We start from the raw sequence: 57,671 nt of genomic DNA on the forward strand, positions 1-57,671 counted from the left end.
GCGGACTCTGGGACATCGCCCCTGATTTTACGCGTCTGTTACACCAGCCTACCGCCGCAGCGTTGCGGCAATCACAACGTTCGCTACACCGGTTTCATGCCCTTTTGTCACCGGTCAGCGCGCCACAGGAGTTCCATATGAAACAGTCCGTTTTGGTGGTATTTAGTCATCTTCGCTGGGGTTTTGTCTTTCAACGTCCACAGCATTTACTGTCGCGTCTTGCACAGCATCATCGCGTGCTGTTTATTGAAGAGCCGGTTTATCGGCCTGGCGAGGCAGGTTTGCAGCTCAGCTCTCCTGCGCCCAACGTCACCGTAATTGAACCGCATACCGACGTTGACGCGCCGGGCTTTCACGACAGCCAAATCGCCGTATTGCAGCCTCTGCTCGCCACGTTGCTGGATAAAGATGAACAGCCGCTGGTGTGGTTCAATACGCCGATGGCGCTGCCGCTGCTGGCTTGCTTCAATCCCAGCGCCATTATTTATGACTGCATGGATGAACTTTCCGCCTTTCAGATGGCGCCGCGCCAGCTACAACAGCGCGAGTCCGCGCTGCTGAGCCGCGCCGATGTGGTCTTTACCGGCGGCACCAGCCTGTATGAAGCGAAAAAGCACCGCCACCAAAACGTTTACTGTTTCCCCAGCAGCGTTGATGCTGCCCATTTCGAGCAGGCGCTCGATCGCAGCAACGGTCATCCGCTGCAGGAAAATCTGCCCGGACCGCGACTGGGCTATTACGGCGTGATTGATGAGCGTATGGATGTCACGCTGATTGGCGCGCTGGCCGATGCCCATCCCGAATGGCAAATCGCAATGGTCGGCCCGGTAGTGAAGATCGATCCCGCCAGCCTGCCGCAGCGTCCCAATCTGCACTGGTTCGGTCAGCAGCCTTATGAAGCGCTGCCCCATTTCCTGGCCGGATGGGACGTCTGCCTGATGCCTTTTGCGCTGAACGCCTCTACCCGCTTTATCAGCCCGACCAAAGTGCTGGAGTATATGGCGGCGCAGTTGCCGATTGTGAGTACGGCGGTGCCGGATGTAGTGCGCCATTTTAGCGACGTGGTCAGCATTGCTGATACCACGCAGGGCTTTATTCAGGCGTGCGAAAAAGCCTTACAGCTGAGCGAGCAACAGCGTCGCGAACAGGCGGCGCAGATGGCGGCGATTATCGCCGATACGTCCTGGGACCATACGGCTGAGCAGATGCAGACGCATATCGCGGCATTGCGCGACAGGTTCGTCCAGCCCGCTGCCGCCGCTAAAGTGCCGGAGACGGCTGAAGGCGTACGCGCGGTAACGTTGCGTCCGATGGAGTGTTTAATTCTTGGCGCGGGGCCGACCGGCCTGAGCGCCGGCTATCACTATGGCGAAGGCGCGGTCGTGCTGGAGAAAAATGAAAAGCCTGGCGGCTGGTGCCGCTCAATTGAAGATAAAGGTTTTACCTTCGATTACGCTGGCCACATTATGTTCTCTAACGATCCTTATGTGCTTCAGCTCTATGACAAACTGCTTGGCGATAACCTGCACTGGCAGACGCGCGAAGCCTGGGTCTACAGCCACGATGTGTTTACGCGCTATCCCTTCCAGTCAGCGCTGCATGGCCTGCCGGCAGAGGTGATCGGCGAGTGCGTGCTGGGCGCGATTGAAGCCCGTTACGGTGTCACGGGAACGCAGGAGGCGGCACCGCTGAGCGCGGTACGCCAGGCGGCGAATACAGAATGTCGCGACTGCTGCGCCGACGGCGTGCTCGGCGCTGAAGCGACAGAACCTGCGGGTGCTGATGAAACGGGAGAGGATTTTGAAAACTTTATCTTCCGTACCTGGGGAAGAGGCATCGCTCACCATTTTGCCGTTCCTTACAACCGCAAACTGTGGAAAACGCCGCTCGCCGATATGGAGACCTCCTGGCTTGGCGGCCGCGTTCCGTTACCCGATCTTCAACAGATCATCTCCGGCGCACTGGCGCCGCTGGATAAGCCGGTCGGCCCCAATGCCCGTTTTGGCTATCCTAAACGCGGCGGTTTTCAGGCGCTGATGAATGGTTTCCTGCCGCATCTCTCCTGTGCGCTTGAGACACATTCAGAGATTGCTGAAATCCAGCCGCAAACCCGCAGCGTGACCCTGAAAGATGGCCGCCATTACCATTACGATCAGATGATCAGCACCCTGCCGCTCCCTGAGCTGGTGCGCCTGATGGGCAATCGCGCGCCGGAAGCGGTGCAGAAAGCCGCCTCGCTGCTGCGCCACGTTTCAGTACGCTGCGTCAATCTGGGAATTGGCCGCGCCGATCTGAGCGATAAGCACTGGATCTACTACCCTGGCGATACCCTGTTCCACCGGATTTTCCTGCAGGGCAATGCCAGTCCAGAGTGTAATCCGCCAGGCGGTTTCGGCCTGACGTGCGAAATCACCTATCGCGCCGATCAGCCTCTGCCTTATGAGGGCGACGCGCTGATTCAGCGCTGCATTGACGACTGCATACGCGTCGGCATCATTCGCGAAGATGATGTGATTGTCACGGCCAATGAAGTCGATATGCCTTACGCTTATGTGGTGTACGATCATCAGCGTAAAGCGAACGTGGCGCTGATCCGTAACTGGCTGGCGGCGCAGGGCATCCACCTTTCCGGTCGCTACAGCGAATGGGAATATTACAACTCTGACCACGCTTTCCTCGCGGGCAAACGTGCGGCCGAAACGGTGAAATCATTACTGACGAACCGTAAAACTACGGCGTAATAACAGCCGGGCGCCGGACATAATTGTCGGGCGCCCGGTTGTCTCCGCAACACCCTACCTGTTTTAACTTCCTGGCTTTATATAATAGACATTATATAAAGTTATATAGCGGCTTGCGGTTATTTTATGTACGGCAAAATGGCAACGCTACGCTAATTCTGCAGTACTCTTCCCCTGCTTTTCCTACAGAATTCACGTAGCGCGATCGATTTATATTTTGATTAATTATTGTGCCTGGATGGGTTAATTAGTCACCATGACGCTCTTTTCTTGCTGTCGCATCCTGTGCTCCGCCACAAATGTAAACTTTCGCGCTCCGCCTTTATGCTATTTTTTTGCATTAAGCCAATGATCTGCCAGTAGTCGATTACACTTTGTGATTCGGGGCAGTTATTACATGGAAATGAGGTATTCATGAGTCAACTCTTTAGCGCAACGCACATTGGTAAGCTGGCACTGGAAAACCGCATTGTTATTGCGCCCATGTGTCAGTACTCCGCGAGCGAAGGTAAAGCCACCGCATGGCATCGCATTCATCTTGGGCAGCTGGCGCTTTCCGGCGCGGGGCTGCTGATTATTGAGGCCACCGCCGTTGAGGCAATCGGCCGTATCACGCCGGGCGACCTTGGCCTGTGGGACAATGACACAGAAGCGGCTTTACGCAGCGTCCTTGAAGATGTCCGTGCCTATTCGCCGGTCCCTGTTGGTATCCAGCTGGGGCACGCTGGCCGCAAAGCTTCGTGCGCGGCGCCATGGCAAGGCGGTCATCAGCTTGCGCTTGATCAGGGCGGCTGGGAAACCGTAGCGCCTTCTGCGGAAGCCTTTCATGATGGCGAACGCCCGCCGGTGTCGCTGAATCGCGACGACCTGGCGCGTATTAAACAGAAGTTCGTCGAGAGCGCTAAGCGCGCCGAAAGACTGGGGATTGAACTCATTGAACTGCACGCCGCGCATGGCTACTTGCTGCATCAGTTCCTGTCGCCACTGAGCAACCATCGCGAAGATCACTATGGCGGCTCGCTGGAAAATCGTATGCGTTTCCCGCTGGAAGTTTTCCGCGCGGTGCGTGAAGCGGTCTCTGATTCCATTGCGGTCGGCGTGCGCATATCTGCCACCGACTGGGTAGAAGGCGGCTGGGATAATAATCAGTCGATTGAATTCAGTAAGCAGATTGAGGCAGCAGGCGGCGATTACGTGCACGTATCGAGCGGCGGCCTTGCGCCTCAGCAGTCGATTACGGTCGGTCCGGGCTATCAGCTGCCGTTTGCGCGCGACATCCGTAAAGAGGTCAATATTCCGGTCATCGCCGTTGGCCTGATTACCGAACCGAAACACGCGGAAGCGGTGTTGCAGGAAGGCACTGCCGATCTGGTGGCGCTGGCGCGCGCGGTACTTTACGATCCGCGCTGGCCATGGCATGCCGCTGCCGAGCTGGGCGACCAGGCGAGCGCGCCGCCGCAATATCTGCGTTCAGAGCCGCATGGCTTAAAAGGCACGTTAAAAGCTAACCGCTAACAGGCTGCCGGCCCTGTTTTCAGGGCCGGTTTATTCGCTTCTGTCTCTGGCTCTCAGTATCATTAATATGAAGACTTAAGGTTTCACTAAGCTGCAAAGTGTAAAACTCTACTCAGTTACTGAGGAGAGTAAAATGAAATCTGTTTTGTCTTTTAAACGCGACGAATACCTGGCGCTGCTGATCGCTTTTTTAAGTGTAATAAGCTACTTAGCTATCTGGTTCAGAAGTTAGCTTTTCTCGTGACGTTGTCACGTCATCTCGCCGCTTTACTCTTCATATTCCGTCAGGCTCAGCCATGCGCGTAAGTATTTAATCGAAATAACAGATGTGCTGAGCGCTAATTCAATACGAATTCAAACCGCTGCCTGACGAAATCCGAATGCCCTTTCATTATTTTTTTCCCTCGTGAAATAAAACCTACCCGTTTTATCGTTTCTACGCATCAGCCCAGCCAAAGGCATTACCGGTACCGATTAAATTAAATAAGACGATTGCCTGCCATAAAACAGACGCAGTAGCGTAGCCGCGATTAACCATCAGCAAAGGCGGGGCCCGATCTTTTCTGATGCCGGATGCGCCAGTAAAGATTCAACCGAATGAGATAAAATAGTTCGTTTTAATTGGCTATTCATGTAAAAAGAAGGTCAAAGCCGCACCCCGTCATATAGCTCCAAATAAGAATTCACGTTAATCATTTAAGTAATTAAATATTCTTTCCTTGCGGCAAAATAAGGTTTAATGCAGTTTTTATTGAGCGATATCACAATTACCGCTCCCGCTTGCGCTGGACTCCCTTTCCCCTGGCTGTTAATTTCATAGGGTTTCGGGGTTGTTACTGACAACAGGCAAAACCTGAGAGGCTTGTGACAGCAACGCTGTAATAAGTTCTCTCAGGTTTTTTTTGCGTTTTATTAAATCTTGAACCATTGCGGATATAAATATGAAATATCAGGCGCTCGCGCAGGACATACTCAGCCATGTCGGCGGGAAAGAGAATATTCACAGTCTGGTACACTGCGCCACCCGACTGCGCTTCAAACTTAACGACAGCAGTCAGGCGGACGCGGAAAAACTTAAAGCCAATCCAGGCGTGATTATGGTAGTCGAAAGCGGCGGACAGTTTCAGGTAGTGGTTGGCAGTCATGTTCATGATGTCTACACCGCGATCTGTCAGGAGGCGGGACTGAATGACGAAAAGCGCGCCGCGCCGCAGCAGAGCAAGGAAAAGCAGACGCTGCTGGCAACCTTTATCGATGTGGTTTCCGGTATATTCACCCCCTTTCTCGGCGTAATGGCGGCCTGCGGTATTCTGAAAGGCTTTCTCGCGCTTTGCCAGGCGGCAGGATGGCTGACCGACAGCAGCGGCACCTGGCAAATATTATTCGCTACGGCTGACGCGCTGTTTTACTTTTTACCGCTGGTGCTCGGCTATACCGCCGGGAAAAAGTTTGGCGGCAATCCCTTTGTGACCCTGATTATCGGCGGCGCGCTGGTTCACCCCAATATACAGGCCGCTTTCCAGGCGGCGGAGACAGGCGAAACCTTTACCTTTCTCGGGGTGCCGATCGTTTTTATTAATTACGCCTCTTCGGTCATCCCGGTCATTTGCTCCGCCTGGTTTTGCTGCTGGCTGGAGCGTCAGTGCGACAGGATCATGCCCGCGTCGGTGAAAAGCTTCTTTACGCCATTGATCTGTCTTGCCGTTACCGTTCCCCTGACCTTTCTGGCTATCGGGCCGCTGGCGACCACGCTGAGCGAACTGCTGGCGGATGGCTTCCAGCTTGTCTATCAATCCGTGCCCTGGCTCGCAGGCGGTATCCTCGGCGCGGTGTGGCAGGTCTGCGTGATATTTGGCGTACACTGGGGACTGATCCCGCTCATGATGAACAACATGGCAGTGATGGGACAGGATCCCATGATGGCGATTCTGCTGCCTGCCGTTTTCGGGCAGGTCGGCGCAGCCCTGGGCGTCTTCCTGAAAACCCGCGATGCGCGCCTGAAGACGCTGGCGGGCTCCAGCGCTATTTCAGGCGTGTTTGGCATTACCGAGCCCGCGGTATATGGCGTTACGCTGCCTAACCGTCGCCCCTTTATTTTCGGCTGCATCGGCGGCGCGCTTGGCGGCGCTATCATCGCGTTAAGCCATAGCCAGGTTTACTCGTTCGGACTGGCGAGTATTTTTACCCTTGCGCAGATCATCCCCTCAACCGGGATCGATAACTCTGTCTGGGGCGCTATCGGCGGCACCGCTCTTTCCCTGATTTTAGCCTGCCTGCTGACAGTAATAGCAGGCTTACCACAGCCACAGCGCGCCGACTAAGCGCTGCGACAAAAGGAGACGTCAATGAAGACTCAGTTCCCGGATGATTTTTTATGGGGAGGCGCGCTGGCAGCCAATCAGGTTGAAGGTGCCTGGCGGGAAGATGGCAAAGGGTTGTCGACTTCCGACATGTTGCCTGAGGGTATTTTCGGCCAGGTTGTAGAACGAAGGCCTGGCGACTTTTCCATTAAAGATATCGCTATCGACTTTTATCATCGTTATCCCAACGATATTTCGCTGTTTCGTGAGATGGGCTTTACCTGCCTGCGCGTCTCTGTCGCCTGGTCGCGCATCTTCCCGCAGGGCGATGAACTGGAGCCGAACGAGGCGGGACTGGCCTGGTACGATAAGCTGTTTGACGAACTGGCACGTCACGGCATTCAGCCACTCGTGACGCTGTCACACTATGAAATGCCCTGGGGTCTGGTGCAGAACTATGGCGGCTGGGGTAATCGAAAGCTTATCGCCTTTTTTGAGCGCTATGCGCGTACCGTTTTTACGCGCTATCGCAGCAAGGTGAAACTGTGGCTGACCTTCAATGAAATCAATATGTCGCTGCATGCGCCGTTAACGGGCGTGGGCCTACAAGGCGACTGCACGAAGGGAGATATTTATCAGGCTATTCATCATCAGCTGGTCGCCAGCGGTCTGGCGGTCAAGGCGTGTCATGAGCTTATTCCGGATGCGCGCATCGGCAATATGCTGCTTGGCGGCTTAATCTATCCCCTTACCTGTAAACCTGAAGATGTGTTTGCAGCCCTGCAGGAGAATCGACGCTGGCAGTTTTTCGGCGACGTGCAGTGTCGCGGCCGCTATCCTGGCTATATAAAGCGCGACTTTCGCGAACAGGGCATTGAGCTGCAGACCGAGCCGGCGGACTTTGACGCGCTGCGCCATACGGTCGATTTCATCTCATTCAGCTATTACATGTCTGGATGCGCGACGGCCAATGTGAGCCAGGCTGAGAAGCTGCGCGGCAATATTCTTGATATGGTGCCCAATCCGCACCTTGAGAGTTCAGAATGGGGCTGGCAGATCGATCCGATCGGATTGCGCACGCTGCTTAACACGCTGTGGGATCGCTATCAGAAACCACTTTTTATCGTTGAGAACGGCCTGGGCGCGCAGGATAAGCCCGACGCCGATGGCCAGATAAACGACGACTATCGTATCCGCTACATTAACGATCACCTGGTGCAGGTCTGGGAAGCGATTAATGATGGTGTTGAGGTGATGGGTTATACCTACTGGGGCCCTATCGATCTGATTAGCGCCTCAAAGGCGGAGGTCGCTAAGCGATACGGGTTTATCTACGTGGATCTCAATCAGGATGGCTCAGGCACGCTGAAGCGCAGCCGTAAAAAGAGTTTCTACTGGTATCGCGACGTCATTAACAATCGTGGCGCGACGTTAAAACGCTAACCAAAAAAAGCCCTGCATTTGCAGGGCTTTCGCGTTTAGCTTTTACGACAGGAAGTGAGAATATCATCTTCCGCTTTATAGACTTTTGTCGCTGTGCCGGTCAGCCCCAGCATGGTGGAGAAGAGATTATCCTGCGAGAAGTTATCTTCCGCCGCCAGCTTATCGAGGCAGCTCTTATTCACGCCATAGCGCTGCTGGTAATCCGGCGACAGCCAGATCAGCATGGGCACGTGCTTCTGTACCTCCGGCGCGATGGCGTAAGGCATACCGTGTAAATAGGTGCCGTTCTCGCCCAGCGATTCGCCATGGTCGGAGAGATAAACCAGGCTGGTGGTGAACTTATCCTGATGCGACTGCAGCAGCTTGATCGCCTTATCGACAATATAATCGACATACAGCAAGGTATTATCGTAGGTATTCACCAGCTGCTGCTGCGAACAATCCTGAATCTGGTTTGTGTCGCAGGTTGGCGTAAAACGGCGGAACTGCGGCGGATAACGATTGTAGTAAGTGGGGCCGTGGCTGCCGATAGTATGCAGAACGATAACGCCATTGCCCTGTAGCTGATCGATATAATCCTCCAGCCCGTGAAACAGCACGTCGTCGTAACATTCGCCCTTAATACACATCCCCGCCAGGTTCAGGCTGGAGACATCCTGATGCGGCACGCGATCGCAGGCGCCCTTACAGCCGCCGTCGTTATCGTTCCACAAGACTTTGATACCGGCACGCTGGATCACATCCAGCAGACCTTCCTGATGACCGGCCAGCACATCATCATAATGCGCGCGCGGCATACCGGAAAACATACAGGGAACCGAAACCGCCGTTGCCGTACCGCAGGATGCGGTATGCGGGAAATACGTAACGTCATCTTTTTTCAACAGCGGATTGGTTTCACGCTGATAGCCTGACAGAGAAAAATCCGCCGCCCGCGACGTTTCACCGACGATCAAAATGGTCAGGTTCTTTTTGCCGTTTTGCATCGCTGGCGACAGGTGCGCATCTTCGCCGATTTTAACCAGCGGCAGATTGAGATCCCGGTTGTGCCTGTACCAGGAGATGGTCGCGACAACGGAGTTTGACGGGCTGAGCGATTTCACCAGCTCTTTCTGATTGCGGAACAGCGAGGCGTAATCCTTATAGAACAACGACGCCACCAGCAGGATAAAAATAACCGACGCCGCCACGCTGATAAGGCGATAGACCGCGCTTTTCCAGAAAGGCCTTGTAGGACGCACGCGAACCCAGAAAACCACGCCCGCCATCACCACGCCGGAGAGCAGCAGCGTAATCACCAGCTGCGGCGTCATCAGGGCGAAACTTTCTGACGGCGTGGTGTCGAGAATATTAACCAGCATTGACCGATCAATAATCACCCCATAATTCCAGATGAAATATTGCGCGGCTGCGGAGACCAGAATAAACAGCGCCAGGAGCGGCCGATCGAGCCACAAAAAAGAGGCGATGGTCACCACAATATTAATGACGGAAACCGCCACCAGCGGCATAGAGAGAAAGACCAGCCAGTTGCGAACGCTATCAAGCGGCAAGGCGGCAATAACCTGGTGATAAAAAGCCAGGTTAAGAAATACGGCGATATAAAACGAAAAGAGCAACAGAAAAGAGAGCCGATTTAGCGTCGGTCTTTTATTGAGCGGGAAAAACATGCTTGCAGTCCATCTGTTTACAGGAGAAAGCAGCATGCCCTGTTAACTTTAGGGAAACCTTAAGCCGCCTTAATCAGAGCACGCGCTATCATTTTACCGGCTGCAAAGCGCGTTAAGATTGTCAGCCGCTTTGCTCAATGCCTCAGGAGAAGAGATGACCACGCTGCGTTTACTGCTTTCAGAATCAAACGATCCCTGGTTTAACCTCGCCGTAGAGGAGTGCATTTACCGGCAGATGCCCGCTACGCAAAAGGTGTTATTTCTCTGGCGCAATGCTGAAACCGTGGTTATCGGGCGGGCGCAAAATCCCTGGAAAGAGTGCAACACGCGGCGCATGGCGCAGGATGGCATTAAGCTGGCGCGGCGCAGCAGCGGTGGCGGCGCGGTGTTTCACGATTTAGGCAACGCCTGTTTTACTTTTATGGCGGGCAAGCCGGAGTACGATAAAAGCGTGTCGACCGGCATTATTTTGCGCGCGCTGAGCGCGCTGGGAATCGAAGCGGAGGCGTCGGGACGCAACGATATCGTCGTGACGCGCGGCGGCGAGGTGCGGAAAATTTCCGGTTCCGCCTATCATGAAACGCCCGACCGCGGCTTTCACCACGGCACTTTTTTGATCGATGCCGATTTATCGCGGCTGGCGAATTATCTCAACCCGGACATCAAAAAGCTGCAAACCAAAGGCATTACCTCGGTGCGCTCGCGCGTGGCGAACCTGACCGAACTCTCGCCAGATATCAATTATGCCGTCATATGTGACGCTGTCACCGAAGCTTTCTTCGACTATTATCAGGCACGCTGCCAGCCGGAACGCATATCGCCGCATGCGCTGCCCGATCTGCCTGGTTTTGCCGAACAGTTTGCGCGGCAGAGCAGCTGGGAGTGGAACTTTGGCCAGTCGCCCGACTTTACTCACCTGCTTGATACGCGTTTTGCCTGGGGCGGCGTAGAGATCCACTTTGATGTCGAACGCGGCGTAATAAGCCGCTGCCAGATTTTTACCGACAGCCTTAACCCTACACCGCTGGAAGCGCTGGAGACCGGACTTCAGGGTGTCGCCTATCGCCCGGATGCGCTGGCCGCCGCGGTCGCGCGACTGCAAACGGCATTTCCCGCTCAGTATGACGAGCTGGCGCAGCTGGAAAAGTGGTTAGCCGCCAGCGTCAGCTAGGACGCGAACGGACCGGGCGCCACCGATTCGCGTAGCGACAGGCTGGCGGCAAAAGCCTCCGCCTCGTGCCACGAGCCGCCATCCAGCATGGCTAACAGCCGGGCAATCGCCTCCTGAATCATGTCGGTAACGGGAATGCGGACGCTGGAAAGCGCAGGAACGATATAGGGTGCCAGGGGGATATCATCGAAGCCCAGCACTGACACCTGCTTTGGTACCGCAATATTCGCCGTCGTCAGATGCCTGATAGCGCCGATCGCCATCTCATCGTTGCTGGCGACCAGCGCGCTAAAGGCGCAGCCGCTGTTGATTAGGGCGGCTGTCGCCTGCGCGCCGCTCTGCGCATGCCATTTCCCTTCTGCGATCAACGCCTCGCGTAGCGGTATGCCGCGCTCATGCAGCGCCGCTTTATACCCGGCAAGGCGCTCTGCCCCGGTTGGCGAATCGAGCGAGCCGGTAATAAAGCCGATATCGCGATGGCCAAGATCGATTAACGCTTTTACCGCCATCGCGCTGATCTGCTTTTGATCGGCATAAATACAGTAGCTGTGATGCTGTCGTAACCGTCGGTTTACTACCAGCACCGGCTGTTTGCGCTGCGCGATAATCTCGTCCATTTCGTCAACGGTAAGAAAGCGCGGATAGATAATGATGCCGTCGCAGCGAAGATCGAGCAGAAAGTCGATTGCCGCACGCTCCTGCGCTGCGCTGTGTTTGCCGTCGGCCAGGATCAGCTGACGGCCCTGCTGCTCCAGCATGCGGGCGGAATGGGACATCAGCTCGGAGAAGTAGTTGCCGCTGTAAAGCGTGTTGGTCACCACCAGGCCAATGGTCTGGGTCGATTTTACCGACAGATTGCGCGCCAGCAAATTAGGCCGGAAATCGGTTTCGGCCACCGCCTGCATCACCTTTTCCCGCGTCTCATGGCTGACATAGCCGTTGCCCGACAGCACCCTGGAAACCGTCGCCTTAGAGACGCCCGCCCTTTTCGCGACCTCAAGTATGGTGGCCATAAATTTTCCCTTCTCCCTCAATCAGCTGTGCAGTCTACTCAACCTCAGACGCGCCTAGATAAGCATAAACCTGGAAAGTGACGCCAGTCACGGTTTGAAAAATAACCGCTTCCGCCATCTTGTTATCAATTTTGCAACTGTTCATGATTTTGTGAAACCGGTTTCCTATGGCGTCTTATGTCGCCATCGTGAATCAGCGCACAATCTGTCCCTACAACAGCCAGCCGCCGGTAAAACACTCTACCCATAACAACAGAGACGCAAAACCATGCCTAATCCCTATGCAGAAGTCTCTCGCGCCATCGTGCAGTCGCTGGGCGGAATGCAGAATATCGAATCCGTCACCCACTGCATGACCCGCTTACGTTTTGTTATAAAAGATCGCGCGCAAGTCGACAGCGCCGCGCTCAAAGCGCTGCCCGGCGTGATGGGCGTGGTCGATAACGATACGCAGTGTCAGGTCATTATCGGCAACAACGTTGGCAAAGCCTATCAGGCGATCCTGGCGCTCGGCACGCCTGAGGCGTCTGGCGGCGCGGTGGTAAAACGCAAAATTACCCTGAGAAGTATCGGCGCGGGCATTCTCGACGCGCTGGTCGGCACCATGTCACCGCTGATTCCGGCCATTATCGGCGGCTCGATGGTGAAGCTGCTGGCGATGGTGCTGGAGATGAGCGGCGTTCTGCCGAAAGGCTCCTCTACGCTGACTATCCTGACGGTCATTGGCGACGGCGCGTTTTTCTTCCTGCCGGTCATGGTCGCCGCGTCGGCCTCAATCAAGTTCAAAACCAATATGTCGCTGGCGATCGCGATCGCGGGCGTGCTGCTGCATCCCGGTTTTATCGATCTGATGGCGAAAGCGGCGCAGGGCCAGGCGGTTGACTTCGCCTCGATTCCCGTCACGCCGGTGAAATACACCTACACGGTGATCCCGGCGCTGGTGATGACCTGGATCCTGTCCCATATCGAGCGCATCGTTGATCGCATTACGCCAGCGGTAACGAAAAACTTCCTGAAACCGATGCTGATTGTGCTGATCGCCGCGCCGATCGCCATCCTGCTGATTGGCCCGCTGGGCATCTGGATCGGCAGCGGCATTTCGGCCGTGGTCTATACCGTACACGGCTATCTTGGCTGGCTTTCGGTGGCGATTATGGGCGCCATCTGGCCGCTGCTGGTAATGACCGGCATGCACCGCGTTTTTACGCCGACCATTATTCAGACCATCGCCGAGAGCGGCAAAGAGGGTATGGTGATGCCGTCGGAAATCGGTGCCAACCTGTCGCTGGGCGGCTCCTCGCTGGCGGTCGCCTTCAAAACCAAAAACCGCGAGCTGCGCCAGACCGCCCTCGCCGCCGCGGCCTCCGCTATCGTCGCTGGCATCTCCGAACCGGCGCTTTACGGCGTGGCGGTACGCCTGAAGCGTCCGCTGGTCGCCTGCCTGATTAGTGGCTTTATCTGCGGCGCGGTGGCGGGCGTCGGCGGGCTGGCCAGCCACTCGATGGCGTCGCCGGGACTCTTTACCAGCGTGCAGTTCTTCGATCCCGCTAACCCCATGAGCATCGTCTGGGTGGTGGCGGTGATGGCGCTCTCTGTGGTGCTCTCATTTATTCTGACTCTGATTTTAGGCTTTGAAGATATCCCGGAAAGCGCGCCCGAGGCCAGCGCCTCGCCCGCAAAGGCGGAATCGATCGAGCCCGTTAAGGCAGCCGTTCATCATTGAGGTAATTTATGTCGGAACTGACATTTCCAGCAGGTTTTTTATGGGGTGGCGCATTAGCCGCGAATCAGTCTGAAGGCGGCTATCTGGAAGGGGGGAAAGGCCTGACAACGGTAGATATGATCCCGCACGGCGCCGCGCGCATGCCGGTAAAGCTGGGGCTGGAGAAGCGCTTTAGCCTGCGCGACGATGAATATTACCCCAGCCATGAGGCGATCGATTTTTATCATCGCTATAAAGAAGATATCGCCCTGATGGCGGAGATGGGATTCGGCGTCTTCCGGACCTCCATCGCCTGGAGCCGCCTCTATCCGCGCGGCGATGAACCAGAGCCGAATCAGGAAGGCATTGCCTTTTATCGCAGCCTGTTCGAAGAGTGTAAAAAATATGGCATCGAGCCGCTGGTCACGCTTTGCCATTTTGATGTGCCGATGCATCTGGTGGTGGAGTATGGCTCGTGGCGCAACCGCAAAATGGTTAATTTCTTCGCTCGCTATGCGCGCACCTGCTTCGAAGCCTTTGACGGTCTGGTGAAATACTGGCTGACCTTTAATGAGATAAACATCCTGCTCCACAGCCCCTTTTCCGGCGCCGGTCTGGTGTTCGAAGAGGGAGAAAATCAGGATCAGGTGAAGTATCAGGCCGCGCATCACGAACTGGTCGCCAGCGCCCTCGCGACCCGTATCGCCCATGAGGTCAACCCGGCCAACCAGGTGGGCTGTATGCTGGCGGGCGGCAATTTTTACCCCTGGTCCTGCAGGCCGGAAGATGTCTGGGCGGCGCTGGAGAAGGATCGCGAGAACCTCTTCTTTATTGATGTGCAGGCGAGAGGCGCCTACCCGACGTATGCCGCCCGCCTGTTCCGGGAGAAAGGCGTCACCATTGAGATGGCGAGCGAAGACGCCGACATCCTGAAAAACAGCGTCGATTTCGTGTCGTTCAGCTATTACGCGTCGCGCTGCGCCTCGGCGGAGATGAACGAGCGCAACAGCAGCGCCGCCAACGTGGTGAAGTCTCTGACCAACCCGCATATCAAACGCAGCGACTGGGGCTGGGGCATCGATCCGCTGGGGCTGCGCATCACCATGAATATGATGTATGACCGCTATCAAAAGCCGCTGTTTCTGGTGGAGAACGGGCTGGGCGCGCAGGACAAGGTGGAAGCGGACGGCAGCATTAATGACGACTACCGCATCAGCTATCTGCGCGAGCATATCCGGGCGATGGCGCAGGCAATTGACGACGGCGTGCCGGTGATGGGTTACACCACCTGGGGCTGCATCGATCAGGTCGCCGCCTCAACCGGCGAAATGAGCAAGCGCTACGGCTTTGTTTATGTCGATAAAGATGATCTGGGGGGCGGCACCCTGGCGCGCACACGTAAAAAATCGTTCTGGTGGTATAAAAAAGTGATCGCCAGCAACGGGCGCGATCTCAACTGACGCAGCGCCAGAGAGGCAGCAAAATTCACGGGCGGCAGTTCATTTTTCCCCGCTTATGCCACACTTAACGGACCTGCATTCTGTTAAGGATATCTGATGAATTTTCGCTGCCTCTTTCTGGGCCTGAGTCTGGCGGTATGGAGTCATTCACTGCTGGCTATTCCGCTTCCTCAGCGCCCGCCCGAGAGCCTGCCGCCGGAGCAATATACCAGTCAGGCCAATGATAACAACACGATAACCTGGCGGTTATGGGCGCCTGCCGCCAAAGCGGTCGAGGTAGTGACCGGCCCTACGCCCGATCGTTACGTCTCGCATCCTATGACTAAAGACGATCGCGGCATCTGGTCGCTTACCAGCGGACCCATGCAGCCCGGCTTATATGAATACTTTTTTAATGTGGACGGCTTTCGCAGCGTCGACACGGGTAACGCGCTGGCGAAACCGCAGCGTCAGGTGAATACCAGTCTGATTCTGGTGCCCGGCAGCCTGCTGGATGAGCGCAACGTGCTGCACGGCGAGATCCATACCCTGACCTGGCACTCGCCGTCGCTGAACCGCGAACGGCGTATCTCCGTCTGGGTGCCGCCCGGCACGCGCGCCGACTCTCCTCCGCTGCCGGTGCTCTATTACTATCACGGCTTTGGCGATACCGGCCTTTCGGCGCTGGTTCAGGGACGGGTGCCGCAAATTATGGATAACCTGCTCGCCGAGGGGAAAATCGTGCCGATGCTGGTCGTGATGCCGGATACTGAAACCGACGCCGCGGGGGCGATACCTGAAAGTTTCGCCCCGGGCACCCGTCGCGAAACGTTCTATCCGCGCAATGCACAGGCGGCGGACAAAGAGCTGACAGAGGAGATTATACCGCTCGTCGCCGATCGCTATCCGGTGCGGAAAGAGGCCGAAAGTCAGGCGCTGGCGGGGCTGTCGCAGGGCGGCTATCAGGCGCTGGTCAGCGGTATGCGGCATCTCGATAAGTTCGCCTGGCTGGGGATTTTCAGCGGCGTGACCACCGAATCCGTACCCGATTTTCGCGTGGCGGCGCAGCTGAAAAAGCCCGCCGCCATCAACCGTCAGCTAAAACTGCTGACGCTGGTCAGCGGCGAAGAGGACATCATTACCGGGCGCGATATGACCGGCCTCAAGGCGCAGCTGGACCAGCGCGGCATTCACAGCGACTGGCATACTTACCCTGCGCTGGGGCATGAGATGGATGTCTGGCGTCCGGCCTATATTGAGTTCGTACAGAAGCTGTTCCGCCCGGAGAATTAAGGCAGCGTTTTGATCAGGGTCAGCTGGTTTTCATCCTCGCCCTCGCGGTAGCTGACCCGATCCACGCCGGAGAAGATAAGCTGCATACCCCGGCCGCCTTCGCTCAGGTTCTTCAGCGTTAACGGCGCGTCGGGATCGATTACCGGCGGCTGACGCTTCTCCTCTGGCACAGGCACGCCGCTGTCATAGAGCGTTACCGTTACCTCACGGCCGTCATGGCTAAGACAGACCCGGTAGTGCGCCGTCGCATCGTCATGGTAGCCGTGACGAATAATATTGCTTGCCGCCTCGCATAACGCCAGATCGAGCGGATAGATCCAGACCTCGGTCACCGGCAGCCCGGCCAGAAACTGACGCAGCGCGATGCCGAGCGTCGTCAGACTATTAATCGTGGCAGGCAGCCGTAGCGCTTTCTGCTGGGTGTGTTCGGACATTGCTCATCCTCCGTTCAGCGCGGCGAGCGCCTCGCTGCGGTCAGCGCAGAGGGTGAATACCCGATCCATGCGTGTCAGCAAAAACATCGCTTTAATATTGCTGTTGAGCGCGCAAATCACGAGCTGTCCCTTTCCGCTCAGCAGTTTCAGCAGCGAGATCAGCGCGCCCAGGCAGCTACTGTCGATAAAGTCTACGCGCGAAAAGTCGAGAATCAGCGCGGTTTCGCCCTGCTGGATCACCCCCGCCACCGCCTCTTTGAAACGCAGCGCCACCGACGCGTCGAGTCGTCGCACCACCGGCGTGAATACAAAGGCGTTGTCGAGCTTTTCAGTTTCAAATTTCATGTCGCTTCTCCCGTTAAGCCTTGCTGCCGCTCAATCACCAGCAAGGAGATATCATCCGCCGCGGAGACGGCTTCGTCCGATGCCAGACCGCGCCACTGATTAAGTGACTGTTCCACCGCCGCCAGCAGATCCACCAGCGCGTGCTTATGAAGCGAAGCCAGTAATTTTTCCAGACGCGCAGCGCCAAACATCTGTTGCTCTGCATTTTCGCACTCGCTGATGCCGTCGCTGTAGAGACAGAGCCGCTCGCCCGGCGCAAGATGAAAGGCGCTCTCGTCCCAGTCCAGATGCTCAAGCAGCCCGACCGGCGGGCCGCCCTCACCGACTTCACGCACCTCGCCCTCGCCGCTCACGATAAAAGGGGTAGGATGCCCCGCCTGACAGAGCCGCCCTTCGCCGCTGCGGCGATCGATCACGCCGTAAACCATGGTGAAATAGCTGGTGACCTCGGGATGCTGGGCGCAAAAACGCGCGTTCAGAATGCGCACCACCTGCGACGGCGGCGTGATGGCCGCGCCGTCGAACAAGAAGGGATCGACCGTGCGGCCATGCAGAAACTGGCGCGCCACCGCCACCGACATCATCGCCGCCGTCACGCCATGCCCGGCGACATCGACGCAGTAAAATCCCACGGTATGGTCATTAAGGGGAAAGAGATGAAACAGATCGCCGGAAACCCATGCGGAGGGCATAAACAGCCAGTCGGCGAAGTAGTCGCCCTGGCGCAGATGATGCGGCGGCAGAATGCTGCGCTGTAGCGTCGCAGCCGCCTGTAAATCCTGTTCGATTTGCGCCAGCGCCTCGCTGAGGCGGCGATTTTTGCTCGCCAGCGTCGCCTCCAGTCGCAGGATACGTTCGCCCGCGTGCAGTCGCGCCTGGAGTTCGACCTGATTAACCGGCTTGCGCAAAAAGTCATCCGCGCCGGCGGCGAAACCGACGCGCAGATCCTCCACGCTGTCGCGCACGGTAAGAACGATAATGTAGATATAGCGATCCTGTAGCTGCTGACGGATCTGACGGCAAAGCGTCAGGCCATCCATGACCGGCATTTCCCAGTCGCTAATCACCAGGCTCACCGTTTCCTGCGCCAGCAGCGCCAGCGCCTGCTCGCCATTCTCCGCTTCGAAAACCTGATAGCCCCACTGCTGTAGCAGTCCAGCCAGCAGCCTGCGATAGAGCAGTGCGTCATCAACAATTAATACGGATTGAGGCTGAAGCGCATCCATAGAAAACCTCAGAAAGGAAGGAACCAGATAAGCGAGATTGTGCCCTCACGAAATTTGGCATTGGCGCTGCTCCGACCGGGAAAGCGCGTGCCGCTGTAGTTGCTGTACTGGATAGAGAAAGATCCCGGCGTATAGGTTGCATAGCCAAAGCTGTAGCTGTAGTCGCCGTTCCAGGGCTGCTGTTGTTCATGATTCGGAAACCAGAAGGCGGTGGCGCGGATAAAAAAGTGCTGCTTAAAGGTGTAACCGCAGCCGCCCAGCCCGACCTCTTTGTTCGAACGCAGGTCGTTATCCGCCAGCGAGTAGTAGCGCGGCACCCAGCTGACGCCGAGCTGACAGGTCAGCGCGTCCCCTTTGTTGATGAGCAGATGCTTTTCCAGATCCTTCGGCAGCGAAAATTTATAGGCGAAGGTTAAAGCGCCCTGTTCAAGGTAGGTGCGGCGCGCAGTGCCTGACGGAAACAGGCGGTTTTCGCCATAGTTGCTGTAAACCAGGCTGAAGGTATTTGGATGCCAGTCGTCGTAGCCAAAGCTGTAATGAAAATCCGTATCGTACTTCGAGTAGTTAGTGATCGGCGCGCGCATCGTTATGTTGGCGAACCAGAAACTGTAAGGGGAATACTGCAGGCTGAGATTAAGCAGCTGATTAACCTTTTTCTTTTGTTCCGCGCTCTCTGAGCCGTTAGGGATCGACAGCCACTGATCTTTTAATCCGCTGGAAAAACTCAGCGCGCCGGAAAATTTATTTTTGTTGCCGGCAAAAAGACGTCCCCAGCGGCTTGAGACGGCCGCCGCCGGTACCGACTCATCATGCATTGCGGCCGCTCCGCTGTCGGACGAGGCGGCGCAGGCAGGCATCGCCGCGCTGGCGACGAAGGCGATCATCAGCAATCCTGCTCCTCTGGCCGGAAGCCCAGGGTGAATCATGCAGCGCTCCTCGCTTAATTAGGGATAAAACGACCGCCAATCTCTTTTTTCGCCATCCACCACAGCAGCCCAAGGGCCGCCATATGAATAAGCGTGTTGCGTAGCCACGCCTGGTGCCAGAGGTCGAAATGGACGAACTGGCTGACCGCCATCACGACAAAGACGTGCAAAATAAAGGTGTAAAGCGAGTGCTGTCCCAGCGGAATAAGAAACCAGCCGAAGGCGCGTTCAATGGGCCGCCAGCAGAAAGTCAGCACCAGATAAACCAGCAGCATCAGGCTGAAGTCGTTCAGCACGCGGCAGGGCCCGAGCGCATTTTTGCTGGCGAGATGGTAATAAAACCAGTTGAAATCGGCGGGCGGGATAACGTGCAGCAGCAGAAACGAAGGCATAAAGGGGTTGGTATGGTTCTGCGCGACGAACATCATGACGAGCGCGTAGATCACCATCAGACCCATCACGATATAGCCGCCCGGCGTGCGCGCCAGCGACATCAGTTCATCCTTGTACCAGCCGCAGCACATTCCCAGCACATAGATAAACTGCCAGGCGAGCAGCGGGAAGGCAAACTCGAACTCCGCGACGGTCAGCCGCGTCGGCCAGAGGTGATAGCTGACGTAACCCGCAAGGGAGGCCAGCAGCAGCCATCCCACGCGACGGCTCTGCAGCAGCGCCAGAAAAAGCGGGCTGGCCAGCAGCAGGCAGATATAAAGTCCGAGGATCTGCGTCTGATGCGGTCCGATTTGCAGATAGAGAATGATATTGAACCAGGTCTCTTTAATCTGCGGCGTGGTGGGAAACAGCGACCAGACGGTGCCGGAATAGCGATCGACGAAGTGGGTCACTTCAAAGGTGTTGATAAAAGGGAGGCGCGACAGCAGCAGCATGATAAAGATGATGGTCAGATTGACCAGATAGATTTTCCCGGCTCGCCGCCACAGGTTCCAGCTTACGGTTAACAGCACCTCTTTTTGCAGTCGCTGACGGTTGAGCATGCCGAGCATAAAGCCCGACAGAATAACGAAACCTTCCGCGCCGGTGGTCAGCCCGAACCGCTCCCAGGTAAAGATATTAATCAGCGACAGCAGCTCGGTATGCGCCACCACCATCATCACCAGCGCAATGCCGCGCAGCATATCGACACGCAGATCGCGCTTGCCGGGCACGGCATAGCGCCACGCACGCCAGTCGACGCTTACCGCTTTAGGCTCAAACGCCACATCCGCCATAAATCATTACCGTAAGTGATGTAAGTATTCTTGTTAGTTAAATTAAACAGATCTTTACTCTGTAAGAAGAAGTTTAGCGCTGTTGCCGTTTAAGTCACGCCGAAATGAAAAAATTCTCAATCACCTTGTAAATACCTGTAATTTAATACTATATAAATCTAAACAAGCTGACTGATGGTAAAGCTGTTAATCTTTCGGCGTAAGCGGCAAGTTATAACCATAAAAATTATTTACTTATTGTTATTTGTTAAGTTAATGAATTGATTATTGCATCCAGGTGAAAAGATAACCAACAGACGCTTCCGCTATCGAAACGAGACGCCATGGATTATTACTTTTCACGCTTTGAACATCGCCGTCCGCCCGCCCCGCTTCATACGCCGCTCTGGGTGATGAGGCTCTGGCAAGTGCTGGCCGTTACTGGCCTGATACTGGGCGCGAACTACATCCGCTGGCGCTGGATGGAGTCGCTTAATATGGACGCGCTCTGGTATGCCGTTCCGCTGGCGCTGGCGGAAACGCTCGCCTGGCTCGGCACGCTGCTCTTCACCATTAATATCTGGCAGGTGAAAGATCCGCCGTGTCCGGCGCCGCCCGAGGAGATTAATCAGTGCCTGCCTGAACAGGACCGCACCGATCCGCGGCCGCCGAAGGTGGATCTCTTTATCGCCACCTACTCTGAAGATCCTGAGCTGGTGCGTCTCTCTATCCGGGATGCGCTTAAGCTGACCTATCCCACGCCGCTCGATCTCGCTATCCATGTGCTGGACGACGGCCGTCGACCGGAGATGCGCGCAGTCTGCGAGCAGGAAGGGGTGAATTACATCACCCGTGAAAACAATATCGGCTTTAAGGCGGGCAACATTCGCAACGGTATGGAGCAGACCGACGGCGATTTCCTGGTGATCTGCGATGCGGATACCCGCGTTTTTCCCAGCCTGCTGGCCAATACGCTGGGCTATTTCCGCGATCCGGATGTCGCCTGGGTACAGACGCCGCAGTGGTTTTACGATCTGCCTGAAGGGGAACGCCTCTCCGCCTGGCTGCGCCGCCGCGCCGGTCTGCCGGGCTATCTTATCGGCCGCGCGACAGAAGGCCTGTTTGGTCGGCTGACCATCGGCAACGACCCTTTTTTCAACGATCCGCGCATGTTTTACGATGTTATCCTGCGCCGCCGCAACTGGGCGAACGCGGCGTTCTGCTGCGGCGCGGCTTCGGTGCACCGCCGCGAAGCGGTAATGCAGGCGGCGCTGCGCAGCTATGTTTTTAGCGTCGAAGAGGAGATATCGCGCCATACGCGCGATATCCGCGATGAGGAGATGCGCGCCACCCTGAGCCAGGCGATGCGCCCGCATGTTATTGCCGATACGGAGCTGACGCCTTACAAGTTCCACGTCTCGGAAGATATCTACACCTCTATCGTGCTGCACGGCGACAGCGGACGCCGCTGGCGTTCGGTTATGCATCCCGGCATCGAGTCCAAAATGCTTTCGCCGCAGGATCTGCTGACCTGGATGATTCAGCGCTTTAAATATGCGGCGGGTTCGCTGGACATTCTGTTCCATGACAAAATATTCAGCCGCCGCCGTTTTAAGCTCAGCCTCGGCCAGACCCTGATGTACGGCACCACCTTCTGGTCCTATCTCGCCTGTATCTGGAATACCGTTTTCCTGATCTCGCCGCTTGTTTATCTCTTTACCGGCATTCCCCCCGTCTCCGCCTATTCGACTCCGTTCTACCTGCACTTTTTGCCCTTTTTTATCGTGTCGGAGCTGGCGTTTATGTTCGGTACTTGGGGCATTTCCGCCTGGGACGGACGATCGTCCTACCTCGCCTTTTTCTCCGTTAACCTGCGCGCCCTGGGCACGGTGCTGCGCGGCGAGAAAATAAAGTTTCACGTCACGCCGAAAGAGCGACAGTCGGGTCGGTTTCTCTATCTGGTGAAGCCGCAGCTGGCTATCGTGGCGCTGACGCTGCTCGGCTTGATCTGGGGCGGTATTCAGGTGGCGCGCGGCAACGTCGACGATCCCTCGGGCTATGTCATTAATATTTTCTGGGGGGCGGTCAATATCGCCGCCATGATGCCCATGATTATGGCGGCGATGTGGACGCCGCCTGCCACGCAGGAGGCGGAAGCGGAATGAGCCTGAAATCGGGCATTTACAGCGCGCGCAGCTATCTCACCATTCTGATCGGCTTTTTGATCGGCTTCGCCATTGTTTTGTGGGTCGAGCGACAGATGCCGACGCGCGTTGAGAGCACAGACGGCATCGTACTCAGCAAGTCGTTCCCGCCTCTGCCGCAGCAGCGTGAGCTGACCTTTGACGAGGCGGTCTGGGCGCGTATCGCCTGGCAATATTTTGTTAATAACACCCAGGCGAACGGGCTGGTGAATGCCGAAGCGGATAAGCCCTGGCTCAGCCTGTGGAGCACCGGCAGCTACTTGCTTGCGGCTATCGCGGCGAAACAGCTCGCCATTATCCCCGATGCGGAGTTCGATGACCGGATCGCCTCGGCGCTCGACGCGCTGGGCCAGCTGCCGCTGAAGCCAGACGGCTTGCCCGCCGCCTTCTACGAAGCCGATACGCTAAAGGCGCTGCCTTCGCCAGATGAAAACGCGGGATCGGCCATTGATATGGGACGCCTGCTGATGCCGCTGCAGATCCTGCTGTGGCGCTATCCGCAGCACGCGGCGGCGGTCAGTCAGCTGCTTTCACGCTGGCAGCTCGCCGGTCTGCTGCAAAGCAGCGGGCCGCAGGGCGCGAGTTTGCCGGTCAATCGCTGGGTGATCCGCACTGACGATCCGCGCGGCAGTTACGGCTATCGCCTCTATGCGGGCAGCGTGCTGCGGCTGATCAACGCCGCAGCCGGTCTGGCGGTCAGCCAGCCGCCGGACGGCCTGAAGCTGGTCGAGATCGACGGCCATGCGGTGCCCGATGAGGGGCTGCGCACGCCCTGGGGCAAGCAGCCTTCTCTGGTCAGCATGCCCTATCTGCTGACCGGGCTTGAGCAGGGCTTTGACGCCCGCAGCGGCGAAATCACCTGGCGCATTATGCAGATCGTGCAGAACCGCACCGGTACGCCTTCCGACGCGGGTGTGATCAACAGCGACTACGCCGAGCAGGCGCCCGATTTCGTCGGCGCGCTGCCGGGTAGCCAGCCGCTGCCCATTCAGAATATCCATGCCAGCGCCAGCGAGTCGCTCGCCAGTCACGCCCTCACCTCGACCCGCTCCGCCTTCGCCTGGTATGCGCTGTTCCGCAACCGCTGGAGCGAGGCGCTGCGCAAAGAGATGCTGCCGATGATTGAACCCGGCAAGGGCTGGAAAGCGGGTTTCAACGCCGACGGCTCGGTTAACGCCGCTATCGATGCGGATACCAATGCGATGGTGCTGGAAAGCCTCTCCTATATCGCCCATGGGCAGCTACTTTGCCTGGCCTGTCTCGCCGCCCCTTTACCCGTTCAGCAGCCGCAGCAACAAGGAGTAACATCGAAATGAGATTTTTATGGCTTCGTCAGTCCGGCTTCGCTGCCCTGCTGGCTGCGCTGATGCTTCTGTCACCCGCTATAAAGGCGGCTATCAGCCTGCCCGCGTCAGATTACAAGGTGCGCCATGGCGAGCTGACCGAGCGCGAAATGGCGGTGGCGAAAACCGCCTGGTCCTATTTCGTGGCGAACTATCAGCCCACCACCGGGCTGGTAAATGCGGTAAACAAATACCCTTCCACCACCATGTGGGACAGCGCCTCCTACCTGGCGGCGCTGACGGCGGCGCGCGAGCTTGGCATTATCGATAAGGCGGAGTTCGACCGCCGTCTGCTGCAATTCCTGGCGACCCTGAACAAGCTGGTGCTGTTTCAGAATCAGGTGCCTAACAAGGCCTATAACACCATTACCGGCCAGAAAGTGGACTACCTGAACAAACCGGGGGAGATCGGTTTCTCCGCTATCGATATCGGCCGCATGCTGCTCTGGCTGAAAATTATCAAAGAGCGCTACCCGGAACATGGCAACAGTATCGACAACGTGGTGCTGGGCTGGGATTTTACGCACGTTGTGGATGACTGCGGCACGCTTTATGGCGCCTATCTCGACGGCAATAAACAGCCGCAGTATGTTCAGGAAGGGCGTCTTGGCTATGAAGAGTACGCTGCGGCAGGCTATCAGCTGTGGGGATTCTCCACCTGTCAGGCCAGCCGCCCTGAACCTTACGCGCTGGCCGATATCTACTGCGTGCTGGTACCTTACGACACGCGCGATCCGCGCATGACCAGCCAGCACAACTATGTCGTGACGGAGTCCTACCTGCTGCACGGGCTGGAAATGGGCTGGGACAACGCCGACGACCGGGATAACGACGCCACCGGCTTCAGCCATCCGTGGATGAAAAATTTCGCCGACCGCGTTTATCAGGCGCAGGAAAACCGCTACATGATCACCGGCGTGCTGACGGCACGATCGGAACATCAGCTCGATAAATCCCCTTACTTCGTTTACGACACGGTTTACAGCGACGGCTATAACTGGAACACCATTACCGACAAGGGACAGTATGTGCCTAACGTGGCGGCGGTATCGCTTAAGGCCGCGCTTGGCATGTGGGTGTTGTGGAACTCGCCCTATACCGACCGCCTGTTCGACGCCATCGAAAACGCCGACGAGAAAGACAAAGGCTATTACGAAGGGCTGTATGAAAATGGCGACGGGCCAATCAAAGAGTTCACCGCCAACAATAACGGCATCATGCTGGAAGCGCTGCTGTTTAAAAAAGAGGGCAAGCTGCTGCGCTTCAACAGCAACGATCCGCGTAAAGCCAGCTATGCGCCCTCTATGTGGGAGAAGCGGCTGGTCGATATTTTTGAACCGAACAACACGCCGCGCAACCGCCCGTTCCTTAACGTAACGCCAGGCATTAAGAACTGGTGTGAGCAGAGCGGCACAGCCGTACGCAGTGCCCCGTCGTGCCGGGCCTGCAAGTGCGCGCGCTGCGACAGCCAGGCGCCCGTTAAGTTACCGCCGGTGGCGACGACATGCCTAAAACAGTAATCCGCATAAGTCTCGCGCTGCTGCTGGCGATAGTGCTGGTTATCGGTCTGCTGGCCTGGAATCAGGCGGCAGGCTGGCGCTGGCTGGTGAACGGCGGCTGGCACACTACCGCGCGGCTCGGCGCGCTGAACGATCAGGAGCGACGCTGGGCGACCATCGCCTGGCGCTATTTTGAGAATAACCTTCAGCCGCAAACCGGGCTGGTCAACGGCAGCGATAACCGTCCTGTGGTCAGCCTCTGGCAGATGGGCGACACCCTGATCGCGCTCACCGCGGCGCGCCAGCTCGGTTTGATCGACGATGAGGTGTTCGATCGACGGCTGACGCAGATCCTCGGCACCCTGAATCGTTTGCCGCTCACGTCAGCCAACGTACCTAACTTGCTCTACAGCGCCACCAGCGTTGCCATGGTGGGCTACGCCAATACGCCGCAGGTTGTCGGCTGGTCGGCGAAGGATATGGCGCGGCTGATGATGGCGCTGCGCATCGTGGCGGCGTTTCATCCTCAGTACAGCGAATACCTGGAGCGCGTGATTTTGCGCTGGGATTTTTGTCGCGTAGTGGATGATAAAGGGCAGCTCTATGCCGGACAGATGCGCGATCAAAAGCTGACGCCGCAGGCTGAAGGCCGTCTGGGCGACAGCGAATACAGCGCGGCAGGATTCGGACTCTGGGGATTCGCCAATGACCAGTCGCTCCGCCCGCCTGCGCAGCATGTCATTATCGACGGGCTGGCGCTCGATATTGATGCGCGCGATCCGCGCACCACCTGGACACCGGCGACGATCACCACCACGCCTTATGTGCTGAGCGGAATGGAGTATGCCTGGACGCTGCCCGGCGCCGATCGCGATATCGTCACGCTTCAGCGCCAGCGCGCCAGCAATGTCTATCGCGTGCAGGAGATGCGCTGGCAGCAGAAAAACATCCTGACCGCCCGCAGCGATTTCAATATTTCCGCCCCGCCCTGGCACGTTAACGACACTATTTTCGCCAACGGCTACGCCTGGAACACGCTGGCTGACGACGGCAAATGGGTGCCGCGTCTGGCGCAGGTCTCGACCCGCGCGGTGTTCGGACTCTGGGCGTTGTGGCAGACCCCCTTTACCGACGCGCTGATGAGCATGACGCAGCGGCAAAACGATCCGCAGCGCGGCTGGTTTGAAGGGCGCGTCGAGGCGACGGGCGACTACAACCGCGCCATTACGCTCTCCACCAACGCCATGGTGCTGGAGGCGCTGCTGTTTAAGGCGAACATGGGCGCGCTGCTGCGCGACAGCGAGCTGAGCGATCGGAGCTATTTCCGTCGCCAGCTGGAAGATCCTTTTACCGCGCCGAAACGCTGTTTTCCTCTTAACAACGCTGCTCTGAGCGGCAACCTGAATTAAGGAGGCGTGATGCCTGAAAGCCAGCTTCCTAAAGCGCTCGACTCGCTGCGCGCGGCGGTGCTGATGTATGACGATAAGGAGCGTCTGATCGCCTTTAACCATCAGGTAGTGCGCTTCTATCCCGGCATAGAGCAGCGCATTCGCCTTGGCATGACGCTGTCGCAGCTGGCGGAGGAGTTCATCACCTCAGCCTTTATGACGGAAAATCAGCAGGGTCGTCAGGCGATGATCGATAACCTGATCGGCCGCTGCCGTCTCGATAATCACAGCGAAATGCGCCGTATCGGCAACCGCCAGGTCTTTGTGCAGCACAACCGCACGCCGGAAGGCGGCATCGTCAGCCTGCATATTGATATGTCGGGATTCGAACTGATTAACGAATCCCGCCGTCAGCTACACGCCGATTTTGTGCTGGCGGCGGAATCCACCCAGATTGGCATCTGGGACTGGCAGCAGGAAAACGATCTGCTGCAGGTCAATGACGCGCTGCTCAATATGCTGGGTTATCCGCGCGAGACCTGGCACTACAGCGCCAGCTTCCTTGACACGCTGCTGCATCCCGACGATCGCGAGCCGCTGCAGCAGCTTTTCTCCAGCGCCAGCAATCAGCAGCTGCCGGTATTTGAAAGCGAAATTCGTTTGTTACACCGTAACGGAAACTACCGCTGGATGCTGCTGTCGGGCCAGGTGGCGAGCGTCACCGTCAAAGGCGAAACCGCGCGCGTTATCGGTACGCTGCAGGACATCACCAAACGCAAAGAGGCGGAGCAGCTTTCGCTGCAGGCGCTCGCCGCCGCGCGCGCCGCAAACGAGGCGAAGAGTATTTTCCTCGCCAATATGAGCCATGAGATCCGCACGCCGATGAACGGCATCCTCGGCATGACGCAGCTCTGTCTTGATACCCAGCTGACGCCTGAGCAGCGCGAATATATGACACTGGTCTACCACTCAGCGCACACGCTGCTGCGGGTTATCAACGATATTCTCGATTATTCTAAAATCGAGGCGGGGAAAATCGAGCTGGATGAGGAAGAGTTTCAGCTGCGGGCGTTTCTGCATGGGCTGATGCGGCCACTGATGCCTGCCGCTTCGGAAAAAAATGTCGAGCTGCTGGTCAATGTCGCGCCGGATGTGCCCGATACGCTGACGGCGGACAGCGTGCGGCTGCGCCAGGTCCTGACGAATCTCGCCAGCAATGCGCTAAAATTCACCCCTTCCGGCGAAGTGGAGCTTTCCGTACGGCGCGATGCGCAGACCCACCGCCTGCGCTTTCAGGTGCGGGATACCGGCATCGGCATCCCCGCTGACAAGCAGAAGCTGATTTTCGAGTCATTCAGCCAGGCGGACACCTCAACGACGCGCAAATATGGAGGAACCGGCCTGGGGCTGACCATCTCCGCGCGACTGGTGGAGATTCTGGGCGGCGAGCTTACCGTAGAGAGCGAGCCGGGCAAAGGCAGCGTCTTTAGCTTTACCCTGCCTGCGCCGCCGCAGCCCGTCAGCGACGCACTGAAAACCTCGCCGCGTTTCGGCAGCGTGCCGGTGCTGGTGGTGGACGATAACGCCACCAACCGCCTGATTATGAGCGATATGCTGCGCAATATGGGCTTATTGCCCAGCCTGGCGGCCAGCGCCGCTGACGCGCTGGCTATGCTGCAAACGCACGCCGGTTTTCCGCTGATCCTGCTCGATGCGCAGATGCCGGATAAAGATGGCATGACGCTGGCGCAGGAGATCAAATCCACGCCTGCGCTGGCCGACTGTCAGATCATTATGCTCAGCTCCATGAGCCGCTTTATGGATGCCGATCAGCTTGCCCGCATCGGCGTGAACTACTTCCTCGGCAAACCGGTCGACCAGCGCGAGCTGTATGACGTTCTGATACAGGCGCTTGCGCTGCAGCCCGCCAGCGACGCCGCGCCTGTCCAGCGCGTGCGCGATCTCGCCGCCAGCGCGGAGCACCCGCTGCGCATTCTGCTGGCTGAAGATAACCTGGTGAATCAGAAGCTGGCCGCACATTTTCTCACGCGGCTGGGCCACCAGTTCGCCATTGTCAGCAACGGCCTCGAGGCGCTTGAACAGCTGGATAAGGAAAAATGGGATCTGATCCTGATGGATCTGCAAATGCCCGAACTGGATGGTGAGCAGGCGACGCGCCTGATCCGCGAGCGCGAAGCGAGCCGCCCCGGTCGATCGCATCAGCGCATTATCGCCATGACCGCGCACGCCATGAAGGGGGATAAGGAGTTTTGCCTGCAACACGGCTTCGACGGCTATCTGGCGAAGCCGGTAAGTCTGGAAACGCTTAACGACGAGATACTGCGCGTCATCACCCTGCTTGCGCCCGCGCAGCCCGCTGCGCCCGCATCGCCTCCCGATCGTCAGACGCTGGCGACGCGTCTCGGTCTGGATGACGCGCTGCTGAGTGAACTGCTGACCCTGTTCGCCGACGGGCTGCCGGAAATGATAGCGCAGTTGAAAAGCGCCCTGAGCGAACAGGATATGACGCGCATTCGCCGCCTGGCGCACAAGCTGCGCGGCGAAGCCTCTACGTTCGGCTTCGACGCCTTCACCCGGTTTTTACAGTCGCTGGAAGATTCGGCTCGCGAGGAAACGCAGCTGGAGAGCGCTGCCTTAATCACCCAGCTGGAGCAGCAGTCTGATCTGCTCTCCGCCCAACTTCGCCAACTGCAGGAGAAGTCATGATGCGTTACGCCCTGTCGCTGAGCGTACTGTTTTGCGCGCCGCTGTTTGCGGCGCAACTTTCCCCGCCTGAGAGCTGGTCGCTGGCGGGAGAGTGGCGCGCCCACGACGCAAATGACGCCGATTTTGTTGGCTGGCGCGGCAGCGACCAGACCTGGCGTAAGCTGCGCGTGCCGGCTAACTGGTACAGCGCCGGCTGGGATCACCAGGGCGCGCTCTGGTATCGCACCCAGTTTTCCCTGCCGAAGCAGGCAGCCGATCGGCTGGCGACGCTGGAGTTCGACGGCGTTGACTACTTCGCCGACGTCTGGCTTAACGGACAGAAGCTGGCGCAGCATGAAGGCTATTTCCAGCGTTTCGCGGTAGACATTACCGGCAGCCTGAGGCGCCATAACCAGCTGGCGGTACGCGTCGACAGCCCGCTGGAAGATCCGCAGAAGAACTGGCCGCTGCGTAAAAATCTGATGAAAGGCATTCTTAACCAGCACGACTCCCGACCAGGAGGCGCCTGGTCGCCGCAGGGCCAGGACGCCAATTCCGGCGGCATCTGGTCGCCGGTCAGATTGCGCCTGAGCCGCAGCGTAGCGATCGATAATGTGATTCTCCGGCCGGACTGGTCGCAGGGCCTGACGCAGCCGCGCCTGCGCGTTGAGTTTGTCTATCGCGCCCCGGCATCCAAAGCGGCCACGCTGGATCTGACCGCGCGGCCCGATAATTTCAGCGGGGGCGCCTATCATCTGCAGCAGAGCGTAACGCTGCAGCCAACCGGCAATGAGCCGCAGCGCATCGCCGTCACCCTGCCGATGCCGAAGGCGCAGCTCTGGTGGCCGAAGGGCTACGGCAAACCGGCGCTCTATCAGGTGCAGGTCAAGCTGCGCGACGAACAGGGCATCCTCGACCAGCGCAGCAGCCGTACAGGTTTACGCCAGATTGTGGAGCAGGCGCAAAATCAGGGCTGGCTGATTAACGGTCAGCGCCTGTTTATTCGCGGCACCAACTATATCGGCTCCCCCTGGCTCAGCACCATGAACAAGGCGCGCTACGGGCGTGATTTCGATCTGGTCGAGCGGATGAACGCCAACGCTATCCGCGTGCATGGCCATGTGGCGAGCCGCGCGCTCTATCAGGCGGCGGATGAGCGCGGGCTTTTGATCTGGCAGGATGTGCCACTGCAGTGGGGCTATAACGACACGCCCGCCTTCGCCGATAACGCCGCCAGACAAACTCAGGAGATGGTCGAGCAGTTCGGCAACTCGCCCGCCATCGTGGTCTGGGGCGGGCAAAACGAGCCGCCGTTTAATTCGCCGTGGATGGGCAAGCGTTTTCCCGACTGGAATAAAGATCTCAACCGCAACCTGATGCAACGCGTGGCCGATACGCTGGCGAAAGATAACAGCCGTATCGTCCATCCGTTCTCCGCCGTCGAGGAGCACTACTGGGCTGGCTGGTACTTTGGCACCATGGCGAACCTGCTGGAGCCGGCGAAAACCGCCACCATTACCGAGTTCGGCGCGCAGGCGCTGCCGGAGCTTGCCACGCTGCGCACCTTTATCCCGCGCAGTGAACTCTGGCCTGCCACCACCCAGCCGGGCGATCCTAAATGGACGCGCTGGAAGTACCATAATTTCCAGCCGATCCAGACCTTTCAGAATGCGAAAATCTCACGCGGCGAGAATATTCACACCTTTATCGCTAATACGCAGCGCTATCAGGCGCAGCTTGTCGCCATCGCGGCGGAAAGCTATCGCCGCCAGCGTTTTCAGCCGGTTACCGCCCTCTTTCAGTTTATGTTCGTTGAAACCTGGCCCTCTGCCAACTGGGGCGTGGTGGACTATTTGCGCCATCCCAAAGCGGGCTATTTCGCGCTGAAGCGCGCCTATCAGCCGCTGCTGCCTTCGATAGAACCGAAGAGTCTGGAGTGGAAGGCCGGACAGCCGGGGCAGTTTAATCTGTGGGCGATTAACGATTTGCCGGTGGCATACAAAGGCACCCGGCTGGAGTGGCGCATAGCCCAGGGCGATAAGGTTCTGGCGCAGGGCAAGCAGCAGGTGGACATCGCGGCCGACAGCGGTAAAAAAGTGGTGGAGCTGCCGGTGACACCGTCACGAAATGGAACGCTGCGTGTGTCGGTGAAAATTGTCAATGGCGAGAACCGTTTGCTGGCGCGTAACCAGATGGAGTTTGAGGTTGCGCCATAGCCTTTCGGGAGTTAGCCCGCTAATCGCGTGAGCCAGTTTATCAATGCTTCGCTGCCCGGCTGGCTGCGCGAACGCTGCGGCCACGCCAGAAAGTAAGGTTTACTGAGCGGCAGACTCAGCGTATCGACCATCACCAGGTCGCTACGCGCCAGTTCAGCGGCGATCAGCCGTTTTTGTCCCAGCAGTAACCCCGCGCCGGATACGGCGGCGTCAATGGCCAGCGAGGTGAGATTAAAACGTAACGCCGGTTGCGGCGCCGCAACCGGCATTTCCTTAGCGAGAAACCAGCTACGCCAGTCAGGCAGAAAACGCCCTTCATTGCCCCAGTCGAGATGAATCAGCGGCGCCTGACTGAGCGCGCTTCCAGGCGGATAACGCTGTAGCAGAGCCGGGCTGGCTACCGGCACGACCTCATCCAGAAACAGGCGTTGCTTATCCAGCTGCGGATAACGCTCTTCACCGAAACAGATGACAAAATCCGCTGGCGTGGCGTTAAAATCCACCTGCGCATGAGTGCCATACAGCGATAAATCGATATCCGGACAGTGTTCACGCCACTGCATGATATGGGGTAGCAGCCACTTTGAGGCCAGCGCAGGCAGCGCGTAGAGTGTCAGCTTCGGCATGACGGCAGCATGACGCAGGTTCTGCTGGCCGAGATGCAGAATGTCAAAGGCTTCGGTCACATAGCGCAGGTACTCTTTGCCGGTCTCGGTTAACATTACCCCGCTCTGGGTACGCACAAACAGCGCGCTGCCAAGCTGCTCCTCGAGCTGGCGGATTTGCTGACTTACCGCCGCAGGCGTCAGCGCCAGCTGAGCGGCGGCCTTCGCCAGACTGCCCAGCTCCGCCGCAACCTTGAACGCCTGAATAACGCTGATTTTAGGTAACCGCGGTGACTGAGCAGGCATTAAGCTTTCCTTAACAGGCCGTTAAATTTATATCGTTATGCATTAACATATCAGCAAGTTACAGTTTTCAACCACCTGAAATGATGAGAACTGCCGCTATGTCCGCTTTGATCCGTTTTGATTTACACCCGCTTGCCGACGCCGACTGGCGGCGCGATTGCCGCGAACAGCTCAACCAGCACGGCGCGCTGGTGCTGCGTCAGTTTTTACAACCCGCCGCGCTGCAGGCCATCATTGCCGAAGGTGAGGCGCAGCGCCATCAGGCATATCACACCCTCAGCAAGCACAATGTCTATTTAATGAAGCCTGATGAAGCCTATAGCGCCGATCATCCGCGCAACCGTGATGTGAGCAGCACCAAAGGCTGCATCACCGACGATCTTATCGCCGCTGATTCGCCGCTGCGCCAGCTCTATAATGATGCGCTGTTTAAACATTTTCTGTGCGATGTGCTGGGTGAAACCGCGCTCTATCCCTATGCCGATCCCCTCTCCTCCATCAACCTGCACTATGCGCCGGATGGACAAGAGCTTGGCTGGCATTTTGATAACTCCTCTTTCGCCATCACCCTGCTGGTGCAGAAGCCGCGCGCTGGCGGCGTGTTCCAGTATGTGAAGGATCTGCGCGACGCCGATGCCGGAGAGATGAACTTTGACGGCGTTGCCGCCGTACTGGATCAGCGGCACCCGGTTGATGCGCTGGCGATTGAGGCCGGGGATTTAGTGCTGTTCCGCGGGCGCAATTCATTACACCGCGTGACGCCCACCGAAGGCGATATCACGCGGATGCTGGCCGTGCTGGCTTATAATACGCAGCCGGGCATTGCGCTGTCTGAAACCGCACGCATGACCTTTTATGGACGGTTGTGATCGAGACTTAATAAACCCTCCCATCCCCGCCTGAAAATCTGCTGGGTGCGAAACGCCACCAGATCGCGCCAGTCGCGATCTGCGGGCCAGAAGCCTTCCACCAGGCGTTGTTTGATAGTGCGCCCCGCTTCGCTGGCCGGGTCGCCCTGCAAATGCAGCCAGTGGTCTTCGCGTACCCGACGATGCATCTCTTCGCCGGGAAAGGTGCCGCACTCCACGACCAGCGGCAAAATATGCGTATCGGGCAACGCGTTCAGCAGGAACTGCGAGAGATATCCCGTGGCGGTGGCGGTCACGCCGGTTTCACTCTCCCGTCCGGGGCCAGTGAACAACAGCGTCAGCCATTCGCCATAGATTCTTTTTCCCCACTGATGGGCGTCGACAGGCTGTTCGGCAATAGAGAGCAGCATCGGATGTCCCCAGGCTCCGGCTCCGGTATGCAAATCAAAGCTGAGTAGGGTCGTCGCATGTGAAAGATGATGCTCAATAATGCTTTGCAGAGTGCGATAAGACCAGCTGGGTTGCTGGCCGCCATAGAATAAGCCGTCGGCAAACTGATATTGCCCCGCTTCCACTACGCGTTTAATCGCTAACCAACCTGCACTGTTAAGGGTTTCCTGCAGCAGCTGGTCAGCTTTAGCCCGCTCACCGTGGTAGATCCCGTGCCACTCAGCGTAATCCGCATTGGCGGGCGCAGCCTGACTGAAATCGATAAAGTTACGGTTGAGATCGATATTGTCTTCATTGACGCGCCGCAGATGGGCCGCACCCCAGGGGTTAAGCAGGTGCAGCAGCACAATCGCAGTATCATCGGGTAAGGAGGTGAGACTGAACTGATTGAGCCAGTTAATCTGACTGTCAGATCCGTAATAGCCTTCCACGCCGTGCGTACCGGAGATTATCAGCATCACTTTAGAGGCGTGGAGATCGCCCAGTACGGCAACATCTGTGTAAAGGGGTTCGCCCTGTGGGCCTGGCAGCGGATGTTTATACGAGGTCAGGGTGCCGTTTTGGCGAGCAACAGCAGCAACAAAGCGGCCGCGTTGAGAGGTGTAATGTGGCAGTTCGGTCATGGCTTCTCCTGCGGCTGGCTGCGTCCGCCCCCCTTACCGCTGCCCCTTTCAGCAGCGGCTACGGGCAAAAACGCGTAAGTCATTAAGGATAGACCTTAAATTCAAAATACTTCTTCGCCAGCCGATCGTAGGTTCCGTTAGCATGCAGCGCCGCCAGCGCCTCATTAATCAGCTTCAGGTGGACCGCGTCACCCTTGCGCAGGCCAATACCGACGCCGTTGCCAAGCAGCGCTTTATCAACCAGCGTTGCCTTAATAACATAATTTTTGCCTTCCGGCGTATTCAGGAATCCCTGAGCCGCTGACACCGCATTCGCCAGCGAGCCGTCAAGACGACCAGCCACCAGATCCGGATATATCTCCATCTGGTTTGGATAGGAGACGATATTGACCCCTTGCGGCGCCCACTTCGCTTTCGCATAGGTTTCCTGAATGGTGCCCTGCGCCACCCCAATATTCTTGCCGCGCAGTGTGCTGGTGTTCTCTGTCAGGGCGCTGTTCTTCGGCGTCAGCAACGCGCTCGGCGTGATGTAGAGCATATCGCTAAAATCCACCTGCTCGCGACGCTTCTCCGTCATCGACATTGCCGAGAGAATGGCATCAAACTTCTTTGCCTGTAACGCCGGGATGCTGCTATCGAAGCCTGTCTGCACCCACTGGCACGTCACCTTCGCCTGCGCGCAAATGGCATTGCCCAGATCAATATCAAATCCCTGGAGCGAGCCATCGCTGGCTTTGGATTCAAACGGCGGAAAGGTGGGATCAACGCCAAAACGCAGCGTCTGCTCAGCAGCAGAGAGTTGGCTAAACGCGCTGAGCGAAAGCAATAAAGTGAGGGGCAAACTTTTTTTCATTATTATCTCCAGCAGGCGGGACATTAAATAACGGCATGCAGAACTAATAACATGGCGAACGGATCGCCACCACTAAAAACGAAGATTAACTGAGAGGAAATGCTTATATTTGTTAGCACGTTAGCGAATATTTATACGCTATTAAAATTTACTTAATGCGGTCGCCTTATTTTTGCCCTAATTCGTCTCGGGCCAAGGGGGCGGCCAGTCAGAGAGCGTTCCTTTCGCGCGTCACAAGCTCTGCGCGCGCGGCTAATGCCGGTCATCATTCCACCGTTGAGTTCCCCAGGACACCTTCGCTTCCATGCTGGCTTTTCTTGCTCGGCACCCAACATGAACGTTATTCATGTTCAGTGAATTTAAATCACTTTTACTCAATGCATGACTCAGGCATAAAAGATGCAGAGTTGTTAACTAATAGTAATATGAAGAGTAGTGGATGAGAAAACAAGCAAAGAAAATCGGGATATCCTGAGCAGCAACAATTAAGAGCAAGTTTCACATCATAAATTAGGATACCAGATTACGATGACTCAAAATTTCAGCTTCGCTATTAAACGCCTTCGTTTCGACGAGAACTATAACCCTTCTGAAAATACGCGCATTACGACCAACTTTGCTAATTTAGCCAGGGGGGAGAAACGCCAGGAGAACCTGCGCAATGCGTTAGTGATGATAGACAACCGGTTTAATTCGCTGGCGCACTGGGATAACCCTAAAGCAGACCGCTATGCCGTCGAGCTTGATATCATTTCCGTGGAGATGATTATTAATGCTAACGGCGATAACGCTTCTTTTCCGGTGATCGAAATCCTGAAACCAAACGTCGTCGATCGCAAAACCGGCGAGCGCATTGAGGGTATTGCCGGCAATAATTTTTCCTCTTACGTGCGGGACTACGATTTTAGCGTACTGTTATCAGAGCATAATAAAAACAGAGCGGAGTTCACTATCCCGGACGATTTTGGCGATTTGCACGGCAAGATCTTCAGAAGTTTCGTTGCGTCAGAGGCCTACAGGGCGCAGTTTAAAAAGTCGCCGGTGATATGCCTGAGCGTTTCCAGTAAAAACATCTACCACAGAACCAATAATCAGCACCCTGTACTGGGCGTAGAGTATCAGCAGGATAATCCCTCCCTGACCGATCGCTATTTTGCAAAAATGGGACTGCAGGTTCGCTATTTTATGCCGCTTAATAGCGTTGCGCCGTTAGCGTTTTACTTTAGCGGTGACTTACTGAGCGACTACTCTAATCTTGAGCTTATCAGCACCATCAGCACGATGGAGACTTTCCAGAAGATCTACCGGCCTGAGATATATAATGCAAATTCGGCCGCTGGAAAATGCTATCAGCCAGACCTGAACCATCAGGATTATTCATTAACCCGAATTGTTTATGATCGAGAAGAGCGTAGCCAGTTAGCTATTGAGCAGGGAAAATTTACCGAGCAAACCTTTATTAAACCCTACCAGACTGTTCTTGAGCAGTGGGCTGCTAATTTCGCGCTTTGATTAAAAAAATACACAAGGTCACCTTTATGAAAAAGTTATTACCTGTTTCAACTGCTGGCAGCTTACCTAAACCTTCCTGGCTCGCTCAGCCTGAGACGCTCTGGTCACCCTGGAAACTGCAGGGTGATGAATTAGCTGACGGCAAAAAAGATGCGCTGCGTTTATGCCTGGCGGATCAACTGCAGGCGGGTATTGATATTGTCAGCGACGGCGAACAAACGCGTCAGCATTTTGTCACGACCTTTATCGAGCACCTGAGCGGCGTCGATTTTGAGAAGCGCGAAATTGTTAAAATTCGCGATCGCTATGATGCAAGCGTCCCGACCGTCGTCGGCGAAGTGAGCCGCCAGAAGCCTGTCTTTGTTGATGATGCTAAATTTTTACGCCAGCAAACCAGCCAGCCGATTAAATGGGCGTTGCCTGGCCCGATGACGATGATCGACACGCTTTATGACAGCCACTATAAAAGCCGTGAAAAACTCGCCTGGGAGTTCGCCAAAATTCTCAATCAGGAAGCCAAAGAACTCGAGGCGGCTGGCGTAGATATTATTCAGTTCGATGAGCCTGCGTTTAATGTCTTCTTCGATGAGGTGAATGACTGGGGTATCGCTACCTTAGAACGGGCGATTGAAGGACTGAAATGCGAAACCGCTGTCCATATTTGTTACGGCTACGGCATCAAAGCCAATACAGACTGGAAAAAGACGCTGGGTTCAGAATGGCGACAGTACGAAGAAATTTTCCCTAAACTGCAAAAATCCAGTATCGATATCGTTTCGCTGGAGTGCCAGAACTCTCGCGTTCCCATGGATCTTATTGAGCTGATCCGCGGCAAAAAAGTGATGGTCGGCGCCATTGATGTGGCGACCAATGCGATTGAAACGCCAGAGGAAGTCGCCAACACCCTACGCAAAGCCCTGCAGTTTGTCGACGCCGATAAGCTCTATCCCTGCACTAACTGCGGCATGATCCCCTTGCCGCGTCGCGTGGCGAATGGGAAGCTGAACGCGTTAAGCGCAGGCGCAGAGATTGTCAGAAGAGAGATTCTGGCTAAATAACGCAGAGCCTGATCAATACTCAGTCCGGTTAGCGCGCAGATTGCCCTGACCGGTCTGAGCAGTAAGGCCCATCGCGATCGCTGATTTGCCAGCCTTTCCCCTCTCGTTTATCCGTGACCCTTATCGTCTTTTGTTGGCTTTCCGCGACTGACAAACAGTTTGACGCTATAACGCGTTACTTCACGGAACCGGGCGCAGCGGAAGGGTTTTACATCATTGAATCCCCTTAAGCGAAAAAAATCCGGAAACGGCATCGTTTCCGGATTCCTGTATTGCTCAAGGTTGGTTTAACCGATCCTTTACCGAGTCGGTAAGCAGCCTTAAAAGCGCCTCTTTACATCAAAAGCTCTGCCACTCCGCCTCGTTAATCACCGCTACGCGCTGCGGCGCAGGGGATCGACGCGACGGCTGAACCGCTGGTGTGCGCGGCGCGGCGACCTCCGCATCGTTACCGACGCGGAACTTGCCGACCAGCTCAGTCAGCGCGCTGGCCTGCTCCTGCAGCGACTGCGAGGCCGCAGAAGCCTCTTCGACCAGCGCGGCGTTCTGCTGGGTTACATCATCCATCTGGTTCACCGCCTGGTGTACCTGCGCAATGCCCTGGCTCTGTTCGACCGCTGCGGCGGCGATCTCGCCGACTAAATCGCTTACCTGACGAATCGCATCTTTCATCACGTCCATATTGCGGCCGACGTCGCTTGCCTGCGCAGCGCCCGCTTCCGTCAGCTGATGAGAGGCTTCAATCAGCGCTTTAATCTCATGGGCGGCGGTGGTTGAACGCTGCGACAGGTTTCTCACCTCACCCGCCACCACGGCGAAACCTTTACCGTGTTCCCCTGCGCGCGCCGCTTCTACCGCCGCATTCAGCGCCAGAATATTGGTCTGGAACGCGATGCCTTCAATCATGGAAACGATCTCGTTTACCTTGCGCGAGCTGCCGCGGATGTTATCCATCGTCGCCAGCATCGTGGTCAGCGACTCGCCGCTCTTCTCAGAGAGGCTGCTGGCGTTGGCCGCCAGCTGACTCGCCTGACGCGTATTGTCCGCGGTCTGGCGCACGGTTTCGCTCAGTTCAGTCATGCTGGCCGCCGTCTGCTCCAGCGACGCCGCCTGCTGCTCAGTGCGCGAAGAGAGATCTTCATTGCCAGCGGAGATTTGCACCGAGGCGCTGCTGACCGACTGCGACGCCTGGTTGACCGAGACGAGCGCCGAGGCGACACGCTGCATCAGATGGTTAAAGGCGCGCGCCATATTGCCAATTTCATCGCGACGGCTCTCATCGGCATTCAGCGTCAGGTCAAGGTTTTCGCTGGCGCTCGCCATCACCTTGCCCATTGCCGACAGGCTGCGGCGAATGCGCAAAATAGTGAAGATCGAAAAGAGGCCGAACAGCACCACAGTGGCGATAACGCCGCCGATGGTGGCCCACAAGACGGTTTTAAACAGGCCGCGGTTGGTATCACGCAGCTGGTTGCTGATGTCGATATTCAGCGTCAGCTGTTTCTGGTAATCGGCAATCATGTCGCGGATAGCCGCGCCGACGCCATCACTCCCCTCAATCAACCCCACGCTCACCGCATTCTGATGCGCATGTGAGGCGGCGAGAAACGCAGGCAGCCGATCGTTAATGGCACGCAGGTGTTCATAGGCGAGATTACTCAGCCGCTTATCCTCATCGTTGGAAATATCGTTCGCCATGTAGTAATCGATCTGCGATTTGAGCAGCGCCAGCTGCGCAGTGATCGTCTTTTCCACATCGGCAAACTTCGCGTCGTCGGTCTGGATCTGATGCTTGTAGAGCGTCAGCGCCAGCTGATTACTCTCATCAATCATTTTCCCGACATCTTTAATTGAGGGAATGGCGTTAGCCTGGACATATTCAAAGCGATCCTGAAAACCGGACAGCAGAGAGATAGCCAGTATGGCCTGTAAAATAATCGCGCCAAACAGCAGCGAGAATGCCAACAGCAGGCGTTGGGTGATGTTCATCCTGGTCTCCATAAGGTAAGCGCCCCTGACCTTATGCGTTCAGGCAGGGTTTAGCTTCCTTATAATCGGCAACAATCTGGCTTTAATTAATTAAATTACCCCGCTTCGCTTACTGCCTTTGTAAGCATTTCGTAAGGATTCACACAAAATTATTTAAGGTTTAAGTAATGCTGCCGATAACGGATGTTAGCGACTATTACCAAAAGGAAGTGATATGGCAGGCGTTTCTACATTAGGCATTGGCTCTGGACTTAAGCTAAGCGACATACTGGACAAACTCACTAGCGCGGAAAAACAAGTACTTGCCCCTGTTTCAAAGCAGCAGTCCGCTGCGACCGCCAGGCTCTCCGCCTACGGCACGCTGAAAACCGCCGTACAGGCTTTTCAGACCGCTAACAGCAAACTGCAGGAGGCGGGCCTTTACACGCAAACCACGACGTCAAGCAGCTCGACCGCCTTTAGCGCCGACTCAGACGGCGGCGCGGTGGCCGGTAAGTACAGCATCAGCGTGACGCAGCTGGCGCAGGCGCAAACCCTGACCAGCGCGGCGAAAGGCGATATCAAAACGCCGGTGGGCAATGATGCGGCAAGCCGCACGCTGAAGATCCTGTCGGAGGACGGGAAAGAGACCAGCATCACCCTGACGCAAGATCAAACCTCGCTGACCGCGCTGCGCGATACCATCAACAAGGCGAACGCCGGCGTCAGCGCCAGCATTATTCGCGTATCGGACGCCAGCTATCGCCTGTCGATGACCTCTACCCAGACCGGTACCGGCCATGCGGTGAAGGCGATTAGCGTGGAAGGCGACGATGCGCTGCAGGATTTTATCGGTTTCGGCCCGGCGGCGAGCGCCAGCGGCATGCAGCAGAATGTGGCGGCGCAAAACGCCAGCCTGACCATCAATAACGTCCATATCGAGAGCAGCAGCAACGTTATCAGCGACGCCGTTGAGGGCATCACCCTGAAGCTGCACGACGTCACCAGCGGCAACCAGACCCTGAGCGTCGTCAGCGACACCGCAAAAGCCAAAACCGCCATTAGCGACTGGGTCAATGCTTACAACAGTCTGCAGGACACGATGACGACCCTGACCAAATATACGCCGGTCGATGCAGGCAAAGATCAGGATACGAAAAATGGCGCGCTGCTGGGCGACGGCACGTTACGCCTGATTCAGACGCAGCTGAAAGGCATTCTCGCCAACGGGTCCGGTTCCGCCACTTATAAAACCCTGTCGCAGACCGGCATTACTTCTGACCCTACTACCGGCAAGCTTAAACTGGATGCCGATAAGCTGGGCAATATGCTGTCGGTGAAGCCGGATGCGATGCGCGATATTTTCACCGGCGACGGTAAGAAAAGCGGTATCGCTACCGGTCTGGCAAACAGCATGACCGCCATTCTCAACAGCAAAGGGGCACTACAGAGCGCGACCGACAGCATCAGTAAGAAGCTGAATCAGCTGACCGATCAGTACAATCAGGCCAGCAAGAAAATCGACGCGACCATTGCGCGTTATAAAACGCAGTTCACCAACCTGGATAAGATGATGAGCGTACTGAACAATACCAGCTCCTATCTTACTCAACAGTTTGAAAACCTTTCTAAAAGCGATAAGTAACTGACGCTTGCGTCCGGCCCACGCAGCGGCCGGACCCCTTTATTGTCACAATTCATTCACGCCAGCGCTGTAGTCCAGCCCCTTTGCTGCCGATAACTGAGACGTGCATCTGGAACAGATTTTCTCGACTTTCTCTGGCGCGGCGACTACTTATGACTTCTTATGCTCTTCACCCTTACTCTGACGGACGCGCCCGCGGCCTGGTCAGAAAACCGATGATTATTATGCTGGTTCTGCTCGGCCTCTCTTTTTTCGCCGCGCTGACCGCGCTGCTTTGCGTCGCAGACGATCTGAATGATAAAGCGAATCATCGCAGCGGACTGTTGCTGGACAGAGCCTTCGCCAGCCGTGAAGAGAGCATGCGCTTTCACCTGAGCGATAACGCTGAATGGGGCGAAGCCTATAACAATCTGCACCGCACCCTTAACCTCGAATGGGCGTGGCAAAAACAGAATCTGGGCAGATCGCTGTTTAACACTTTCAGCTATGAGGGCGTATTCGTTATTACGCCCGGCGGCCAGACCCGTTACAGCGTGCTCAACGGCACGCTGCAGCAGGAAGATTTTCAGGCGTGGCTGGAGCAGGATCCCCTTAACGCCCTGAAGCAGCGCCTGCAGCAGAGCGACGGAAAGGCAATATCCTGCCTGGTACGCTCTCACGGTCAGGTTGCGCTGGTCGGCGCCGCCTGGATCACCACCGGCGGCGATCGTAGCGTTGCGGAAGTCGCCGGGCCGCCCTCGGTGATGATTTTTGTCGATCGCCTGACGCCTGCGAAGCTGCAGAGCCTGGGCGCGGAGTATGGTATTCAAAAGCTCAGCTATACCGACGCGCCTGCCAGCGACGCAGAGGAAGGTGACCGCTATGGCATCCCCGCGCTGGGCGGCGCAGTCACGCTAAAGTGGCAAAGCGATAATCCCGGCGGCGCGCTGCTCACCTGGCTGCTGCCGCTGCTGGTGCTGATGATGTGCGCCACCTTTTTTTCCGCCGCTATGCTCATGCGCAGCGCGCTGCGCAAGGCGCGCAACAGCGACGTCAGCACCTTTCTGCTGGAGCAGAGCCAGCAGGCGCTTGCCGCCAGCGAACAGCGCTTTCGTGACGTGGCGGAGAGCACCACCGACTGGATCTGGGAAGCGGATGCGCAGCTGCGCTTTACCTGGATTTCCGGACGCTTTCCCGCCGTTACCGGCTACCACAGCCAGGACTGGCTGCAACAGCCGCTGCACGCCTTTTTGCTCGATGATGACGACCTACTGGATCGCCTGACGCAGCGGGAGCAGCCCGGCGAGCCGCTGACGCTCTTGCGCTGTCGTTACCGATCTGCGCAGCAGCATATTCGCTTCTGCAATCTGACGCTGCGGCCCGTGACGCTGGCGCAGGGCAAAGAGGGGTATCGCGGCACCGCTACCGACGTCACGCTGGAGGTTGAGGCGGAAGCGCGCGTCCGCTATCTCTCGCAGTTCGATGAGCTGACCGGCTTGCCCAACCGCGCGCAGATGAACGCCTGCCTGGCGGGCAAGCTCAACGGCGCGCTGCAAAGCGACAGACCGCTGGCGGTGATTATGATCGACCTGGACAAATTTAAGCCGGTTAACGATCTCTACGGCCATGCCGCAGGCGACAGCGTGCTGCATGAAGTCTCGGCGCGCTTCAACGCCTGCCTGAAAGATGCCGGCATGACCGCCCGTCTCGGCGGCGATGAGTTTGTCATGCTCGTCTCTGACATCCCTACCCGCGAAGAGATTAGCGATCTTTGCAGCCGCATCATTACTCAAATCAATCAGCCCTTCGCCATTAACGGCGGCGAGGTCTTTATCGGCGCCAGTCTGGGCGTCGCGCTGGCGCCGCAGGATGGCACCAACCCCGGCGATCTGCTGCGCTATGCGGATATCGCGCTCTATAAGGCGAAAAACACCGGACGCAATAACTGGGTCTTTTACCAGCGCGACATGGGAGAGAAGATCGTGCAGCGTCGCGAGATGGAGCGTGAGCTGCGTGAAGCGATCCACAGCGATCAGCTGCGGCTCGCCTGGCAGCCGCGCTACGATGTGCGCACCGCGCGCGTTACCGCCGTCGAGGCGCTGGTGCGCTGGCACCACAAGCAGCACGGCGTGCTGATGCCCGATCAGTTTATTCCGCTGGCGGAGGAGACCGGGCTGATCAGCGCGCTGAGCGACTGGGTGCTGCTGCGGGCCTGCGAAGATACGCACCGCGAGCTGCCAGGACTGGCGGTATCAGTTAACCTCTCCGCAGTGGAATTCAGCGATAAGGGTTTGCCGAGGCGCATCCGCGCCGCGCTGGATGCCACGGGGCTGCCGAGCAGCCGCCTGGAGATCGAGGTCACGGAGAGCGCCATGCTGCAAGACCCCGAAACCACCCTTGAGATTATGCAGGCGATCAAGGCGCTGGGCGTGAAGTTTCTGATCGACGATTTCGGCACCGGCTATGCCTCGCTGAACTATCTGCGCACCTTTCCGTTCGACGGCATCAAGATTGATAAATCGTTTATCTTTCCGCTTAACGATTCCTCGCAGGCGCGAAAGATAGTCCAGAACATGGTAGGGCTTGGCAAAGCCTATTCGCTGAGCATCACCGCGGAAGGCGTCGAAACCGCCTGTCAGATGGAGCAGCTCAAGGAGATGGAGTGCGACGGCCTGCAGGGCTATTACATCGGAAAACCTCAGCCGCTGGCGCAAATTGCTGAAACCTACTGCGCCACGTCGTCCTCCTCTTAACGCTTAAGCGCAACGCCTCGCCTGGTTGCGCCCGCTATGTTTCGCCAGATAGAGCGCCTCGTCCGCCTGCTCGATCAGCGCCTGCGGCTCCGGGCGGTCTTTTTCCGGCAGAAAAGTGGCGCATCCCGCGCTCAGGGTGACATGGGCGGCGATGGAAGAGGAGTCATGCGGAATATTACGCGCGCTGACCGCCTCCACAGCCGCGCTGGCGATATTTAACGCATCCGGTCCCGTCGCGCCCGGCAAAATAATGGCGAACTCTTCGCCGCCATATCTCGCCACCTTGTCGGTACTGCGCAGCGGCAGCGCTTTCAGCGCGCTGGCGACCGCCTTCAGACAGGCATCGCCAGCAACATGGCCGTAGGTGTCGTTGTAACGTTTGAAATAGTCGATATCCATCAGGATGAGCGACACCTGCTGATTTTTTTCCGCCGCGTCGAGCAGGCTTTGCTGTAAAAACAGATCGAACTGGCGGCGGTTCGCCAGCCCGGTCAGGCCGTCGGCGTGCGCCAGGTTTTCCAGCGAAAGATTAGCCGCCGTCAGCTCGTCGCGCAGGCGAGTCAGCTCCTGCTGATAGCGCAGACTGCGTCTCGCCTGACCAAGAATATAAGCGCCAAGCAGCATAATCCCCGCCAGCAGCGCCAGATCGAACAGTACATATTCAACCTGCCCTTTAAGCCACTTTTTCAGCAGGTCGTGTTTATCGTAGCCTGCCGCCACCACCAGCCCATAGCGCTCGGCGCGGGCAAAACCGAAAATACGCGCCTTGCCGTCCAGCGCCGCCCGCCACTGGCCGCTTCCCTTATCCGAGCTGGAGAGCATGGCCTGAAAAAGATGGCTGGATGAGAGGTTTTTGCCAATAAAGCTGTCGGGCATCGGCCTCGCATAGAGCACCGTGCTGTCCGCCAGCATCAGCACCAGAACATCCTGCGGGCCCAGCTCATAGTAACTGTAGTAGTGACGAAAATAGTCGACCCGAATGGTGGCGAGCAAAATGCCGTTGAAGCCGCCAGAAAGGTCATTGACGCGCAGCGATACCGGTATCACCAGCTCGCCGGTGCTGCGGCTGCGCAGCACCGGTCCGATATGCACGCTGTCACGCGGATTCATGCGGTGAAAGTGGAAATATTCGCGGTCGGCGTTATTAATTCCTTTGGGGATGTGCGCCGCAGAAGTGGCGAGCCATTTTCCATCGGCGCTGTAGTAAAAGAGACCGTGTAGCTGCGGTAGTCGGCTCGCCAGCTCCTGCATGGTATGGCTGAGTGCGGCGTTGTCGACGCCAGTCGCCATCTGGCTCATCAGCTGATGCTGCACCTGACGTAATGACAGCTCCGTCTGCAATATGGTGTCATCCGCCTGGCGCGCCTGGGATACAGAAAGGTTTTCCGCCATCTGTTCAGCCTGAATAATGGTATCGCGCCAGGCTTCACGCATTGTCCAGAGGTTAAGCCCGATAACCGCCAGCGTGAGCACCAGCCCGGCCAGCGCGATGCTTCTGGGCAGCGAGCGATTTAACGCTATCGCTCGATCGCTTCTCCTTTTCAGTTTCATGTCCCGCCTCTCTGAAATACTTCTGATAAGTTAAGCATACAGAAGCCTTAACGCGCAGTAAGCAGAGCGGGCTTCTGCGGGTCGGCGGCGAGGGCGCGGCGCATCACTTCCGTAAGATCAAAATCAACAGCTTAAATAAAATATTCACATTTCATCTCGTTACTCGCTAAGTCGCTAATTCCAAAGGACACCTGCACCCGAAAAAGCCAAACGGTAAGTAAAACAATATTTTATGCTGTATTAATTTCGCGGCGACAGGTTCAGACTGGATATTCATCCACTGTGCGAAGCGGTGGCTATTCGCTCTCCGTTCAAGGACAGCATATGACCTACTCATCTGAAACCATCTGCGCGATATCGGGAGCCGCTCTTCTTAATCTGAAGCGCTGGTACCGTAGCGGATTCATTAATAAATATGTATCCGGTAACGAATGGTCTGAGGCGCAGCTTCAGGACGTGCTGGATATGACACGTCTTACCAGCCAGGGTGCCACCATCCGCGAGATCAGAGCCGCGCAGGAGACCGAGCGCCCGTTGCGTACCGGCGGCTGGGCGGCGCGGCGCGGCGATATGCTCTGGCAGCTGGAATATGGCAGCGAGCAGTCGCTGAACGTATTACTGCGCAAGCTCGCCAGTAACTTTACCGGCGACGATTTCGTGTTACAGCTTCTGCTGCCGCTCAATCAGTGGCTGCGCGACGACGTGCGCGCTGGCGCAGGCCGACGCAGAGAGCGCTTTCACCGCCTGATTGTCGCCCATGCGGGCAGCGCGATGCGTAACGCTACGCGCACCGCCGCCGTCCCGCTGCTGCTGGAAAGCCTGAGCGAACAAAATAAAACCGAGATCTGGCTGGAGGCGATCAGACTGAGCCGCCAGGGTTTCTGCGTCGAAGTCCGGCACTTTAGCGCCGTCCATCAGCCCGCCTCTTCTCATCAGCATCATCTTTTATGGTGTGGCGCAGGCCTGACGGAGCTGATGCATCAGCACTATATGACGTATCTGGATAAAGGCCATCCGGTATTGCTCTGCGGCCCCGATCGCCGAGTCCACCATCTCTTTCCGCAAGTGCCCGCGGTCGCCTGAGCGGCCGCCTTCCCTCTTTTACCTGCCGTTATCTTCAGACGCTGAATCAGGCTGTAACGATTACACTTACTGAGTCCCTTTCACCAGGAGGTTATTATGTCTCAGGTTCCCCTTCGCTATCGTCTTGGCGATGATGAGGTCGGCCGTGTGGGTTATGGCGCGATGCAGCTAGCGGGTCCCGGCGTCTTTGGCCCGCCCAAAGACGAGGCGCGTGCGCTACAGGTGCTGCGCGATGCCATCGCGGCAGGCGTTCGTCATATCGACACCAGCGATTTTTACGGCCCGCATCTGACCAATCAGCTGATCAAAAAGGCGCTGCATCCCTATCCTGAAGATCTGATTATCGTTACCAAAGTTGGCGCGCGACGCGATGAAAAAGGGGGCTGGCTACCCGCGTTTTCTCCCGACGAGCTGGTTAGCGCGGTAGAAGACAACCTGCGCAATCTCGATCTCGGCGTGCTTGAAGTCGTGAATTTGCGCAGCATGATCAACCCACAAAAACCGGCCGAAGGCTCGCTGACGCCGCAGCTTAACGCACTGATTGAATTAAAAGAGCAAGGGGTGATCCGCCATATCGGGCTGAGCAACGTCACCGCGCGTCAGGTGGAAGAGGCGCAACAGCTGACTGAGATCGCCTGCGTGCAGAATCTCTATAATCTTGCTAATCGCGAGGATGATGCCCTTATCGACAAGCTCGCCGCACAAGGCATTCCCTATGTGCCCTTCTTTCCGCTCGGCGGCTTCACGCCGTTGCAGTCTACTCAACTGACCCAGGTGGCGCAGCAGCTTAACGCTACGCCGATGCAGGTGGCGCTTGCCTGGCTGCTGCAACGTTCGCCCAATATTCTGCTGATCCCCGGCACCTCGTCGCCTGAGCATTTGCGGGAGAATCTGGCGGCGGCGCAGCTAACGCTGCCCGACGATGCGCTGGAAATACTTAATGGTATAGGTAAAAAATAGGCCGCTTGCGCGGCCTTTTTATTGTTACCGTAGCGCGCCTGAGGTCTCGACAGGCGCTTCGCACAGCTCCAGCTCGACCGGAATGCTCTTATAAGCGGGGATACCGCTCTCGGTATCATGGCTGTCGAGCGGCACCATCACGTTGGCTTCCGGGTAGTAAGCCGCAACCGAACCAGGGGCCATGTCATACACCACCACGGTAAGGTTATCGAGCCGCCGCCCGGTGCGGTTGCCCTCAGGATCGAGCGCCACCATATTCACTTTATCGCCGACGCGGAACTGACGTTTTTCCGCTTCGTCCGCCGCCATAAACAGTACATCGCGACGGCCGGTCACGCCGCGATAGCGATCGTTAAGGCCATAGAGCGTAGTGTTGTACTGATCGTGGCTGCGCAGCGTCGTCAGCACCAGATCGTGGCACTTCAGCGAGCGCGGATCTTCATTGATCCCCTGCATCACCTTAAACTGCGCCTTGCCGCTCGGCGTCAGCCATTTACGCTGCGAGGCCGCCACCGGCAGGCGGAAGCCGCCCGGCGTCATGATGCGGTTGTTGAAATCGTCAAACCCAGGGATAACCGCCTCGATAGCGTCGCGGATAAAGCTGTAGTCGCCAATCATCTTATCCCAGTCGACGCGCGAGTTGCGCAGGGTGGCTTTCGCCAGCGAGGCGACCAGTGCCGGCTCCGATTTCAGATAGGGCGAGGCGGGCTTCAGCGTGCCGCGCGAGGCGTGCACCATCGACATAGAATCCTCTACCGTCACGCTCTGCTCACCAGACGCCTGGCGATCGATTTCGGTGCGCCCCAGCACCGGGAACAGATAGTTATGTTTGCCAAGCAGCAGATGCGAACGATTGAGCTTGGTTGCCATATGCACCACCAGGTCGAGCTTGCGCATCGCCTCGAACGTGACCTGCGGATCGGAGATCGCCTCCGCCAGGTTGCCGCCCAGACAGAGCAGCGCTTTGGCTTTGCCGTCGCGCATCGCCTGGATGGCGGCAACCGCGCCATGCCCATGCTTCTGCGGCGGTTTGAATCCAAAGACTTTTTCAATATTGTCCAGCATCCACTGCGGCGGGATTTCGGTGATGCCAACGGTACGATCGCCCTGAACGTTGGAGTGACCGCGTAACGGACAGATACCTGCGCCGCGCTTGCCGATATTGCCGCGCATCAGCAGCAGGTTAGCGATCTGCTGAACATTTTGCGTGCCGTACTGATGCTGGGTAATCCCCATGCCGTAACAGATGATGGTGTTTTCCGCGTCGGCGTAGAGATGCGCAATATTTTGAATCTCTTCAAGCTCCATGCCGGAGACTTTCAGGATATGCGACCAGTCGGTCGCCTCAAGGTCCGCTTTCAGCGCCTCAAAGCCTTCGGTATGTTCGCTGATGAAACTTTCATCCAGCACGCCCGGCTCACCCGCCGCCAGCGCCTTTTCATGCATCGCCAGCAGGCACTTCATGACGCCCTTCAGCATCGCGGCGTCGCCGCCGACGCGAACTTTATAATAGGTGGACGCCAGCTGCGTCGATCCCATCGACAGCATTTCGATCGGGCTTTGCGGCGAGGTAAAACGCTCAAGGCCGCGCTCGCGCAGCGGATTGATCGCCACGATCGTTTTGCCGCGTTTCGAAACGTCGCGCAGCGTTGCCAGCATGCGCGGATGGTTGGTGCCTGGGTTATGGCCGATACAGAGCACTAAATCGCAGTGATCGAAATCTTCCAGCTCGACGGTGCCTTTGCCCACGCCGATTGATTGCGGCAGCCCGACGCTGGTGGGTTCGTGACACATATTCGAGCAGTCGGGGAAGTTATTGGTGCCATATTCGCGCGCGAACAGCTGCCAGAGGAAGGCCGCTTCATTGGATGCGCGGCCCGAGGTATAGAATTCGACGCTGTCGGGATCGTCATAGCTTCGCAGCAGCGCGCCGATCTCGTTAAAGGCGGTTTCCCATTCAATGGGCTGGTAGGTATCGCTGGCCGCGTCATATTTCATCGGGTGCGTCAGTCGCCCCTCGCCTTCCAGTTCAAAGGCGTTGCGATGCCACAGCTCGCTGACGGTATGGGCAGCGAAAAATTCTGGCGTGGTGCGCTTGCTGGTCGCTTCCCAGGAAACCGCTTTGGCGCCGTTTTCGCAAAATTCAAATGAGGAGCGGTGCTGTGGGTCGGGCCAGGCGCAGCCCGGGCAATCGAATCCTTCCGGCTGGTTAACTTTAAAGAGCGCTATCACATCCTGCTTAACCGACATCTGACCGCGAATCGCATCCGCTACCGCTTTCAGCGCGCCCCAGCCCCCTGCCGAACCGCCATAAGGCGCAATACCAATATTTCTGTTTTGATGTTTCATATGACGTTGCTCTCCAGTGCTAAACCTTTTTAGCGTAGGCGAGCAGACTGCGACTGCGGCGGCGGCAAAGCTAAAGATGTTAAATTTTTTCTTTCAGGATGTTACCGCGTTTCGTATAACAGGCTTGCCGCAGGCCAGGTAGCCGATACGATAGAGGTCGCCCGGCACTACCGGCATCTCGCTGGCGAAATCGACCTGAAGCAATGACTGGCCCGAAATATCCCAGCCCACCAGCACCGCATCCAGATCCAATGCGGTCAGGTCGCTATAGGGTGCCACCGGCACAGGCCGCAGCGTGACAAAACGCGCATCACGCAGCGTCTCGATCGGCGGCGTTTTCATTCCCAGCCAGGTACGGATGGCTGGCCAGCCAAAATCCTGTGCCAGCCTGGCGAAACCGGGGCTTTGTAAAAACTGCATTATCCCGGCGGGATCGCGCCAGAGATAGAGCGGCGCGTAACGGTTCTCTTTTGCGCCCCAGTCGCGCCGCGCGTAGAGAAAAGCTTTAAATACCAGGCCGGGGAAGCCATCAAACTTCGCGCCGTTTTCAGCGATGCGCCGCTCAATAATGTCCATGTCGTAGTCTGCCGGCAGCGTGAAACGGTATTGCATCAAAATCATAGCGCCTCCTGGGAAAGCATTCTGCCGTTGCTGAAACTCCAGTCGCTCGCGGTGTTGAACTGGATGATCACCATGATGTCGTCAGGATCGATTTGCAGCTGCTGCGCCAGTCGCTGCGCCAGCGTGCGGCAGAAGGCGGACTTTTGCGCCGCCGAACGCGGCCTCCCGGCCAGCAGCGTAAAGAGGATGAAATCGTCGCTGCGCGTGCCGCTCAGATAGTGTCTGTCATAAATACGCTGCGCGGCGGGCAGCTTTTCCACAATCTGAAAGCGATCTTGTGCAGGAACATCGAAAGCCTCCACCAGCGTGTTATGCAAGATGTCTGAAATCAACGCGATGCGGGATGCGCTGACGTCCTCATGAAGCGTGATGCGGGTCAGCGGCATGGGCTTTCCTCCTCTGGCAATTCGTCCTTTGACAAATGGTGCAGCGCAGTCACGGCGGCAGGCCAGCCGGCATAGAAAGCCAGATGGGTAAAGGCCTCGCTCATTTCGCTACGGCTTATCCCGTTTTCTCCGGCGAAGCGGATATGCCAGGGAAGCTGTTTCTCGCGCCCCAGCGCAGCCAGACACGCCAGTGTAATCAGGCTGCGCTCGCGCGGCGTCAGAATGCCTCGCTGCCAGATATCGCCGAACAGCAGGTCTTGCGTGATTTCAGCCAGCTTTGGCGATACCTGCGTAAGAGTGTCTCGATCACGTGTTTTATTCATTGCCGCTCCTTATTTATTGTTCAGCGTCAGTGTCGCCTTCTGCTACTATCCTGAAAATCGAATTATTCAGAACCGTACATCCCGATTTTCAGGACGCTATGAACAAAATCCCGCTCTCTCTGGATATGGATGCGCTGCGCAGCTTCGTGGCGGGCATCGAATACGGCAGTTTCGCGCTGGCTGCCGAGCGGCTCTGCCGCTCAACTTCCGCCGTCAGCGCGCAGCTAAAAAAGCTGGAAATGCAGTGCGGCACCGGGCTGGTGGTGAAGCAAGGCCGCAAGCTCGCACTCACGCCCAGCGGCGAGATGTTGCTGAGCTATGCGCGCCGCCTGCTGGCGCTCAATGACGAAGCGCAGCGCGCCGTTCGCGGTGAAATGCTGCAAGGCGAACTGCGTATCGCTATGCAGGAGGATTTTGGGGAGTCTTTGATGCCAGGGCTGTTGAGTCAGCTGACTCGTCAGCATCCGGGACTCAGCATCACCGCGCGCATTGACCGCAACCGCGCGCTGCGCCAGGCGGCGACAGAGAAACAGGTGGATATCGCGCTGCTGTGGCAGCCTGAAGAGGCGCTCGCGGAGAGTGAATTTTTAGGAGAGTGTCCGCTGGTGTGGATCGCCTCGTCGCAGATGGAGGTAAAGGCGCTGCTGGCGAGCGGTGAACCTTTACCGCTGGTGATGTTTGATGCGCCCTGTCAGATGCGCACCCGCGCCATCGCCGCGCTGGATCGCGCCGGCATCGCGTGGCGCATCGTCTTTACCAGCCCGAGCCTCAGCGGTATCTGGGCGGCCGTTCAGGCTGGTCTGGGCATTACGCTGCGATCGCCCATCGGCCTGCCGCGTAATCTGCAGATCGTCGAGGCGCCTTTGCCTGCGGCGGGTCGTATCGGTATTACTTTGTGGCAAAACCACAGTCTGACTTCTGAAGCGCAACGTGTACTGCACGATTCCGTTTACGCCGCGCTGGTTCCTTCGCTGCTGCGTTAAAGTTTCCTCCCGCAAACAATTTGGTTTAAATATGTTTCCCGCACGTAAGGTTAAGCCTTTTATATAACTTAACCTTTGCGCAGCAGTTTAATTTACGTAGTGATAATTTTCAGCGGCTCTTTTGTTTATAACATCAACAAAAATGGCATTTAATTGCCTGTTTCTTCTTCGGTTACGCTTTTTTACCGTCGCTGAAAACCCGCTGAACGCTACGCCGTCACATCGCTTTAACACAGGCGTCATCAGGCTCGCGCATGCTTTCCCTGTTGGCGACGGCCTCAGAAACGATTGTTTTTAAATAAGCGCAAACACATCTAAACAAAATAAAAGATTGAGCCCGAATCGCAAAAGCTCTATATTGGCCGCGCCTAAAATCAGGTAACCCGTTTTTTTACATTTATTCAACTGCGGCACACGCGATTGCCTCGGTTGTAGGAGAGATATGATGACGGATAAAGTCCGTATTGATTCTTTAGATGCCACTTCAAACGCAAACAATGAAACCTATTTGGCCCGTCAGGCTGAGTTCGAATCAAACGTCAGAAGTTATCCCCGCAAGTTACCGTTAGCGATTACCCAGGCTAAAGGCGTATGGATTACCGACGCCGACAATAAAGAGTACCTCGACTGCCTGGCAGGCGCGGGTACGCTGGCGCTGGGTCATAATCATCCTGACGTATTGCAGAGCATCCAAAATGTCATTACCAGCGGCTTGCCGTTACATACTCTCGATCTGACAACGCCGTTAAAAGATGCGTTCTCTGAATACCTGCTGTCGCTGCTGCCAGGTCAGGGTAAAGAGTACAAGCTGCAGTTTACCGGCCCGTCCGGCGCAGACGCCGTTGAAGCGGCGATCAAGCTGGCGAAAAAAGCGACTGGCCGTTCCGGCGTGATCGCTTTCTCTGGCGGTTACCACGGTATGACTCACGGCGCGCTCTCGGTAACGGGCAACCTGTCGCCGAAAGAAGCGGTAAACGGCATGATGCCGGAAGTGCAGTTTATGCCTTATCCGCACCTCTACCGCTGCCCGCTGGGCATTGGCGGCGAAGCGGGCGTGAAAGCGCTGACCTACTACTTCGAAAACCTGATCAACGACGTTGAAAGCGGCGTGCGCAAACCTGCGGCGGTGATTCTGGAAGCCGTTCAGGGCGAAGGCGGCGTGAACCCGGCACCGGCCGAGTGGCTGCAGCGCATCCGCAAAGTGACCGAAGAACACGGCATTCTGCTGATCATCGATGAAGTGCAGGCGGGCTTCGCGCGTACCGGCAAGTTCTTCGCTTTCGAACACGCAGGCATTCAGCCCGATATCATCGTGATGTCTAAAGCTGTCGGCGGCGGCCTGCCGCTGGCCGTACTCGGCATTAAAAAGCAGTTCGACGCCTGGGCGCCCGGCCACCATACCGGTACGTTCCGCGGCAACCAGCTGGCGATGGCGACCGGCCTGACCACGCTGAAGATCCTTAAAGAGCAGAACATCGCGGATAAAGTGGCGCAGCAAGGCGAGTGGCTGAAAGGCAAACTGGCCGAAATGCAGAAGCGTTTCCCGGTTATCGGTCACGTCCGCGGTCTGGGTCTGATGATCGGTATTGAGATCGTTAAGCCGAACGAAGCCAAAGATCAGCTGGGCTGCTATCCGGCAGATGGCGACCTCTCTGCGCTGCTGCAGAAGAAATGCTTCGAATCTGGTCTGATCCTTGAGCGCGGTGGTCGTCACGGCTGCGTGCTGCGTCTGCTGCCTTCCCTGCTGATTACCAATCAGGAGCTGGAAGTGTTCCTCGACAAGTTCGAGCAGGCGCTGCTGGCCGCTGGCGTTCAGCCGGTTTAAGTGGAGCGGGATTAAAATGTCTGAATTAAATCCGATCCTCGCGGGTTCGGCGCAGAGCATCGAAGCCTACCAGCAGGTGATTGAGCAGAGCAGCAAAGCGGTCGTCGAGTGGCTGAAGCAGCCTGAGATGTATCAGGGTAAAACCGTCGCTGAACTGCGTGAGCGTATCGCGCTGGACTTCAACCCGACCGGCCTGGGCAACCAGGCCGCCATCGAGCGCGCGGTCGAGTTCTTCCTGAAAGACAGCCTGGCGGTACATCATCCGCAGTGCGTGGCGCACCTGCACTGCCCGAGCCTGGTTGTCAGCCAGGCGGCGGAAGTGCTGATCAACGCCACCAACCAGAGCATGGACTCCTGGGACCAGAGCCCGTCGGCCACCATCATTGAGATGAAGCTGATCGAGTGGCTGCGCGCCCAGGTCGGCTATGAAGCGGGCGATGCGGGCGTGTTCACCAGCGGCGGCACCCAGAGCAATCTGATGGGTCTGATGCTGGCACGCGACGCCTTTTTCGCGCGTCAGGGCCACTCTGTGCAGCAGGATGGCCTGGTTGGCGACCTGCGCAAGCTGAAGGTGTTCTGTTCCGAAAACGCCCACTTCTCCGTACAGAAGAATATGGCGCTGCTCGGCCTGGGTTACCAGTGCGTCACCCAGGTGAAAACTGACGAATACGCCCGTATGGACGTCACCGATCTGGCGGAAAAAATCGCCCAGGCGAAAGCCAACGGCGAACAGATCCTGGCGATTGTCGCCACCGCAGGCACCACCGATGCCGGCGCGATCGACCCGCTGCGCGACATCGCCGCGCTGGCGGCCCAGAACAATATCTGGGTACACGTCGATGCGGCCTGGGGCGGCGCGCTGCTGCTGTCGGAAAAATACCGTGACTATCTGGACGGCCTCGAGCTGGTGGACTCCGTTACGCTCGACTTCCACAAGCAGTATTTCCAGACCATTAGCTGCGGCGCGTTCCTGCTGAAAGATGCGGCGAACTACGAGCTGATGCGCTATCAGGCGGCCTACCTCAACTCTGAGTTCGACGAAGAGGCGGGCGTACCGAACCTGGTTTCTAAATCTCTGCAGACCACGCGCCGTTTCGACGCGCTGAAACTGTGGATGGGTCTGGAAGCGCTGGGACAGAAGCAGTACGCGGCGATCATCGATCATGGCGTTACGCTGGCACAGCAGGTCGCGAAATATATCAGCGCGCATCCGCTGCTGGAGCTGGTAATGAAGCCGCAGCTGGCGAGCGTGCTGTTCCGCTTCCACCCGGAAACGGGCTGCCGCGATCTCGCCGAAACCGCGCTGCTGAACCAGCGTATCGGCGACGCGCTGCTGGAATCGGGCCGCGCCAACGTTGGCGTCACCGAGCACAACGGCGTAACCTGCCTGAAGCTGACGCTGCTTAACCCGACCGTGACGCTGGAGGATGTTAAAGTCCTGCTGGCGCTGGTGGAGAAAACCGCGAAGCCGCTGGTGGGCTAACCGCCAGAGGCTGAAAGCGAAAGCCGGTAATGAAAATTACCGGCTTTTTTATTGCCCTGGGTTTACTCCTTCGGCTTACCGAACAGCTCTGGCGCCCACAAACTGGGATCGACCTCTTTAAACTGCGCGCGGATAAAGTGCTCTTTCAGGTGATAAGGCACCGTGCAGTCGAAGATAGTTTTGCTGGTGGTACCTTTTGCCGTCAGGCGCGGATCGTAGAACGGCTGCTGCGACGGATCGAGAACATGGCCCGCGACGCCCGGCACAAACAGGGTATCGAGATCGCCAACATAGCGCGTCTGCATCGCCCAGAGCACGTCATCGGTGTCGAAGAGATCGACATCCTCATCCACCAGAATCACGTTTTTTAACTCCCGATAGACCGCCAGCGCAATCAGCGCCGCCTGCCGCGTCATGCCGTCATCCCCTGCGTTGCGTTTTTGCACCTGCAGTACTGCCAGGAACTTCCCGCCGCCTGCGCTATGGGCATAGACGTTTTTCACCAGTCCCGGCAGCGCGTCTTCGCATTCAATATGGATGCTCGCCTCGGTCGGGATCCCCGCCAGGCTGACGTGCTCTTCGCCCGGCCCTACCAGGGTTTGCAGGATGGGGTTGCGCCGCGTGGTGATCGCCTTCACTTTGATAACCGGCAGCGCGGGATTGGCTTCGCCGGTGTAGCCGGGGAATTCCGGCATCGCCTTGCCGGTATGACTGTTTTGATCCTCTTTAACGCGCACGCCCGGCAGGATCTCCCCTTCAATCACCACCTCAGCGCGCGCAATCGCCCGCTGATTAACGCTCAGGCACTCTACCAGCTCCACCGGCTTGCCGCGCAGGCCGCCCGCTACGCACAGCTCGTTGAAACCGAACGGCGTGGTCGGCGCTTCAAACTCCGCGCCGATGTAGATAGCCGGGTCCAGCCCCATATTGATCGACACCGGCAGCGGTTTGCCTGCCGCCTCCGCTTTCTGACGGAAAGCGTCGATATGACGTCCCGGCGCGAAGAAAATAGAGAGCTCATCTTTGCTCTGTACACAGAGGCGATGAATGGTGACGTCTGCGTTATCGCGATCGTCAGGATCGCTGCCGAGCACTAGCCCCAGGCAGAAAAAGGGGCCAGCGTCTTCGCTGGTATTGGTTGGCGCGGGCAGGATCTTGCGCAGATCGAAACCCGCATCCTCGGCACGATAAACCACCTCCTGACAGGGTGCCTGGGCTTTATCGACCATCACCGGCGGCGTCACGTTCTTACGCGCTTCCGCCATCTGTATACCCAGTTCGCGCACCGGCGCGCCCAGCAGCGCGCTGACACGCTCGCGGCTCGCCATCAATCCCACCAGCACACGCGCGTCGGGAAAGCCTTTAATCTTATTGAACGTCATGGCCGGGCCGATGCGCGTCGGGCGCATCACGGTACCGCCTGCGCCGATATAGCGATAAACGCCCGCCAGTTCAGCGTTCGGATCGACCTCGCGATCGGTTTCAATGTAGTGGCCCGGCAGGGTTTTAAGCAGTTCAATAGCGGAGCGCAGATCGTTAACCGGCGGAACATGCCAGCCCTGCGGATGCGATTCGCCGGGTTTGACCAGCCGCCAGGTGGCGGGTTTTTTCTGTGGCATAGCAGCTTCTCCTTAAGCGGTTTCCAGATACGTTTTCAGCTGAAACAGCACTTCTCCCCAGTAGGTGTTGCAAAACGGCAGGTGC

41 protein-coding genes and 1 pseudogene (2 of these 42 cut by a window edge) are annotated in these 57,671 nt (G+C 57.2%); 24 read left to right on the forward strand and 18 right to left on the reverse strand.

The genetic code is table 11. From position 1 onward, the window contains the following. The 4 genes and pseudogenes from EKL29_RS10905 to EKL29_RS10920 all read left to right on the forward strand — a co-directional run. Window positions 1-2,741, forward strand: partial view of an FAD-dependent oxidoreductase gene (locus tag EKL29_RS10905; protein ID WP_126689669.1) — the 3' portion only. Its footprint begins 1,015 nt before the window's first position; only the last 2,741 of its 3,756 coding nucleotides appear in the window; its start codon lies beyond the left edge, outside the window; the stop codon is at window positions 2,739-2,741. 414 nt (window positions 2,742-3,155) lie between these two features. Next, complete coding sequence (locus EKL29_RS10910) at window positions 3,156-4,256, forward strand: NADH:flavin oxidoreductase/NADH oxidase (RefSeq protein WP_126689670.1); 1,101 nt, start codon at window positions 3,156-3,158, stop codon at window positions 4,254-4,256. 941 nt (window positions 4,257-5,197) lie between these two features. Next, window positions 5,198-6,559: pseudogene (locus tag EKL29_RS10915) on the forward strand (PTS transporter subunit EIIC); the annotation flags it as partial. Between the two features lie 42 nt (window positions 6,560-6,601). Continuing rightward, entirely contained in the window at window positions 6,602-7,999 is a 1,398-nt protein-coding gene (locus EKL29_RS10920) for a glycoside hydrolase family 1 protein (RefSeq protein ID WP_126689672.1), read from the forward strand. A 35-nt stretch (window positions 8,000-8,034) separates the two neighbouring features. Here the strand turns inward: EKL29_RS10920 and eptA are convergent, their stop codons facing one another. After that, complete coding sequence (gene eptA, locus EKL29_RS10925) at window positions 8,035-9,669, reverse strand: phosphoethanolamine transferase EptA (protein WP_120456318.1); 1,635 nt, start codon at window positions 9,667-9,669, stop codon at window positions 8,035-8,037. 154 nt (window positions 9,670-9,823) lie between these two features. Between eptA and EKL29_RS10930 the strand changes: the two genes are divergently transcribed. Beyond that, the gene (locus tag EKL29_RS10930) at window positions 9,824-10,840 is read left to right on the forward strand and encodes a lipoate--protein ligase A (protein ID WP_126689673.1); all 1,017 of its coding nucleotides are present in this window, start codon (window positions 9,824-9,826) and stop codon (window positions 10,838-10,840) included. Here EKL29_RS10930 and EKL29_RS10935 read toward each other — a convergent pair. Further along, complete coding sequence (locus EKL29_RS10935; RefSeq protein WP_126689674.1) at window positions 10,837-11,853, reverse strand: LacI family DNA-binding transcriptional regulator; 1,017 nt, start codon at window positions 11,851-11,853, stop codon at window positions 10,837-10,839. The genes EKL29_RS10930 and EKL29_RS10935 overlap by 4 nt on opposite strands. A gap of 268 nt (window positions 11,854-12,121) precedes the next feature. Here EKL29_RS10935 and ascF point away from each other — a divergent pair, with 268 nt between their 5' ends. The 3 genes from ascF to EKL29_RS10950 all read left to right on the forward strand — a co-directional run bounded on the left by ascF (window position 12,122) and on the right by EKL29_RS10950 (window position 16,287). After that, window positions 12,122-13,576, forward strand: coding sequence for a PTS cellobiose/arbutin/salicin transporter subunit IIBC (ascF, locus tag EKL29_RS10940; protein ID WP_126689675.1), 1,455 nt, complete (start codon window positions 12,122-12,124; stop codon window positions 13,574-13,576). Between the two features lie 8 nt (window positions 13,577-13,584). Then, window positions 13,585-15,015, forward strand: a complete 1,431-nt coding sequence (locus EKL29_RS10945) for a 6-phospho-beta-glucosidase (protein WP_126689676.1) — start codon at window positions 13,585-13,587, stop codon at window positions 15,013-15,015. Window positions 15,016-15,111: 96 nt separating this feature from the next. After that, complete coding sequence (locus EKL29_RS10950; protein ID WP_126689677.1) at window positions 15,112-16,287, forward strand: alpha/beta hydrolase-fold protein; 1,176 nt, start codon at window positions 15,112-15,114, stop codon at window positions 16,285-16,287. Here EKL29_RS10950 and EKL29_RS10955 read toward each other — a convergent pair. The 5 genes from EKL29_RS10955 to opgC are packed head-to-tail and all read right to left on the reverse strand — an operon-like array spanning window position 16,284 to window position 20,447. Further along, a complete protein-coding gene (locus EKL29_RS10955) occupies window positions 16,284-16,721 on the reverse strand; it encodes an ATP-binding protein (protein ID WP_126689678.1) in 438 nt (145 codons plus the stop codon). The genes EKL29_RS10950 and EKL29_RS10955 overlap by 4 nt on opposite strands. Window positions 16,722-16,724: 3 nt before the next feature. Further along, entirely contained in the window at window positions 16,725-17,066 is a 342-nt protein-coding gene (locus tag EKL29_RS10960; RefSeq protein WP_126689679.1) for an STAS domain-containing protein, read from the reverse strand. Then, a complete protein-coding gene (locus tag EKL29_RS10965) occupies window positions 17,063-18,292 on the reverse strand; it encodes a PP2C family protein-serine/threonine phosphatase (protein WP_126689680.1) in 1,230 nt (409 codons plus the stop codon). Before EKL29_RS10965 ends, EKL29_RS10960 begins: the two co-directional genes overlap by 4 nt. Window positions 18,293-18,300: 8 nt before the next feature. Then, window positions 18,301-19,218: a hypothetical protein gene (locus EKL29_RS10970; protein ID WP_376749684.1), complete on the reverse strand. Its 918-nt coding sequence runs from the start codon at window positions 19,216-19,218 to the stop codon at window positions 18,301-18,303. A 14-nt stretch (window positions 19,219-19,232) separates the two neighbouring features. Then, window positions 19,233-20,447, reverse strand: a complete 1,215-nt coding sequence (gene opgC, locus EKL29_RS10975) for an OpgC domain-containing protein (protein WP_120456334.1) — start codon at window positions 20,445-20,447, stop codon at window positions 19,233-19,235. Between the two features lie 323 nt (window positions 20,448-20,770). On the opposite strand from opgC, the gene EKL29_RS10980 reads away from it, so the two are divergent. Genes EKL29_RS10980 through EKL29_RS11005 form a run of 6 tightly spaced genes read left to right on the forward strand, consistent with a single transcriptional unit; the run spans window position 20,771 to window position 31,782 of the window. Then, window positions 20,771-22,591 carry a glycosyltransferase gene (locus EKL29_RS10980; RefSeq protein ID WP_126689681.1) on the forward strand — a complete coding sequence of 607 codons (1,821 nt, stop codon included), beginning with the start codon at window positions 20,771-20,773 and terminating at the stop codon, window positions 22,589-22,591. Further along, entirely contained in the window at window positions 22,588-23,946 is a 1,359-nt protein-coding gene (locus tag EKL29_RS10985) for a DUF3131 domain-containing protein (protein WP_126689682.1), read from the forward strand. Before EKL29_RS10980 ends, EKL29_RS10985 begins: the two co-directional genes overlap by 4 nt. Window positions 23,947-23,996: 50 nt before the next feature. Continuing rightward, window positions 23,997-25,493: a DUF3131 domain-containing protein gene (locus EKL29_RS10990; protein ID WP_240629475.1), complete on the forward strand. Its 1,497-nt coding sequence runs from the start codon at window positions 23,997-23,999 to the stop codon at window positions 25,491-25,493. Further along, window positions 25,478-26,881, forward strand: coding sequence for a DUF3131 domain-containing protein (locus EKL29_RS10995; protein ID WP_126689683.1), 1,404 nt, complete (start codon window positions 25,478-25,480; stop codon window positions 26,879-26,881). The genes EKL29_RS10990 and EKL29_RS10995 overlap by 16 nt, the downstream gene beginning before the upstream one ends. 9 nt (window positions 26,882-26,890) lie before the next feature. Further along, window positions 26,891-29,587, forward strand: a complete 2,697-nt coding sequence (locus EKL29_RS11000) for a response regulator (protein WP_126689684.1) — start codon at window positions 26,891-26,893, stop codon at window positions 29,585-29,587. Then, window positions 29,584-31,782 (forward strand): glycosyl hydrolase 2 galactose-binding domain-containing protein, encoded by a 2,199-nt coding sequence (locus tag EKL29_RS11005; protein ID WP_126689685.1) that lies wholly within the window; start codon window positions 29,584-29,586, stop codon window positions 31,780-31,782. Before EKL29_RS11000 ends, EKL29_RS11005 begins: the two co-directional genes overlap by 4 nt. 11 nt (window positions 31,783-31,793) lie before the next feature. Here the strand turns inward: EKL29_RS11005 and EKL29_RS11010 are convergent, their stop codons facing one another. Continuing rightward, a complete protein-coding gene (locus EKL29_RS11010; RefSeq protein ID WP_126689686.1) occupies window positions 31,794-32,693 on the reverse strand; it encodes a LysR substrate-binding domain-containing protein in 900 nt (299 codons plus the stop codon). 98 nt (window positions 32,694-32,791) lie between these two features. Between EKL29_RS11010 and EKL29_RS11015 the strand changes: the two genes are divergently transcribed. After that, window positions 32,792-33,562 (forward strand): 2OG-Fe(II) oxygenase, encoded by a 771-nt coding sequence (locus EKL29_RS11015; RefSeq protein ID WP_126689687.1) that lies wholly within the window; start codon window positions 32,792-32,794, stop codon window positions 33,560-33,562. Here the strand turns inward: EKL29_RS11015 and EKL29_RS11020 are convergent. Both EKL29_RS11020 and EKL29_RS11025 read right to left on the reverse strand, forming a co-directional pair. Continuing rightward, complete coding sequence (locus tag EKL29_RS11020; protein WP_126689688.1) at window positions 33,547-34,635, reverse strand: DUF2817 domain-containing protein; 1,089 nt, start codon at window positions 34,633-34,635, stop codon at window positions 33,547-33,549. The two genes, EKL29_RS11015 and EKL29_RS11020, sit on opposite strands and share 16 nt — an antisense overlap. Before the next feature lie 82 nt (window positions 34,636-34,717). Next, window positions 34,718-35,488 (reverse strand): transporter substrate-binding domain-containing protein, encoded by a 771-nt coding sequence (locus tag EKL29_RS11025; RefSeq protein WP_126689689.1) that lies wholly within the window; start codon window positions 35,486-35,488, stop codon window positions 34,718-34,720. A gap of 528 nt (window positions 35,489-36,016) precedes the next feature. On the opposite strand from EKL29_RS11025, the gene EKL29_RS11030 reads away from it, so the two are divergent. Continuing rightward, window positions 36,017-37,000 carry a DUF1852 domain-containing protein gene (locus EKL29_RS11030; protein ID WP_126689690.1) on the forward strand — a complete coding sequence of 328 codons (984 nt, stop codon included), beginning with the start codon at window positions 36,017-36,019 and terminating at the stop codon, window positions 36,998-37,000. Window positions 37,001-37,026: 26 nt separating this feature from the next. Then, window positions 37,027-38,058, forward strand: a complete 1,032-nt coding sequence (locus EKL29_RS11035) for a methionine synthase (RefSeq protein WP_120456593.1) — start codon at window positions 37,027-37,029, stop codon at window positions 38,056-38,058. A 339-nt stretch (window positions 38,059-38,397) separates the two neighbouring features. Here the strand turns inward: EKL29_RS11035 and EKL29_RS11045 are convergent, their stop codons facing one another. Then, window positions 38,398-40,047, reverse strand: a complete 1,650-nt coding sequence (locus EKL29_RS11045; RefSeq protein ID WP_126689691.1) for a methyl-accepting chemotaxis protein — start codon at window positions 40,045-40,047, stop codon at window positions 38,398-38,400. 214 nt (window positions 40,048-40,261) lie between these two features. On the opposite strand from EKL29_RS11045, the gene fliD reads away from it, so the two are divergent. Both fliD and EKL29_RS11055 read left to right on the forward strand, forming a co-directional pair. Next, entirely contained in the window at window positions 40,262-41,671 is a 1,410-nt protein-coding gene (fliD, locus tag EKL29_RS11050; RefSeq protein WP_120456358.1) for a flagellar filament capping protein FliD, read from the forward strand. Between the two features lie 152 nt (window positions 41,672-41,823). Next, window positions 41,824-44,403: an EAL domain-containing protein gene (locus EKL29_RS11055; protein ID WP_272867890.1), complete on the forward strand. Its 2,580-nt coding sequence runs from the start codon at window positions 41,824-41,826 to the stop codon at window positions 44,401-44,403. 3 nt (window positions 44,404-44,406) lie between these two features. Here the strand turns inward: EKL29_RS11055 and EKL29_RS11060 are convergent, their stop codons facing one another. Next, window positions 44,407-45,954 (reverse strand): sensor domain-containing diguanylate cyclase, encoded by a 1,548-nt coding sequence (locus EKL29_RS11060; RefSeq protein ID WP_126689692.1) that lies wholly within the window; start codon window positions 45,952-45,954, stop codon window positions 44,407-44,409. Between the two features lie 324 nt (window positions 45,955-46,278). On the opposite strand from EKL29_RS11060, the gene EKL29_RS11065 reads away from it, so the two are divergent. Together EKL29_RS11065 and EKL29_RS11070 are read left to right on the forward strand one after the other, a co-directional pair. Further along, a complete protein-coding gene (locus tag EKL29_RS11065; protein ID WP_120456361.1) occupies window positions 46,279-47,037 on the forward strand; it encodes a hypothetical protein in 759 nt (252 codons plus the stop codon). 96 nt (window positions 47,038-47,133) lie between these two features. Then, window positions 47,134-47,997: an aldo/keto reductase family oxidoreductase gene (locus EKL29_RS11070; RefSeq protein WP_126689693.1), complete on the forward strand. Its 864-nt coding sequence runs from the start codon at window positions 47,134-47,136 to the stop codon at window positions 47,995-47,997. Window positions 47,998-48,021: 24 nt separating this feature from the next. Here EKL29_RS11070 and EKL29_RS11075 read toward each other — a convergent pair whose 3' ends face one another. From EKL29_RS11075 to EKL29_RS11090, 4 genes are all read right to left on the reverse strand, one after another. After that, window positions 48,022-50,346 carry an FdhF/YdeP family oxidoreductase gene (locus tag EKL29_RS11075; protein WP_120456365.1) on the reverse strand — a complete coding sequence of 775 codons (2,325 nt, stop codon included), beginning with the start codon at window positions 50,344-50,346 and terminating at the stop codon, window positions 48,022-48,024. A gap of 93 nt (window positions 50,347-50,439) precedes the next feature. Next, window positions 50,440-50,967, reverse strand: coding sequence for a DUF4865 family protein (locus tag EKL29_RS11080; protein WP_126689694.1), 528 nt, complete (start codon window positions 50,965-50,967; stop codon window positions 50,440-50,442). Continuing rightward, complete coding sequence (locus EKL29_RS11085; RefSeq protein WP_126689695.1) at window positions 50,964-51,353, reverse strand: tautomerase family protein; 390 nt, start codon at window positions 51,351-51,353, stop codon at window positions 50,964-50,966. The genes EKL29_RS11080 and EKL29_RS11085 overlap by 4 nt, the downstream gene beginning before the upstream one ends. Beyond that, a complete protein-coding gene (locus EKL29_RS11090) occupies window positions 51,344-51,676 on the reverse strand; it encodes a carboxymuconolactone decarboxylase family protein (protein WP_120456369.1) in 333 nt (110 codons plus the stop codon). The genes EKL29_RS11085 and EKL29_RS11090 overlap by 10 nt, the downstream gene beginning before the upstream one ends. A 98-nt stretch (window positions 51,677-51,774) precedes the next feature. On the opposite strand from EKL29_RS11090, the gene EKL29_RS11095 reads away from it, so the two are divergent. The 3 genes from EKL29_RS11095 to EKL29_RS11105 all read left to right on the forward strand — a co-directional run bounded on the left by EKL29_RS11095 (window position 51,775) and on the right by EKL29_RS11105 (window position 55,967). Continuing rightward, complete coding sequence (locus tag EKL29_RS11095) at window positions 51,775-52,659, forward strand: LysR substrate-binding domain-containing protein (RefSeq protein WP_120456371.1); 885 nt, start codon at window positions 51,775-51,777, stop codon at window positions 52,657-52,659. A gap of 442 nt (window positions 52,660-53,101) precedes the next feature. Then, window positions 53,102-54,484: a diaminobutyrate--2-oxoglutarate transaminase gene (locus tag EKL29_RS11100; protein WP_120456372.1), complete on the forward strand. Its 1,383-nt coding sequence runs from the start codon at window positions 53,102-53,104 to the stop codon at window positions 54,482-54,484. Between the two features lie 16 nt (window positions 54,485-54,500). Continuing rightward, complete coding sequence (locus EKL29_RS11105) at window positions 54,501-55,967, forward strand: aspartate aminotransferase family protein (protein ID WP_120456374.1); 1,467 nt, start codon at window positions 54,501-54,503, stop codon at window positions 55,965-55,967. A gap of 62 nt (window positions 55,968-56,029) precedes the next feature. Here EKL29_RS11105 and EKL29_RS11110 read toward each other — a convergent pair whose 3' ends face one another. Together EKL29_RS11110 and EKL29_RS11115 are read right to left on the reverse strand one after the other, a co-directional pair. Then, window positions 56,030-57,586 (reverse strand): UbiD family decarboxylase, encoded by a 1,557-nt coding sequence (locus EKL29_RS11110; RefSeq protein ID WP_126689696.1) that lies wholly within the window; start codon window positions 57,584-57,586, stop codon window positions 56,030-56,032. Window positions 57,587-57,598: 12 nt separating this feature from the next. Further along, window positions 57,599-57,671, reverse strand: the 3' end of a protein-coding gene (locus tag EKL29_RS11115) for an SRPBCC domain-containing protein (RefSeq protein WP_126689697.1). Its footprint extends 329 nt past the window's final position; 73 of the gene's 402 nt are visible here — the last part of the coding sequence; its start codon lies off the right edge, out of view; it ends in the stop codon at window positions 57,599-57,601.

Source organism: Pantoea sp. YU22, from assembly GCF_003970755.1.
Classification (GTDB): Bacteria; Pseudomonadota; Gammaproteobacteria; order Enterobacterales; family Enterobacteriaceae; genus Pantoea; species Pantoea piersonii.

Bases quoted from the DNA above. Each gene is read 5' to 3' on its own strand.
- EKL29_RS11105 (WP_120456374.1), top strand. From the start codon at position 54,501: ATGTCTGAATTAAATCCGATCCTCGCGGGTTCGGCGCAGAGCATCGAA.
- opgC (WP_120456334.1), bottom strand. From the start codon at position 20,447: ATGGCGGATGTGGCGTTTGAGCCTAAAGCGGTAAGCGTCGACTGGCGT.
- ascF (WP_126689675.1), top strand. From the start codon at position 12,122: ATGCCTAATCCCTATGCAGAAGTCTCTCGCGCCATCGTGCAGTCGCTG.
- EKL29_RS10910 (WP_126689670.1), top strand. From the start codon at position 3,156: ATGAGTCAACTCTTTAGCGCAACGCACATTGGTAAGCTGGCACTGGAA.
- EKL29_RS11110 (WP_126689696.1), bottom strand. From the start codon at position 57,586: ATGCCACAGAAAAAACCCGCCACCTGGCGGCTGGTCAAACCCGGCGAA.
- EKL29_RS11085 (WP_126689695.1), bottom strand. From the start codon at position 51,353: ATGCCGCTGACCCGCATCACGCTTCATGAGGACGTCAGCGCATCCCGC.
- fliD (WP_120456358.1), top strand. From the start codon at position 40,262: ATGGCAGGCGTTTCTACATTAGGCATTGGCTCTGGACTTAAGCTAAGC.
- EKL29_RS10990 (WP_240629475.1), top strand. From the start codon at position 23,997: ATGCTTCTGTCACCCGCTATAAAGGCGGCTATCAGCCTGCCCGCGTCA.
- EKL29_RS11095 (WP_120456371.1), top strand. From the start codon at position 51,775: ATGAACAAAATCCCGCTCTCTCTGGATATGGATGCGCTGCGCAGCTTC.
- EKL29_RS10945 (WP_126689676.1), top strand. From the start codon at position 13,585: ATGTCGGAACTGACATTTCCAGCAGGTTTTTTATGGGGTGGCGCATTA.
- EKL29_RS10995 (WP_126689683.1), top strand. From the start codon at position 25,478: ATGCCTAAAACAGTAATCCGCATAAGTCTCGCGCTGCTGCTGGCGATA.
- eptA (WP_120456318.1), bottom strand. From the start codon at position 9,669: ATGTTTTTCCCGCTCAATAAAAGACCGACGCTAAATCGGCTCTCTTTT.
- EKL29_RS11005 (WP_126689685.1), top strand. From the start codon at position 29,584: ATGATGCGTTACGCCCTGTCGCTGAGCGTACTGTTTTGCGCGCCGCTG.
- EKL29_RS11015 (WP_126689687.1), top strand. From the start codon at position 32,792: ATGTCCGCTTTGATCCGTTTTGATTTACACCCGCTTGCCGACGCCGAC.
- EKL29_RS10935 (WP_126689674.1), bottom strand. From the start codon at position 11,853: ATGGCCACCATACTTGAGGTCGCGAAAAGGGCGGGCGTCTCTAAGGCG.
- EKL29_RS10970 (WP_376749684.1), bottom strand. From the start codon at position 19,218: ATGATTCACCCTGGGCTTCCGGCCAGAGGAGCAGGATTGCTGATGATC.
- EKL29_RS11075 (WP_120456365.1), bottom strand. From the start codon at position 50,346: ATGAAACATCAAAACAGAAATATTGGTATTGCGCCTTATGGCGGTTCG.
- EKL29_RS11065 (WP_120456361.1), top strand. From the start codon at position 46,279: ATGACCTACTCATCTGAAACCATCTGCGCGATATCGGGAGCCGCTCTT.
- EKL29_RS11025 (WP_126689689.1), bottom strand. From the start codon at position 35,488: ATGAAAAAAAGTTTGCCCCTCACTTTATTGCTTTCGCTCAGCGCGTTT.
- EKL29_RS10950 (WP_126689677.1), top strand. From the start codon at position 15,112: ATGAATTTTCGCTGCCTCTTTCTGGGCCTGAGTCTGGCGGTATGGAGT.
- EKL29_RS11055 (WP_272867890.1), top strand. From the start codon at position 41,824: ATGACTTCTTATGCTCTTCACCCTTACTCTGACGGACGCGCCCGCGGC.
- EKL29_RS10955 (WP_126689678.1), bottom strand. From the start codon at position 16,721: ATGTCCGAACACACCCAGCAGAAAGCGCTACGGCTGCCTGCCACGATT.
- EKL29_RS11090 (WP_120456369.1), bottom strand. From the start codon at position 51,676: ATGAATAAAACACGTGATCGAGACACTCTTACGCAGGTATCGCCAAAG.
- EKL29_RS11030 (WP_126689690.1), top strand. From the start codon at position 36,017: ATGACTCAAAATTTCAGCTTCGCTATTAAACGCCTTCGTTTCGACGAG.
- EKL29_RS11010 (WP_126689686.1), bottom strand. From the start codon at position 32,693: ATGCCTGCTCAGTCACCGCGGTTACCTAAAATCAGCGTTATTCAGGCG.
- EKL29_RS11000 (WP_126689684.1), top strand. From the start codon at position 26,891: ATGCCTGAAAGCCAGCTTCCTAAAGCGCTCGACTCGCTGCGCGCGGCG.
- EKL29_RS10980 (WP_126689681.1), top strand. From the start codon at position 20,771: ATGGATTATTACTTTTCACGCTTTGAACATCGCCGTCCGCCCGCCCCG.
- EKL29_RS11060 (WP_126689692.1), bottom strand. From the start codon at position 45,954: ATGAAACTGAAAAGGAGAAGCGATCGAGCGATAGCGTTAAATCGCTCG.
- EKL29_RS10985 (WP_126689682.1), top strand. From the start codon at position 22,588: ATGAGCCTGAAATCGGGCATTTACAGCGCGCGCAGCTATCTCACCATT.
- EKL29_RS10920 (WP_126689672.1), top strand. From the start codon at position 6,602: ATGAAGACTCAGTTCCCGGATGATTTTTTATGGGGAGGCGCGCTGGCA.
- EKL29_RS10930 (WP_126689673.1), top strand. From the start codon at position 9,824: ATGACCACGCTGCGTTTACTGCTTTCAGAATCAAACGATCCCTGGTTT.
- EKL29_RS11045 (WP_126689691.1), bottom strand. From the start codon at position 40,047: ATGAACATCACCCAACGCCTGCTGTTGGCATTCTCGCTGCTGTTTGGC.
- EKL29_RS11035 (WP_120456593.1), top strand. From the start codon at position 37,027: ATGAAAAAGTTATTACCTGTTTCAACTGCTGGCAGCTTACCTAAACCT.
- EKL29_RS10965 (WP_126689680.1), bottom strand. From the start codon at position 18,292: ATGGATGCGCTTCAGCCTCAATCCGTATTAATTGTTGATGACGCACTG.
- EKL29_RS11080 (WP_126689694.1), bottom strand. From the start codon at position 50,967: ATGATTTTGATGCAATACCGTTTCACGCTGCCGGCAGACTACGACATG.
- EKL29_RS11100 (WP_120456372.1), top strand. From the start codon at position 53,102: ATGATGACGGATAAAGTCCGTATTGATTCTTTAGATGCCACTTCAAAC.
- EKL29_RS10960 (WP_126689679.1), bottom strand. From the start codon at position 17,066: ATGAAATTTGAAACTGAAAAGCTCGACAACGCCTTTGTATTCACGCCG.
- EKL29_RS11070 (WP_126689693.1), top strand. From the start codon at position 47,134: ATGTCTCAGGTTCCCCTTCGCTATCGTCTTGGCGATGATGAGGTCGGC.
- EKL29_RS11020 (WP_126689688.1), bottom strand. From the start codon at position 34,635: ATGACCGAACTGCCACATTACACCTCTCAACGCGGCCGCTTTGTTGCT.